A 57,671-nucleotide genomic window follows, 5' to 3' on the forward strand; every position below is an offset into this window, starting at 1 on the left:
CCTCGGCGGGAGACTGCTGAGGAACCCGCCGACGGCTTCGCGCGCCCGCAGCACCGCGAGTGCGGTGTTCGCGATGCGCAGCACCCGGGCGTTGGTCCCCTGCGTGCTCAGCATGGAGCGGATGATCCACATCCTCAGCAGCGCCGCATGGTTCGGCGCGCCGTGCACGTCGTCGAACTCGAGGACGTCGGCGCCGCGCACCGACTCGGCGAGCAGCCGCGGGTCCGCGGCCGGGATAATCTCGTCCCGGCGGCTGGCCACGTAGTACACCGGGATGTCCAGCGCGCGCAGTTCATCGTCGCTGAGCGCCCACGCGGGCAAGCTGTCTACGAGTTCGGATTCGTCCAACCCGGTCAGGTGGGTCAGCGTGGCGCGGGTGATCTGCGGCATGGCGCGGTACGCCGCCGGGTCGGTGAACAGGTGCCGCACCGGCGCCCCGACCGTCGCGATGCCGCGGATCCGCGGGTCGTTCACGGCGCAGCGCAGCGCCAGGTGGCCGCTGAAGCTCAGGGCGAGCGCGAACGTCCGCTCCGCGTCGGCACGGTCGGCGACCGCGTCGAGCAGCGCGCTCACCGTCTTCCAGCTCTCCGCGGTGTACTGCTGGGCGTTCTCGCCGACACCGGGCATCTCGGCGACCAGCCCGGCCAGGCCGAGCGCTGGAAGCTTGGTGAGCAGTGGGGCCCACTGCTCCTTGATACTCACGATCCCGCCCATCGCCAGCACCAGCGGCCGCGGCCGGTCGGCGCTTAGCCCGGCGGCCCAGCAGCGCACCGGGCCCTGCGGCGTGTCGACTGTCAGCGGCTCAAGGTCGCGCTGGGCCAGCGCCCACCGGGTGAAGGCGTCGACGCACTTGCGCAGCGCCGCCTGCTTCGCCGGGCTGTCGGGGTAAGGGAATCGGGCGAGGTTGTAGTACCGGCAGGCGTCCAGGTCGCGGCCGACCGCCGCGAACTGCGCGGCCGCATTCGACCACTGCGCCACCCAAGAACCCGGGCCCTCACCGTCGTCGACGATGTCGGCGCACAGCGCGTGGTACCGGCGCACCGGGATCTCCTGCGCCTGCGCGTGCAGGAGACCGAAGCTCTTGATCTCAGAGATCTGCATGGTCAGCTCCCTCTCTCACCAGGCCACCGGCAGCGAGGCGACCCCGTGCACGAGGCGCCCGGCCGCGCGCGGTGCCGACGCCCCGGCGTCGACCGCGCGCAACTCGGGGAACCGGGCGAACAACGACGTCAGCGCGATGTCCAGCTCCGCGCGGGCGAGCGCGGAACCGACGCAGTAGTGGGCACCGTGACCGTACGTCAGATGCGGGTTTGCCGGACGGTCCGGCCGCGGCTCGTCCGCCCCGTCGAACCGGTCCTCGTCCCGGTTGGCGGAGCCGAGCGACGGAAGTACCGCCGAGCCCGCCGGAACGAGGGTGTCGCCGAGCATCACGTCCTCGACGGCGATCCGCAGCAGAGCCTCGTCGCCCGGCGGGTAAAGCCGCGTCAGCTCCTCGACCGCACGTTGTGCCGTGTCCGGCGCGCTCAGCAGCCCGCGCAGTTCCCGATGCCTGGTCAGCAGCGCGAACACGCAGTTCGACAACTGATTCGCGGTGGTCTCGTGCCCGGCGACCAGGAGGCTGACACCCAGGAATACGAGTTCTTCCTCGTCCAGGCTGCCGTCATCCTGGTCGTGCACGCCCACCAGCGCGGACAACAAGTCCTCGGCGGGGTTGGCGCGCTTACCCGCCACCAGCCCGGTCATGTACTCCCGCAGCGCGGCCTGCGCGGCGAGCACCTCGACGGCGGGCAACTCGCTGGTCGAGAGGAACGCGGCGGACCAGCCGGAGAACAGCTCGCGGTCCGCCGCCGGCACGCCCAACAGCTCGCAGATGATGGCCACCGGCAGCGGGAAGGCGAACTGCGGCACCAGGTCGACCGGGGGACCGGCCTGCTCCATCGCGTCCAACAGTTCGTCGGTCCGCTCCTGGATCCGCGGCCGCAGCGCGGCGACCCGCCGCGCGGTGAACTCCCGCGAGACCAGCCGGCGCACCCGGCTGTGCTCCGGCGGGTCCATGTTGAGCAGGCTCTTGAACCGCTGCGGCGCCTTGCCGAGCCGGGGGGCGCCGGGCTCCAGGGTGGCCGCGCGGCTGAAGCGCGGGTCGGAGAGTACTGTGCGCACTTCGTCGTAGGTGCAGACCAGGTAGCCCTGGTCGCCGCTGGGCATCGTCACCGACGCGACCGGGCAGGTCGCGCGTAGCCGGGCGTAGTCGGGGCTCGGGTCGAGGGCGGACGGCCGGTGGAAGGGATACGCCGGAACGCTGGCGGCTGCGGTCACGTCGGTCACACCGGCAGTGGTTTGGTCGGTCAAGGTCGCACCTGCGCGCTTTCGGCTGGTCGCTGGGTGGCGTCCGCCGGGGGCAGCAGGTCGAGCCGCTGTCCGCCGGAGAGCACCGCGTGCTGGAGGCTGTAGTAGATGCCTGTCATGAGGCGGCGACGCACCCGGTCGGACCGGTTGATCACCCGGTACACCGAGCGGCGCGCGGCGACCGCGACCGGGCTGGACAGCGCGAAAGCCTTCTCCTGGCGCAGCTGCAACCCGCGGGAGAACTCGACCGACGGCTCGCGCCGCCGCTGGAACTCACGGCTCGCCGCGTCGAGGGCTTGAGCGACGTCGGCCGCGTTGAAGGCGTCTGCGACCAGCGGGGCGAGCACCACAGCGTCGAGCAGCGCGTGATGCACGCCAAGCCCGAGGATCGGCGTCAGGGTGTGCGCCGCGTCGCCGATGAGCACCAGTCCCGGGGCCGACCAGGCGGGCACGGTGGTGCTGAAGATCTCAAGCGCGGACGTGCCGGACCAGTCGGGCAGGTACGTGTGCACCGTCTCGGCGAGTTCCGGGGCGAGCTCGGCGACCCGGGTGTGCAGGGCGCCGATGCCCTGGCTGCGCAGCGTACGCAGCTCGCCTTTCAGGATATTGAGACCGACACGCAGCTGGTCGGGCACGGTGGGGATGAACACGCCGTGCGCGCCGCGCAGCAAACGCACCTGGTACGCCTGCCCGTCCCAGAAGTCCGGCCGCGGCACCTTGAACCAGATGAAGTCCCGTTCAAGCGGCACTTTCGCGGCGGCGAGCGCTGCCATCTCGCGCAGCTTGCTGTATCTCCCGTCGGCGGCCACCGTCAGCGCCGCGCGGACCTGAGCGGGCCCGTCCTGCTCGCCCGCGCAGCGCACCCCGATCACGCGTCCGCCGTCGTCGCGCAGAAGGTCTGTCACCGTCCGCCCGCTCAACAGCCTGAATCCGGGCAGCGCGACCGCCTGCTCGTGGATCGCGGACAGCAGCGGCGGCTGCGGGATCTCGCGCGGATACTTGCTCGGCCAAGCCGCGGTCGAGAAGTCGGTGCTCAGCACCACCTTCCCGGCGTCGCGGATCTCGACCCGGCGGGTGACCAGGCTCTCCTCGCGCAGCCGGTCCAGCAGGCCGAGCCGGTCGAGCAGCCACACCGCGTCCGGCGAGATCGCCTCGCCGCGGAACGAGCGCTCGAAGCCGTTCTTCTGCTCGACGACCGTCACCCGGCGGCCCCGCTTGGCCAGTTCGAGGCCCAGCAGCAGGCCGGCCGGGCCGCCGCCGGCGACGCAGACGTCTGTCTCTTCGGGCTCTGCCACGGCCCCTCCCTTCTGATCGGGCCGGACAGGACGACGATCCGTGCGGCCGCTAAAGCGCTTCTTGCCGGTGGTCCCGGCCGGCGGCCTGCGTCAGTCGACGTCCCCGCCGACCACCCAGATGCCCGGGCGGGCCTCCACAGCGGCCGGCACCCACGGGGCCTGCACGTCGGACCACTGGCCCGCGTGCTCGAGCACCCACGCCTTGGTGCGCCGGGCGAACTGGCTCCAGCGGTGGTCGCCGAGCCGGTCGGCCCGGTCGCCGAACGCGGTGAACGCTTCCAGCGCCGGCTCGGCCCGACCGGACTGGAGTTCGACCACGGCCAGGCCGCGCAGCGCGTCCGCCAGCCCACGGTCGTCCCCGGCCGCCGCGCACTCCTCCAGCGCGTCCCCGTACACCTTCCCGGCGCGCGCCGACTCGCCCTCGCTGAGGGTGACGTCGCCCACGCCGATCAGGCACCGGGCCGCGCCCACCGGCTCGACCGCGGAGAGGAACAGCGTGCGGGCGTCCTCGAAGTACCGCACGGCCTGCCGGCACCGCTGCTGCTGCCAGGCCAGGGTGCCCAGCGACCGCAGCACCTCCGCCTCGGCCGCGGCGTCGCCGTCGCGGCGGGCCGCCTCCAAGGCCAGCTCGTGCGTCACGGCCCAGTCGTCCCACGCCGCGCGCGTCTCGACATACCCGGACAGACGCTCAGTGATCTTCCATACCTGTGGCCAGAGCCCCGCGCCGTGCGCTCGGCGGACGGTGTCCACGAGCACCGGGCTCTCGGCCTGGAACCACTCCACCGCGTTCGCTTCCGCCGCCTCGCCGGCCTGCCCGAGGCTGCGCGGGTCGACCGACGCGTCGTCGAGCCCGTATTGGATCCGGCCGGGGGTGAGGCGGGCGTCGGCACGCCGGGACACGGCGAGACAGGCCTCGGACAGCCGCTCGATCGCCGACACCGTCTCGGCCGGCTCCTGCGCGGCGAGCAGATCCAGCGCCAGCGCCCGCATCAGCCGGTGGTAGCCGTAGCGCGGAGCCTGGTCCTTCTGTCCCGGGCGCGCCTCGACCAGGTACGACTGCACCAGCTGTTCGAGCATCCGCTCGGTCTCGCCGGGCGTCGTGCCCAGCAGCGCCGTCGCGGTCCACAGGCTGAAACCGGCCAGCGGCGCCAGCGCGAGCATCCGGAACGCCCGGCGCTGCGCCGGGTCCGCGTCCCGGTAGCCGACCAGCAGGCTGGCGCGCACGTCCAGGTCGCCGGCGACCAGCTCGGCCAGGCCGGTGGTCTCGTCCTCGAGCCGCTGGGCCAGCATCGCGGCGGTCCAGTGCGGCCGGGCGGCCAGCCCGGCGCCCGCGGCACGCAGCCCGAGCGGCAGGTACCCGCACAGCCGGGCGATGTCGAGGGCGGCGGCCGGGTCGTCGTCGAACTGCGGCCCGGCGATCTCCCGCAGCAGCAGCTCGGCCTCACCCGGCTTCAGCACGTCCAGCACCTGGTGGCGCACCCCGTCGAGCCCGGCCAGCGGCCGCCGCGAGGTGATGACGGCGAACGTGGCGGGGATCGCCGCGAGCAGCGGCCGCACCTGCTCCTCGGACGCGACGTCGTCGAGGATCACCATCAGCCGGCGCTGGCGCACCAGGCGGTGCAGCCGGTCGGTCGGGTCCTCGTCCGCGGCCGCGGGCGTCTGCTCGAGCCGGTTGGCCAGCTTGGCCATCGCCTCGCGGCCGTCGAGCGGCGCGCCGTGCGCGTCGCGCAGGTGGACCAGCACGCTGCCGTGCGGGAACCGGTCGGCGGCGCGCCAGGCGAGCTTGACCGCGAAGGCGGTCTTGCCGACCCCGGTCGGGCCGCTGATCACCAGGGCCCGGGTGGTCGAGCGGCCCTTCGCGTCGGGGATCGCGCGCAGCGCCGCCGCCATCGCGTCGTCCCGGCCGACGAAGTCCGGCAGGGCGGGCGGCGGCGAGGCGACCGGGGCGGCCGGCTCGGCCCGGGCGGTGCCGGGCTCGCGCCAGGCCAGGTTCGGGTCGGAGCGCAGAATCCGCTCGTGCAGGGTGCGCAGGCCGGGGCCCGGCTCGATGCCCAGGTCCTCGACCAGCGCGCCGCGGGCCTTGGCGAACGTGCGCAGCGCGTCGGACTGGCGGCCTGAACGGAAGAGGGCGACCATCAGGTGCGCGTACAGCGTCTCGCGCAACGGATGCTCGGTGATCAGGGCCATGAGCTCGCCGGTGAGCTCCTTGTGCCGGCCCAGGCGCAAGTCCGCGGTGATGCGCTGCTCCAGCGCGGACATCCGCAGCTCCTCGAGACGCACGGCCGTGCTCGAAAGCGTGTAGCCGTGCGGGATCCCCGAAAGCGCCGCGCCTGTCCATAGGCCGAGCCCCTCGCGCAGAAGCGTCGCCGCCTCGGCGAAATTGCCGCTCTCATATGCGGCTTTACCGCGCTGATGCAGGGACTCGAACTGGATGAGGTCGATCTCGTCGTCCTTCGCCCGCAGCATGTACCCCGGGGGCACGGTGAACAGACGCTGGCCGAGCGGTCCGGCCGGCGGATCGCCCTCCGCGAGCAGCCGCCGTAGCTGCGAGACGTACACCTGAAGTGTCGTCCCTGCTGTGCGTGGTGGCGCGTTGTCCCACAGCTCGTCGATCAGGCACTCGGTGGAGACGGTCTCGTTCGCACGCGCCAACAGCACCGCCAGCACCACACGCACCTTCGCGGCGGTCGGTGTCCGCGGTTCCATCGCAACCGGTCCGAGAATGTGAAATCTCACTTTGCCCTCCCCCTCGCCTGTCGGCAGTCTGGGGTTAATAGTCCTGAATTACCTCCACCGTCACGGTCGCCAGCTCGCGGGCGCCCTGCGAGAACGTCAGGGCGACCGGGAAGACCCGGCGTCCGGCGGCGTCCCGGCGGAGTTCCTCGGCGCGCAGGGTGCACATGAGCGGAAGATCGATCTCTGCGAAGCCCTGGAACCGGGCGGCCCAGCCGCCCAGCGCGCAGGACGAGGCCGAGAAGCCGTGCAGCTCCCCGGCCGCGAGTATGGCCAGCTGGCGGGATGCCTCGAGCAGCACGGTCGAGGGCACGTGGTCGGTGGCGCTCGCGGTGAACACCGGGTGCGCGGGCTGCGCCACGACCTGGACGCGCAGCCGCCCGCTGTCGTCTGGCACCGGCGTGCCGATGACGACGTTGCGCGGGTCGGAGCGGCCGACCGCCTCCGCCGACGGCCGGTCGTCGACCGCCGGGACGGAATAGCCGTTGACGCCGTTGCCGCGGCTGGCCGCCCGCCCGCGGGCCCGGTGGTTGTGGTAGACCTTCGGCATCAGGAACACGGTGCGCGCCTTCGCGTCACCGCACCGCACCCCGTCGATCGACAGCCGCGCCTCGCAGGTCAGCCCGCGCGGCACGCCGTTGATCACGTCGACCGGGTGCAGGATCATGTCCACCGAGATGTACGAGGGCTCGGTCCCGCGCCGCCAGGCCTCCAGATCGGTGGCCACCGCCTCGGTGGAGGCCAGCACCACCGGCCGCGACGCCGGCACCCGGAAGTACTGGTGCGCGACGAACAGGACCGACTCGCGCATCGCCTCGATCGGGTAGTGCAGGTCGTGGAAGATCCCGGGCCCGTCGTTGAACAGCGGATGGTGCTCCGGGAGCCGGGCGGAGAGGGTGAACTCCTGGGCGACCGGCGCGGCGGTGCCGAGCATGACGCTCTCCGCGCTGCCGGGCCGGTGCAGCAAGTGATGGCCCAGCCCGGGCGGCGCCGCGGCGGGCGCGAGCAACTCGGGCTGGCGCGCCCTCGGCAGGCGCGCGTACTCCTTAGCGGAGGTATCGGTCGACAAGGCGTCTCCTTCGCACGGTTCCACGCCGGAGAAGCCCTGACCGACAGCGACGTTCACGCCCGTTGACGACAGACCGCTTTTCCTAGTCCGCCCGTAGGACGTGTGGGCCGGCGGTGCAGGAGCCTCCCCATGGCTCTGCACCGATACTCGCAGAGGGCTGTCAAGTCTCGTCCAAGCTCCGACCAAGGTCACGCTGGGTGCCGTCTCTGGCGTCCGGGCTGGTCGCGGCGGGCGGGTCACCAGTCGTCTCCGGAGTCGTCCGCATACGGATCGTCAGCACCCAGCGCCTCGGTCAGCGCGTCCACCAAGCCGGGGTCCAGCATGGTGTCCGCGGCCGTGTCCTCGGTCCCGCCGAAGCCCCGGTCGCCGACCGCGGCGCTGACCACGTACTCGCCGCCGATGGTGTAGGTGCGGAACTCCCACTCGGCCCCGGTGCCCTCCTCGCCGTCCGGGCGGAAGAGCGTCGCGCGGCCGGAGGCGCCGGCGAAGCCGAAGTCGGTGAAGCGGAACTGCATGCCTTGGCCGATCGCCTTGCTGTACGCCTCCTTGAGCGTCCAGATCCGGATCAGCTTGTCGTTGCGGTCCTCCGGCGGCAGTTCCTCCAGCATGCGGGCCTCGTGCGGGGTGCACACGTGCTTGCCGAGACCGCGCTGGTACATCAGACGGTCGGCCCGCTCCGCGTCCACGCCGATGACCCCGCGCGTGGTCACCCCGATCAACAGCAGTTCGTCGGTGTGGCTGAGGCTGATGTCGACGGCGTCGTAGCCGCGCAGGTATGGGCGTCCGGTGGGGCCGTAGCAGAGCTCGATGGCGTGCGCTGGAACCTTGAGGACCGCGGCCGCGGCGTACTTGAGCAGCACGCGCGATGCGGCGTACCGCGCCCGCACCTCGGGGTTCGTCAGCTCCAGGTACCGGGCCCAGTCGCGGCCGAGGAGCGCGCGCAGCCGCGGCGCCCCCGCCTGGTCCGGCCGCCAGTCGCGCAGCAGGGCGTACAGCAGAGCGGCACCGTACGTGTTGAGATCGTCGACGACCCGGTCCCACGCCCCGTTCGGCCCGGAAATCCTGATCAGCTCGCCGAAGCCGGGCGCGGACGCCAGCCCTCTGCCGCCTGTCGCGCCGGGCCGCACGGCCCACTCCTCGCCGGTCGTCATGCGTCAGACCGCCTCAAGGGCGAAGCCGGCTTTGATCCACTTGCTCGACTCGACGGCCGCGGCCAGCGCCCGCTGCCCCGGGGCGATCACGTCGGCGAGCCGTTCGAGCTGGAAGAAAGGTAGGGCGTTGCCGGTGTTGCCGGTGTCCGCGACACAGGAGATCTCCTTGGCGCCCGGCAGGCCGAGCCCTTCGACGATGCGCGCGGTCATCCGCCCCGACAGCTGCGGCGGCAGGAGGAAGTCCAGGCGCCCGGCATCCCAGCCCAGGTCGTCGATCATCTCCCAGACGATCTCCGCGGCCAGCGTGGGCACCAACTGCTCCACTGCCTTGTAGTCCTCCGCCACGGCCGCCCGCCCGTCTTCCCGGCCGCGGTCGGCCGCACCGAACCACTCCACGGTCTGGCCCGGGTCAAGGCCGGTGCCGATCAACCGATTGAGCACGTGGCTCAGCAGGAGCCTGCGCCCCTCGGGCTCGGCGCTGAGCACCGCGGCGCCCGCGCCGTCGCCGAAGAGCACGTAGTTCACCAGTTCCGCCGGGCCGGCCCCGGACGGGCCGAGGCTGACGTCCAGGTGCTTGGTGCTGACGTCGCCGCCGAGGACCAACCCGGTGCGGTACCGGCCGCACTGGATGAGGCTTCGCGCGACATCGAGGGCTTGCACGGCGCCGGCGCAGCCGGACTGCAGCTGGTAGGTGGGCAGCTGGTTGAGGCCGAGCCGGTCGGCGACCAGGTTGACGGTGGCCGGCATCAGGGCGTCCGGCGTCGCGGTGGCCAGCACGGCGAACTCGATCCGCGCCGGGTCCACGGCGCAGTCGCCGAGGGCCCGTTCGGCGGCCTGCGCGCACAGATCGGCCAGCGACCAGCGGATCTCGCCGGTCTGCGGGTCGCGCGCGAAGTGCCGCGTCCTGGTGCCGATGAACTGCTCGATCCACTCCCGGTTGACGCCCAGCGCCCCGGCCAGTGCCTCGTTGTCCACCGGCGGCCCCGGCAGGCGGGTGCCGATTCCCGCCACGTATACCTCCGGCATTGCCACCGCGTCGCTCCTTTCGGTCGGATGGCGGGCGCGGTCAGACCGCTTCGGGTGCGCGGTTTTCAGATGCCCGGCCCGCGGCCCGCGCGCAGTGCGCCCGCAGGTACCCGGCCAGATCGCCGACCGTGGACATGGCGGTGAGCAGATCGTGGGTGGTCAGCTCGCGCACCGGGGTCAGCCGGACGTCGATCAGATCCTTGAGCTGCATCGCCATCAGCGAGTCGAAGCCGAGGTCCTCGTAGAACCGGGAGCGGTGCGAGATCCGCCCCGGCGCGTAGTCGCCGACCTGGCAGATCGCCGCGACCACGGTGTACCAGACCTCGTCGTCGTCCGGGTCCCGGCCGGCCTGCGGGGACTGCGCCTCGACCCGGTCGCCGCGCCACTCGGCGGCGTCCGCGCTGAGCTGGTCGCCGGCGTCGAGCCGCACCGCGGTGACCGGTTTGCGGTCCCAGTAGCGGTCGACGTCGGAGAACTTGTACGCGGCCAGCCGGTGGCCCTGCGCGCGCTCCGCCGCCGTGTACAGCGCGGGCCACGCCGGGTCGACGCCCAGCCGGAAGAGCTCCGCGACGACCGCGGACAGCGCCCGCCCGCCGCTCTCGGCGGTCGGCACCGGATGCAGCGTGCGCACCCGGCGCGGCCCGACCCGCTGGATCTGCGGGCTGAGCACCGGCTTGGCCCCGAGCTCGACCAGCACGGTCGGCCGCCCGGTGGCGAGCAGCCGCACCGCCGCCTCGGCGAAGCGGACCGGACGCAGCAGGTGGTCGACCCAGTAGCCGGCGTCCATCGGCTCGTTCTCCAGCAGCCGGCCGCGCACGGTCGAGTAGACCGGCAGGCGCGGCACGCCCCCGCCCACCTGCTCGGCCACCGCCGTGAAACGCTCGATGATCGGCTCCATCAGCGGGGAGTGTGCGGCGTGCGGCACCTCCAGCCGCCGAGTGCGCACGCCTCGGCTGGCCAGCTCGGCGGCGATGCGGTCCAGCGCGTCGCGGCGTCCGCTCAGCACGGTCTCCGCGGGTCCGTTCACCGCCCCCACCACGACCGCGGGCTCGCCGTCCAGCAGCGCGGTCAGATCCGCTTCAGCGGCGCGCACCGCGAGCATCCCGCCGACCGCCGGCAGCTCGTCCATCAGCACGCCGCGGGCCGCCACCAGGCGCGCCGCGCCCTCCAGCGGGAAGACCCCGGCCAGGCAGGCGGCGGCATACTCGCCGAGGCTGTGGCCCAGCAGGTGGGCCGGCTCGACGCCAAGCTCGGTGAACACGGCGGCTTGGGCGTATCCGACCACGAACAGGGCCGGCTGGGCGAAGCGGGCCTGCGCGATCCGCGGGTCCGCGGTGGCGATCAGGTCGAGCACGGACCGGCCGACGAAGGGCCGCAGCGCCTCGTCCACCTGCCGCAGATGCCTGCGATACAGCGGGGCGTCCCGCAGCAGCCCGGCGGTCATGCCCGGGAACTGCGTGCCCTGACCGCCGAACAGGAAGCCGACGCACGGGCGGTTCTTCGGCCGCGCGGTGCCTGAGGCGAGCAGCGACGGGTCCTCGGCGGCCGCCCGCAGCGCCGCGGCCAGCTCCTGCGCGTCCCGCGCGGGCACCGCGTACCGGTACCGGTGGCCGGTCTTGACCTCGTTGCTGGCCCAGCACAGGCCGCCGATCGGCCCGCGGTGCCGGTCCGCGGCGGCCGCCTGGGCGAGCAGGTTGGTGCGCAGCCCGCTCGGCGAGGGCGCGGTCAGGGTGAAGACCCCGGTGCCGACGCCCTCCTCCGTCTCGGCCGCGCCCGCCGGGGTGGCGGCGGGCCGGGTCGGGACCGGGGCGGAGGCCAGGATCGCGTGGGCGTTCGTGCCGCCGAGGCCGAAGCTGCTGACCCCCGCCACGGATCCGCCGGCCGGCAGCCGCAGCGGCGCCTTGATCAGCCGCAGGCCCCGCTCGGGCAGGCGCAGCTGCGGGTCCTCGCGCACCGCGAAGCGGCTGGTCGGCACGAACCGGTGGTGCAGCGCGAGCGCGACCTTGATCAGCGCGGCGATCCCGGAGGCGCCCTCGGCGTGCCCGATGTTGCCCTTGACCGAGCCCATCGGCAGCGGCTTGCCGGCGCGGCCGCCGTGCAGGTCGCCGAGCGCGTTCGCCTCGATCCGGTCGCCGAGCCGGGTGCCGGTGCCGTGCGCCTCGAGGAAGTCCACGTCGTGCGGGTGCACCCCGGCCCGCCGGCAGGCCGCCGCGATGACGTCCCGCTGCGACCATCGGTTCGGCGCGGTGATCCCGTTGCTGCGCCCGTCCTGGTTGACCGCCGTGCCGCGGATGACCGCGTACACCCGCTGGCCGTCCGCCAGCGCGTTCTCCAGCCGGCGCAGCACGAGCACGCCGACGCCCTCGGCCCGGCCGATCCCGTCCGCCTCGGCGCTGAACGGCTTGCAGCGGCCGTCCGGCGCGGACAGCCCGGCCTGGGTGTAGAAGATGCTCAGCGCCGGGGTCGCGGCGATGTTGACGCCCGCCGCCAGCGCGTAGTCGCACTCCTCGGACAGCAGCGCGTTGCAGGCCAGGTGCACCGCGACGAGCGAGGACGAGCACGCGGTGTCCACCGCCATGCTCGGCCCCTTCAGATCGAGGTGGTACGAGATCCGGTTGGCCGTCATGCAGTAGCCGTTGCCGGAGACGGCCTGCGTCGTCATCCGGGCGTAGTCGAAGGTGGACAGCTGCGCCCACTCGTTGCCCATGATCCCGATGAACACCCCGGCCCCGGTGCCGGCCAGCCGCTGCGGCGCGATGCCGGCGTCCTCGACCGCCCGCCACGCGGTCTGCAGCAGCAGCCGCTGCTGCGGGTCCATCGCGGCGGCCTCGCGCGGGGAGATGGTGAAGAACTCGTTGTCGAACGCGTCCGCGTCGGCGATGAACCCGCCGCGCGTGGTGTTGCTGAAACCCCGTTCCCCGTCCGCCCGGTAGAAGTCCCGGGCGTTCCAGCGGTACTCGGGTACCTCGTCGATCGCGTCCCCGCCGCGCACCAGCAGATCCCAGAAGCCCGATGGATCCGCGGCGCCGGGGAAGCGGCAGTCCATCCCGACGATGGCGATCGGCCCCATCAGTGCCGCCCGGCCACTGCGCCCAACCGGTCGAGCACGTGCTCGGCGAACGCCGCCGCGGTCGGGTAGTCCCAGGCCGCGGTCGGGTCGAGGACCAGGTCGAAGTCCTCCTCGACGTCGCCGCAGAGGCTCAGCGCGGCGACCGAGTCCAGGCCGTAGGAGGCCAGCGGCTCGGCCGGGTCGATCCCCCGCGGGTCGCGCCGCAGGTACACCGCGACCCGCGCGATGAGCCAGTCGGTGAGCGATTCGAGGGTGGGCGCTGGCGCATCGGCCGAAGCCGCGGGCGCGCCGGTCGCCGGGGCGGGCGGCTGGAGCTTCATGGTCGGGACTCCTCGCTTCTCGAACCGGAGCGGAGCTCCGGCGGCTGCCGGCGTCCACCGGTGAGGTGTATCAAGCTGTTGAATTCTGGGCCGTGCCGGGCTCGACCTGTGCCGGTCTCAAACTGTGTCGATCTCAAAGCTGTGCCTATCTCAAACCGTGAGGCGGGCGTCGTAGAGGTCGTAGCTGCGCTGCTCGCGGAACCGGCGCAGCACCTCTTCCTGCACCCGCTCGGCGCAGGAGGGCGGCACCTCGGGCAGCTTCTGGCCCAGCCGCCGGGCCAGCCGGTAGAGCGCCTCGACGGTCCACGACGGGTCCGCCAGGAACGCGTCGGCCCCGTTCCTCGCCTCGTACCAGACCCCGAGGACGGCCGCCGCGGCCAGCAGCACCGTGTACCGGTCCGCCAGCGCGAAGCTCGCCGGGCTCGCCAGCGCGGTGCGGTCCTTGGGGGACAGCTCCAGCGCCTCCTCCTGAAGCTGCCGCAGCTCGTCCATCATCCGCAGCGCGAAGCCCTGCACCACCCGCTCCGTCGGCGTGGAGCTGGGCAGGTCCTCCACCATCGCGACCAGGGACGCGCTGAGCGAGTCCCGGCCACTGGCGAGGCTGAGCCGGTCGACCGGCGCGAGCGGGAGGTCGGCGCGCGGCCGGAACAGCTCGGCCGGGGCCGGGCCGTCGATGAACCAGGAGCGGCGGGCCAGCCGGGACAGCTGCGGGATGATCGTGGCCTGACAGGCCGCCGAGCCGGCGTGGCCGAGCGAGAGCACCGGCAGGTCGCGCACGTGCTTCTGGAAGATCCCGAACTCGCCCTCGCGCACGTAGAACCGGGCCCCCAGGACGATGGACAGCTCGTACATCGCCTCGTTGAGGATCTTCGGCACCAGGTACTTGACCGCCGCGGAGTACACGCTGGTCTCCTCCGGCAGCAGGTGCACCGCCCGGGTCCCGGCCAGCGACAGGCAGTCGCAGATCAGCAGGTCGAGGAACGCCGCGGCCAGGGTGATGCGGGCCTGCGGCAGCTGCATCACCGCGCCGCGGTACAGTTCCCGCCCCACGGCGAACCGCACCGCGGTGCGCAGCCCGGAGTCGGCCGCGCCGATCGCCATGCCCGGCACCGCGCTGCGGGTCACCTGGAACGAGCGCAGCGCCAGCTCCACCCCCTGCCCGGGCTCGCCGACCAGCGCCGACTCGGGCACCGGGTGGTCGTCGAACTCCAGGCCGGCCAGGTGGCAGCCGCGCACGCCCACCGCCGTGTACCGGGGCAGCGTGCGCCACCGCGCCGGGTCCAGCTCGGAGCGGCGCACCATCAGCACCGAGTGGCTGCGGCTGCCGGGCACCGGGGAGGTGCGGCAGAACAGGCTCAGCACCTCGGCCCGGTCGGCGTTGTTGATCACTTCCTTCGCCCCGCGCAGCCGGAAGCCGCCCGGCGCGCGCTCGGCGGCGAACTCGTTGCGCACGAAGTCGTTGCCGTGCGCCAGCTCGTGGTACGCGACCGCCGCCTTCTCGCCGCGCAGCAGCGCGGCCGCCAGCTCCCGCTGCTGCCGCGGCGAACCCGAAGTCCACACGCCGATCGCGGCCATGAAGGACGTGGCGCCGTAGCCGAGGCCCAGGGTGACGTCGCGCCGGAACACCGACCGCATCACCCGCGCCAGCGTGTCGAGCCGGTCGAGCCGGCCGCCGAGCTGCACCGGCACGAAGTCCGCGTTCAGCCCGACCTCGTCCAGCAGCGCCTCGCCGGCCTCGCTGATCTCGGCGGCCTCGTCGGCCTCCAGCAGCGCGTGCACACCGGTCGGGTTGTCCGGGTCGTAGGGATCGCCGAAGCCCCGCTCGAGCTGTTCGACCCGGGCCTGCGCCGCCGCCTCCTGCGCGGTCTCGGCCTCCGGCTCCACAACGGTCGTCGTCTGGGTCGTGGTCTCGCTCAACATGGTGTGCCCCCGGCTCTCGCTCGACGGTCGGTGGTCGGTCCGGCGAGTGCGAGCGGCAGCAGCGAGAACAGCTCGCCGCGGTCGCGCGCCGCGCACAGGTGGTTCAGAAGTCGCTCGTAGGCCGCCGCGGCCCCGGTGTCCGGAACCCGCCGCGGCCCGCGGAGCTTGGTGAGCACCCGGTCCAGCGCCGCGTGCAGCCAGGTGCCGTCGTGCCACAGGTGGCGCGCCGTTCCGGCCCCGGCCTGCGCCTCCGCGTCGCGGTTGCGCGCCCACAACCCGAGGCACGCCGCCCCCGCGAAGCAGAGGGCGTACTTGCGGGCCAGCTCGAAGGCCCGCGGCTCGGCCGCGGGCACCGGGTCGCGCCGCCCGGCGATCTCGGCGTGGACCCGCTCGGCGGATTCGCACAGCAGTTCCGCCGCCGCGAGCGCACCACGCAATGACCCCGGCAGCGACCCCGGCTCCCCGCCGCCGGTCTCACTGCGGGCCGCGGCCTCGCGCAGCACGCCGACGGAGTCGGGCAGCGAGGCCAGCACGCCGCTTCCGGTCCGCGCGATCAGCGACAGCCGCTCGGGTGCGAACGCGGGCAGCGCGTCGCCCAAGCTGAACGCCGCCGCCGCGCCCCCGGCGTCCCCGCCGCCGCGGGCGTAGGCCCGGCCCAGCACGCCGAACTGGCTGATCAGGGAGCTGAGATTGACCTGGGTGTTCCCGTCGAAGATCCCGACCACGCGGTGGTCCCGGTCGATCTTCTGGATCATGCCGCGGGCGTAGACCTCCTTGAGGAACGCCCGGGCGCCGACCTGCCGCGACAGCCGCGCGATCAGCGCGTCGGTCTCGGTCGGGACCAGGTACTTGACCACCGCCGAGACCACGCTCAGCTCCTCGGTCAGGGTGTGCACGGCGCGCGCGGCGGTGACCGCCAGCGCCTCGGCCATCAGCAGATCCGCGGCGCTCGCCGCCAGCGCCGCCCGGGTCTTGGGCAGCTCGATGAGCCGGTGCCCGTACAGGACGCGCTCGCGGACGAAGTCGAGGGCGAGCGTCAGCGCGTGGTCGCCGGCGCCCAGGGACAGCGCCGAGCACAGGATCCGGGTCAGTTGCAGTGCCTTGAGCACCGTCTCCAGGCCGCTGCCGGGCGCCCCCACGAGCGCCTCGCCGGACACGAGCGCCCCGTCGAAGGAGATGCCGCTGATGTCCGCGCCGCGTATGCCGTGGGTGCGCACCTTGTCCAGGCAGCGGTAGCTGTCCGCGGCCAGCTCGCGCTTGTCCACCAGCAGGACGCTGAATCCGCGCGGCCCGCCGTCGGGCTCGGTGCGCGTGAGCAGCGTCAGCAGGTCGCCCCGCGTGGCGTTGTTGATCAGCCACTTCTCGCCGGTGACGCGGTAGTGCGCGCCGTCCCGGTCTCCGGCCACCTCGCCGGCCAGCAGGTCGCTGCCGTGCCCGCGCTCGGTCAGGCCGAGGCTGACCAGCCGGCCCGCGCGGATCTGCGCGCCGAGCCGCTCGGCCTGCTCCCGCGTGCCGGCCACCCACACGCAGGCCGCGCCCAGGTACGTCTTGCCGTGGCCGATCGCGACGGTCAGGTCGCGCCGGGCCAGCGCCCGCATCAGCTGGACCATCTGCTCGTAGTCGTCCAGCCGGCCGCCGAACTGCGCCGGCACGTAGTACTCCGGCACGCCCCACGCGTCGAGCCCGCGGCAGATCTCCGCCGGGAACTCCTCGCGCTCGTCCAGGGCGATGCAGCGGGCGTAGGAGAAGACCGTGCCCGCGTCCGCCGGATCGCCGAGATACTCCTCGACCCGTTCGGCCAGTCGGTATCGCGTCCGGCCCTGCTTCTCCCCGTTCCGGCCCGCGCCGTCCAGCCCGACCATCTCAGCTCACCGGTTCCGGAGCCGAGCGGCGCCCGGGGGAGCGTGCGGGCCGCAGCAGCGCGGCCACGTCTCGGTTCAGCACCGCGTGCACCGGGGTGACGCCCCCGGCCAGGAACAGCTCGCGCATGACGGTCCGCCGGATCTTCCCGCTGGTGGTCCGGTGCACCCCGCCCGGTCGCACCAGTACCACGTTCTCGACCGGCACGGCGAACTCGCGGCCGACCATGCGCTGCACCTGGGCGGCCAGCACCATGGGATCCACGTCCGCGCCGCGCACCCGCGCCTCGTGCACGATCACCAGCTGCTCGCGGCCGGTGTCCACGCTGAACACCGCGCCGGAGCCGTCCAGCGCCGGGTCCACCTCGCGCACCGCCCGCTCGATGTCGTGCGGGTAGAGGTTGCGGCCGTTGATCAGGATCATCTCCTTGAGCCGCCCGGTGACGAACAGCTCCCCGTCGCGCACCGCCCCGAGGTCCCCGGTGCGCAGCCAGCCCTCGTCATCCGACGCTGCGTCATCTGGCACCGCGCTCTCTGACACCGCGCTCTCTGACACAGCGTCCGGCCCCTCGTCCCGGCGCAGCGCGCCCCGGAACGCGACCCGGGTCGCCTCAGAGTTCTCCCAGTAGCCGGCGCACACGCTGTCGCCCCGGACCCAGATCTCGCCGATCCGCCCCTCGGGCACCTCGGCCAGCTCGTCCGGGTCGACGATGCGCACCTGGAAGTCCTCGCTCAGCACGCCGCTGCTGACCAGCGTGCGCGACGGCACGCCGGGTCCGGCGTCGGTCAGGCCGCCGCGCTCGAGGGCGGCGGCGTTCACCGCGCGCCGCGCGGGGACGCGTCCCCGCGGCTTGCCGGTGATCAGCAGCGTCGTCTCGGCCATGCCGTAGCAGGGGAAGAACTGCTCCGCTCGGAACCCGGCCGGCGCGAACCGCTCGGCGAAGGCGTCGAGGGTCTCGGCCCGGATCGGCTCGGCGCCGTTGCAGGCCACCGTCCAGCGCGACAGGTCGAGGCCGGCCATCTGCTCGTCGGTGATCCGGCGGGCGCACAGGTCGTAGGCGAAGTTCGGGCCCCCACCGACTTCGATGCCGTATTCGTCGATCATGCGCAGCCAGCGGACCGGGCGCTTGAGGAAGGAGATCGGCGACATCAGCACGCCGCAGCTGCCCAGGTAGAGCGGGTGCAGCACATGCCCGATCAAGCCCATGTCGTGATAGAAGGGCAGCCAGCCGCCGACCCGCGAGTCGCTCGTGCTCCCGGTCGCGCGCTGGATCGTGGCCTGATTCGCCAGCAGGTTCCCGTGGGTGACCATCACGCCGCGGGGCCGGCTGGTCGAGCCGGAGGTGTACTGGAGGAAGGCGAGGCGGTCGCGCTCCAGCCCGGGGTCACGCCACGCGTCCGCGTCGGCGAACCCGGGAGTGTCCGCGGCCAGCACCGGGATCCGGGGCAGCCCCTCGTCGTCGAGCCAGATGCGCACCTTGGCCTCGGTGGCGGCGTTGGTGAGCACGGCGCAGACGTCTGCGTCGCGCACGATCGCGGAGACCCGGCTGAAGTGCTGGCCCTGCTCTGTGGGCAGCGGCGCGGGAACGGCGACGGCCCCGGCGTACAGGCAGCCGAGGAAGGCCTTGATGAAGTCGACGCCTGAGGGGAACAGGACGAGCACCTGGCGGCCGGACGCCTTGCGCTCCTGGAGCCAGGCGGCGACCTCCTTCGCGGCGGATTCGAGTTCTGCGTAGGACAGCCGCGTGGTCTCCGACCCGGCGATCGTGTCGCTCAGGTAGACGAAGGCGTCCCGTGCCGCGTTCTCGGCGCAACGCGCCTGGACGAGTTCCGTGTAGCTGCGGAAGCTCGCGCGCATGGCTTTCTCACCTCGTTTTTCCGCGGGCATGCGCCCAGCCGGGGAGACGGGACTTTGATGAGAATGGATCCGGTGACTTAAGGCGGTCTTGCGCCCGAGGTGCGCGGTTGTATTCGCCCTGTTGTCAATCGAACAACAGCAGCGCGGTTTAATCCCCTTGACAGCGGCGCGGTTCGGGGCTCTTCAACGACCCCCGCGGATCAGCTGGGACCACAACGTGGACTCCTCGGCGGACAGCGGCACGCCCCAGGTGATCCGCTCCGGATGGCCCGGCGGCAGCATGGGCGGGCGGCTGCTCTGGCGCAGCAGGGAGACCAGTTCCGGCGAGAGCGGCCGGCTGCGGCCGGTCAGCCCGGCCACCAGCGCCCTGGAGTATCCGCGCAGCCGGACGCGCCACGTACGGTGCCGTGCGCTGCGCAGCCGTGTGGGTTCCATCCGCCTCGCCTACCCTCCCTCTCCGCCTACTCTGGGAAATCCGCCTCGAGCCGCAGATGGCCGGGGACCGCGGGCAGCTCGGCCAGATCGTGCCGGAAGACGAGCACCTCCACGTCGTCCGCCTCACCGCAGCGGGGGCCGAGCGTCGCCGGGAAGGCCGGGACGAAGCCGAGCGACGGCCAGAAGTCGCGGACCCGGTGGTTCTTCGCGGAAGGCTCATATTCGGCCCAGACCGGGCCGAGGCCCGCCGCACGGGCGTGCGCGAGCAGCGCGGCGACCGCCGCCTGCTCGATCCCGCGGCTGAACACGCGGCAGCTCAGCAGCATGTTGTCGATCCGCAGCCCGTCGTCCGCGGCCTTGGCGAACAGCGCCCCCACGACCCCGTTGTCGCCGAACCGGTCGGCGGACCTGATGCAGAGCGCGTAGTTTCCGGGCGTGCGCGTCCACGACGCCACGTCCGCGGGACTGAGCCGCCGGGTGGTCAGGTTGAACTGGTTGGCGCGCAGCGTGATCTGGGAGACCCGGGCCACATCGCCCTCGCCGACCGGCGAGACGGCGACCCGCACGTCGAGTCGGCGCAGATACTCCTCGTACGAGCCGGCGCCGTCCTGCAGATCCCGCCGCGCGGCCTCGGTGCGGTACTGCTCGGTGCGGCCCCGGTCCTCCGCGGTGAGTTCGAGCACGTCGAACCAGCCGTCCGCGAGCAGCTTCCCGATGTGCTCGGCCGGCTCGTCGTCGAGCCGGACCACCGCCACCGCGGGCAGGCTCGCCGCCACCAGCTCGGTCTCGAACGCCGAGTCGTCGGCGAACACGAACGCGTCCGCACCCAGGCCGAGCCGGTCGGCGATCTCGCGCAGGTTCGCGTCCTTGGGGTCCCAGTTCGCGTTGATCCGCGCGAAGTCCTCCTCGCGCAGCACCATGTCAGGGTGCTCACGCAGCACCCGCAGGACCGGCTCCAGGTCGTTCTTGCTGCTGACCGCGAGCAGCACGCCCTGCGAGCCGAGCTGCTTGACCACCTGCTGGAAGCCGCCGAACGCCTCGCCGCGGAATGTGGTGGCGGCGTGGATGCCCTCGGGACCGTCGTCGCCGAGAATGCCGTCCCACAGCGTGTTGTCCAGGTCGACCGCGAGCACCTTCTTGGACATGCCGCGCAGCGCCCGCGCCAAGTGGGACACCTCGCGCGCGTACCGGGCCAAGAGCTCGTCGCCCAGGTGCGCCTTGGCGTAGACGGCGGTGCGCGGATCGCCGACCGGGCCGCCGGCCGCGATCAGCGGGTCGAGGTCGAGCACGACCACCCGCTCGTGCCGCGCGGACAGGTCGAGCAGCCCCGCGTTGAACGAGCGCCACGCCGCGCCGAGCGCGGCCCGCGACTTGAGGTCGATCAGCTGGTGGGTGTGCGTGTGCTGCAACGGCACGGTGTTGAGCACCAGCGTCGCCGAACCCTCACGCGCGTACCGCCCGGCCAGCGCGTCCAGGCGGGCCAGCGTCTCGCGCGCGGCGAGCCCGACGTCCTCGACCCGCCACGTCTCGGGCAGATCGTCGAAGACCACCTGCGCGTCGAGGATCACCAGGGCCAGGTCGAGGCCGGGCGCGTACAGGGGACTGTCGGGCGAACCGAGCTCGCGCAGATAGCCGTCGAAGTCGCCGAGCTCGGCGTCGAGCACCAGCCGGTGCCGCGCCAGCTCGGCGGTCAGCGATGGTACGACCGCGGCGACCGTGGAGTGGCCGGCCACCGCCGCCCTGATCCGGCCGAGCCCCGGGCCGTGGCGCAGCGCCTCGTCCGCGTCCACCCGGGACAGCAGCCGCCCGGCGCGGGCCAGGTCGGTCAGCGGGTCCGGTCCGGCGGCGATCTCGGCGAGCAGCGGGGCCACCGACCCGTACCGCTCGGCGAGCGACCCAGAGCGGGCCACCTCCCGCAGCCGGCTCAGCGCGTCCGCGGGCTCGTCCGTCGCGGTGTGCTCCAGGACGTACGACGCAGTGGTCACCGCTCGCTTCCCTCCTCGATCGGCTCGCTGTGTTTATTGAGGCGCTCCGAATTCGGCCGGGGCGGCTACCGGGCGGTTGCCGGCGGGCGGCGCAGGCTCGCGACCCGATCCGCGATCGGGTATAGCGCCGCCCGCATCAATTCAGCTTGATAGCTGGCCATCAAGCCACCAGCGAAGCGATCGCGACCGGCGCCTGCTCGGCGGACCCGGGCGGCAGGGCCTTGAGCCTGCGCGCGAGCGGCTTGCGGTTGCGCAGCAGCAGCCGCCACTGCTCGGGGGAGAAGCCGGCCGGCTCGGTCTCCGCGATGAAGTCCAGCACCAGCCGCAGGAACCGCTGCGGGTCGCTGTGGAACGGGAAGTGCCCCGCGTGCGGGAAGATCTCCAGCCGGCTGCCGGGCATGGCCACGTGCGCCAGGCCGGCGTGCCGGGCCGGCAGGATCGGGTCCTGATCGCCCCACACCAAGAGCGTCGGCATGCCCTGGGCGAGGTAGGTGCGGTCCATCAGGGTGCCCATCTGGCCGCGCCAGTCCACCGCGCAGCGCAGGGTCCTGATGAACGCGGCGCGGGCGTCGCCGGCCGGCAGCGCCTCGTCGATCACCCGAAGCACCTCGGGCGCCTCCGTGCCCAGCCGGGTGTTGAGCGACTGGAATCCCCGGGTCAGCATCCCGATCGCGCCCCGCATGCCCGGCAGGTTCAGACCGGAGAGCAGGAACTCGGCGCCCGGCAGCGAAGCCGCCCGCAGCAGCGGGGTGACCTGGCGTCCGACGCCGCCGGTGGCGACCAGGATCAGGCGTTCGGTGCGCTCAGGGTATTGGTAGGCGAATTGCATGGCGACGGCGCCGCCGAGGGAGTGGCCGATGACGGTGGCCCGGTCGATGCCGAGTACGGACAACAAATCCCGTACTCCGTTGGCGTAGCCGCCGACGGAGTAGTCGTGCCGGGGCTTGTCCGAGGCGCCGTGGCCGAGTAGGTCCGGGGCGATGACCCGGTGATGCCGGGCCAGGCCGGGCAGGATCGACGCCCAGGTCTTGGAGGAGTCCCCGATCCCGTGGATCAGCACCACCGGATCGCCCTTGCCGACCATCCGGAACGCGTTCTTGTACCCGTGGATGGACCGGTACCGCAGCCGGGCCGCGGGCGGGTCGGACGGGACCGCCCGCAGCCGCGACGAGCTCGCGCGCGCACGGGCGCCGGAACCGTTCGAGACCCCGTTACTCCGGGAGACCTCGGTACTCCTGGAAACCACGCTGCATCTCCTTCTGCCCGGCTGTGCCTTAAGACCGGCCGGGCTTGGACGGGTCGGCTGGGCCGCGAGGCGCCCGGCCCGCCGCGGTCACATGGGGGGATTGCCGTGCTTCCGGCTGGGCAGGTCGCCGTGCTTGTCGCGGAGCATCGCGAGTGAGCGGATGAGTACCGAGCGGGTGTCGGCGGGGTCGATGACGTCGTCGACCAGGCCGCGCTCGGCGGCGTAGTAGGGGTGCATCAGTTCGCTGCGGTACTCTTCGATCTTCTTCGCGCGGTGCGCGTCGGGATCGTCGGCGGCGGCGATCTCCCTGCGGAAGATGACGTTGGCCGCGCCCTCGGCGCCCATGACCGCGATTTCATTGCCGGGCCAGGCGAAGGACAGGTCGGCGCCGATCGAGCGGGAGTCCATGACGATGTAGGCGCCGCCGTAAGCCTTGCGCACCACGACCGAGATCCGCGGCACGGTGGCGTTGCAATACGCGTACAGCAGCTTCGCGCCGTGCCGGATGATCCCCTCGTGCTCCTGATCGACCCCCGGCAGGAATCCGGGCACGTCCACCAGCGTCACGATCGGGATGTTGAACGCGTCGCAGAACGCGACGAACCGAGCGCCCTTCTCGCTGGCGTGGATGTCGAGCGCGCCCGCCATCACGCAGGGCTGGTTCGCCACGACGCCGACCAGATGCCCGCCGAGGTGCGCGAAGGCGCACACGATGTTCTGCGCCCAGCCCTCGTGCACCTCGAAGAATTCGCCGTCGTCCACGATCTCCCGGATCACCCCGCGCGCGTCGTACGACCGCGCCGGGTCGACCGGGACCAGGTCGTAGAGCGCCTCGCAGCGCCGGTCGGCCGGGTCGTGCGCCTCGTGCACCGGGGGCAGTTCCCGGTTGTTCGACGGCAGCATCGAGATCAGGTACTTGACGTCGTGGAGGCAGTCCGTCTCGTGCTCGTAGACGAAGGCCGCGACGCCGGAGACGCGACCGTGCGCGTCGGCGCCGCCGAGTTCGTCCATCGACACCTTCTCGCCGGTCACCGCCTGCACCACGTCGGGGCCGGTGATGAACATCTGCGAGGTGCCGCGCACCATGAACACGAAGTCGGTCAACGCCGGGGAATACGCCGCCCCGCCCGCGCAGGGCCCGAGGATCACGCTGATCTGCGGGATCACCCCCGAGGCGCGGGTGTTGCGCTGGAAGATCCCGCCGTAGCCGGCCAGGGCCGTGACACCCTCCTGGATCCGCGCCCCCGCCCCGTCGCACAGACTGACCAGCGGCGCCCCCACCGACTCGGCCATGTCCATGATCTTGTGGATCTTCTCGGCGTGCGCCTCGCCCAGCGCCCCGCCGAAGATCCGGAAGTCGTGGGCGAACGCGAACACCACGCGCCCTTCCACCCGCCCCCAGCCCGTCACGACCCCGTCGCCGTCCGGCTTGCGCCGCTCGAGGCCGAACCCGCTGGCCCGGTGCCGGCGCAGGGTCTCGACCTCCGTGAACGACCCCTCGTCGAACAGCAGTTCCAGCCGGTCGCGCACGGTCAGCTTGCCCTTGCGCCGCTGCGCCTCGTCCGCCTCCGGACCTGGCCCAGCCACCGCCGCGCGATGCCGCTCCCCCAGCGCGCCCGCCGTTTCCCGCAGGCCGGGCCGCGAGGGTACCGGGCGCCCCGGCTCTTCCCCGGCCAGAGCCGGGCCGGTGGGCACGTCGACAACCGCCGCATCCATCTCGCGCTCCCAACTTTGCTGCGACGCGCCCCGGGTGGGCGGCGGTCGCCGCCGTTAAAGGCGCAGGTTGCGGGGACAGTAGGCAGCTGAGGTGGAGATGGGCTCGAGGCCCGCGAACGACAGCCGGCGCGCCGAACCGGTCAGGCGACGACGCGGTCGAACGACGAGGCGTCGGGACCGACGTCGAGTCCGGGGTCGCCGCGCAGGATCGCCTGCTGCAGGCGCTGGACCCGCATCGACGGTTCGAGCCCGAGGTCGCGGTTCAGCGTCCGGCGCAGGGCGTGGAAGGCCTCCAGCGCCCGCCACGCGTTGCCGGAGCGGTACAGCGCCAGCATCTGCTGCATGCAGAGGTTCTCGTCCAGCGGGAAGCGGGTCGTCAGGACCCTGAGCTCGCCGAGCAGCTCCCGGTGCCGTCCGAGGCGCAGGTCGGCCTCGATCCGGCGCTCCAGCACGCCGCGGCGGGTCTCTTCGAGCCCGAGTACCTCGAGCTCGGCCACCCGGCCGACCGGAACGTCGACCAGCGCCGGGCCGCGCCACAGGTCGAGGCCCCGCCCCAGCAGCTCCGAGGCGCGCCGGTCCTGGCCCGCGTCGAACGCGTGCCGGCCCGCCGCGGCCAGCCGGTGGAACTCCTCGGCGTCGTTGCGGCCGGGGCGCACCTCCAGCAGGTACCCGCCGTGCTGAGTGACGAGGACATCCTTCGCCTGCCGCCCGGGGTCACCGGCGAGCGCGGCGGAGATCAGCCGGCGCAGCTGGAGGATGTACGTCTGGAGCGTCGTCGCCGCGCTGCGCGGCACGTCGTCGCCCCAGACCTCCTCCATCAGCATCGGCACGGTGACCACTTTGTCGGCGTGAAGGGCGAGGAGCGCGAGCACCTGGCGGGGCTTGCGCGCACTCGGAACGATCGACGCTCCCTGTTCCTCGACCGCCAAAGGGCCGAGCACGTTCACTTCCATCCCACGTGCCTCCTTCGGGTCAGTGCCGAGCCGTCCGGGTTACCAGCGGCAAGCACGCCTCGAGCGTGGCACGGCGGGCGACTCCAGGCCCAGTGAGCGCGTCACGAAGGCGCAAGTGAAAAACTCACATCCGTGCGGTGACCGAGGCACTGTCTGCCCCGCGCGCCCTTGGCCCAGAATCCGGAAGTGTCGGACGCATTCGCGCCGACGTCCGCCGGACCTGGGGGAGACAACCATGCCGAACCACAGCGAGAACAGCACGACGTCGGTCGAACTGGACTGGCGGTTCGCCGAACTGGTCGCCCGCACCTGGCTGGAGCCGGATCTGGCCGAGCGCTACGGCGCCGACCCGTGCGCCGTCCTGGCCGAGTTCGGGCTCTTGATCGCCGACCCCGGCGACGCGCCGCGGCTCGAGCCCGTGGCGGAGTTCGAATTGATCATCGACGAGCTGGACTGGTCCGCGGCCGCGGGCGCGCTCGGCTGCGGGCTGCCGAACTGCGGCACCGACGCCGAGTTCGTGTCCGTGCCGGTGCGTCGCGCCGGCCTCGCGGAGTAGTCGGTGGACACCGCTACACGCCCGGTGGCGGAGCGGTATCCGGCGTTCAAACGTCACCTGCGCGCGGCCGTCATCCCGGGCGAGGCAGCGTACCTGCTGTCGCCGTCCGGGGTGACGGCACTGCACGGCCGGCACATCCAGGTGCTCGCACCGCTGCTGGACGGTCGGCGCACCCTCGCGGCGGTGGTCCGCGAGGCGGCGCCGGCCGTTCCGGCTCCGGACGTCGGCCGGATCCTCGGCTGCCTGGCGGAGGCCAACCTGATCGCCCTGCGCGAGTCGGCCGTCTCCGAGCACGCCGATGCCGACGAGGCCTTCTGGGACCTGGCCGGGCTCGACGGCCCGCTGGCGGCCAGCAGCCTCTCGCGCACACCGGTTCTGCTGCTCGCGGTCGGCGGTGTGGGTACGGGGCAGGCCCGGGACGCGTGTCAGGCCTCAGGGCTGAGAGTGCTCGCCGGACCCGACGACGCCGGCTCGGCCGCGTTCGCCCTCGTGCTCTGCGACGACTACCTCGCCCCGGAGCTCGCGGCCGTGGACGCGGCGCTCCGGGCGGCCGGCCGCTCCTGGCTGCTGGCCAAGCCGTGCGGCCCGGAGCCCTGGATAGGGCCGATCTTCCAGCCCGGCAGGGGGCCGTGCTGGTCGTGTCTGGCCGAGCGGTTGTCCGGGCACCGGCGGGCCGAGCTGTTCCTGCGGGACGCGCTCGGGCCGGACCATCCGGCGCGCCTTCCCGAAGCGTCGATCGCCGCGGCCAGGTCGGTCGCGACGCAGCTGGCGGTGCTCGAGACGGCGAAGTGGATGGCCGGGGTGCGCGGCGCGGAGCAGCAGACCGTGTACACCCTCGACACGCTGACCCTGCAGGGCCGGCGGCACGTCGTCACGCGCAGGCCGCAGTGCCCGCGGTGCGGGGATCCGAAGCTGATGGCCGACCAGGTGCTGCGGCCGGTCGTGGTGCGGTCGCGGGGCAAGGCGGCCGGCGGCGGCAACAACGACCGCGCGGTGCCCGCGGCGCGGATGCTGGAGAATCACCGTGCTCTGATCAGCCCGATCACCGGGATCGTGGCCGAAGTGCGCCGCGACCAGTACGCGCCCGACTTCGTGCACTGCTACGTGTCGGGGCCGAACCTGGCGATGCACGCGCAGTCGATGGAGCATCTGCGGGCGGGACTGCGCAACCAGAGCGGGGGAAAGGGCGTGACCCAGGTCGACGCCGAGGTCTCGGCCCTGTGCGAGGCGGTGGAGCGTTACAGCGCCACCCGCCAAGGCGACGAACCGGTCGTCGAAGGCAGCTACGAGGAACTGGGCGACAGCGCGATACACCCGGACAGCTGCCGCCTGTATCACGAGCGTCAGCTACAAGGCCGACGCCTCTGGAACGCCACGCACTCCCGCTTCCACTATGTTGCAGAGCGTTTCAACCCGAAGGCACGGCACGAGTGGACACCTGTGTGGTCGCTGACCTCGCAGACGCAGCGAGTGCTGCCCACCGCGATGCTGTACTACAACCGGAGCCGGGCTGGCGCCACGACGGCGTTCACGGCCGACTCGAACGGGAACGCCGCCGGAAGCAGCCTGGAGGACGCCATCGTGCAGGGCTTCCTGGAGCTGGTCGAGCGGGATGCGGTCGCCCTGTGGTGGTACAACCGCACCCGCCAGCCGGCGATGGACCTCGACGCCTTCGACGAGCCCTGGCTCACCGAGCTGCGCGACGGGTACGAGCGGGTCGGGCGCCAGATGTGGGCCCTCGACCTGACCTCGGATCTGGGCGTGCCGGTGGTCGCCGCGGTCTCCCGGCAGTCCGGCGCCGCCGGCGAGCAGATCATCTTCGGGTTCGGCGCGCATTTCGACCCGCGGATCGCCCTGCGCCGCGCGGTCACCGAGATGGGCCAGCTGCTCTCGACCGCGATAGGCTGCGCGGCGACCGAGCAGTCCCCGTTCGACCCGGATCTGCGCTCGTGGTGGCAGTCCGCGACGATCGAGCACGAGCCCTATCTCAGGCCGGATCCGGCCGAGCGGCCGCGCACCCCGGCGGACGCGCCGTACACCCCGAGCGCGAACCTGCGCGACGACGTGTACGCCTGCACCTCACTGGCGCGGCGGCACGAAATGGACCTGCTGGTGCTCGACCAGACCAGGCCCGACATCGGCATCCCGGTGGTCCGGGTCGTCGTTCCCGGCCTTCGGCACTTCTGGGCCCGGTTCGCGCCGGGCCGCCTGTACGACGTCCCGGTGGCACTCGGCCGGCTGGCAAAGGCCACCCGGTACGAGAACCTCAATCCGATTCCGCTGTTCGTCTGAAGCGGGACAACGCGCATGAACCAGACAGAGACCAGCTCCCGATATCTCCCGCAGGGCTCGACCGAACTGTGGTCCCTGCGGGAGGACGTGTTGATGGAGTCCGACGCGGCCGACGACTCGGTCGTGCTGTGCGGCCGCTGGGGAAGCCTGGTCGTGCGCAATCCGGGCGAGCCGGTCCGCAAGCTGCTGTACCGGATGCAGCTCGGACCGGTTTCGCTGGACAACGTGCTCGCCGGGGCGGACGGCACCGAGCGGGCGGGAATCGCCGCCCGGCGCGCCCGCCTGCTGGTCGCGCTCGAGCGGCTCCAACCGCTCATCGTGCGGTCCGTGGCGGCCCGCGGGACCGAGCACCCGCTGATGTCGATGGTCCCGATCGCCCGGTGGGCCAGGTTCCAGACCCAGGCCGTCGCGCTCGACCTGCCGGTGCGGCTGTCCGCCTATGCCGCACTGCGCAGCGACGGCGCCGACACGGTTGTCGAGTCGCCGCTGTCGCTGCACCGCGTGGTGCTGCACCGCGTCGAGGCGGCGTGGATCGTCGCCACACTCGCCCGGCCGTGCACCCCCCGGGAAGCGGCACGCATCCTGCCACTGCCCGGCGGTCTGGTGCAGGACGTGATCGCGTATCTCGTCGCCGCCGGCATCGTGGTGCAGGGCGACGTGGAACCCGAGGCGGGCCGAACGGTGTTCGCCGAGGACGAAGACCCCGCGCTGCGCGGCTGGACGGCGGTCGACCTCGCCTTCCACGCGCACAGCACGCAAGGGCGGCACGACGGCGACTTCGGCGCCACGTATCCGTTCGGCGCCGGGTCCGGCCCGGAGCCGGTGGTGAAGCAGTGGCCGCCGAACGCGGTGCGCCATCGGCTGCACCAGCCCCGGCTGGCCGAAGTGATCGCGGCCGACCCCCCGTTCACGGCCGTCCTGGAGTCGCGCCGGTCCGCCCGCACCTTCGGCTCGGACGGATTCACCGCGCGGGAGCTGGGCGAGCTGCTCTTCCGGACCGCCCGGACCAGGGCGACGCGGGAGAGGTCGGACGGGGACGCGCACCACGCACCCCTGGCCGACCGGCCCTACCCGGGCGGCGGAGCGCTGCACGAGCTCGAGTTCTACCTTGCCGTGCACGACTGCCCCGGCATCGAGCGCGGCGTATACGCGTACGACTCCGCCGCGCACGAACTGGTCGAGGTATGTATGAGCCCTGATGCCGTGGACTCGCTCGCCGCCCAGGCGCGGTACGCCGCGGGGCTCGACGGGCCGCCGCCGGTGCTGATCCTGATGACCGCGCGGTTCCGGCGGATCTCGTGGAAGTACACAGGACTGAGTTACGCGCTCATCCTCAAGGACGTGGGCGTGGCGATGCAGACGCTGTACCTGGTCGGCACCGCGATGGGACTGGCGACCTGCGCGATCGGCGGCAGCGAGATCGACGAGTCCTCGCGCATCCTCGGCCTCGACTGGCTGGTCGAGTCGAGCGTCGGCCTCTTCATGGTCGGAGCACCCGCGGCCGACCGCCTGACCGGCGGCGAAAGCCGCCCGCGCGACCGGCTCGACGTTCCGGACGGGCCCACGCCCGAAATCCAGACGTATACCCGCCGCTACGAAAAGTAAGCGCTCCCCTTGCTCGCGAGCGCAAATCCAACCATAGTTCGAGTGCGAGCTCATTGCCCGGGGAGGAGCGGCATGAGAGCCGAGGCGATCGTCGATACGGGGGGTCTGCCCGCCGGCGCGAAGTCAGCGGGGACCTCCCCGGTGAGCGTCGTGCGCGCGAAACCGGCGCGGACCAGAGAGCCGGATGAGACTGTGCGGCCGGTCGAGCAGGAGCGGGACGTACCGCCCCCTCGCATGGCGCGGCGCATCCTTCTGGTGATTTTGGCCTCGTATCTGTTCATCGGGTTCCTGGACATCCCGGTGGACAATCCGGGGCGCGGTTCGCAGGCCGGCGCGCTGCTGTGCATGCTGGCCGCCGCCGGGCTCCAAGTGCTCCACGTCAGTCAGGGCGCGCGGTTGTGGTCGGCCCGCCGCAGGACGCTGAGCCTGAGCGCGCAGACCGTGCTGACGTACCTGCCCTATTTCGTGTTCCACTTCCAGTGGGGCGGCATGGCGGGTTTCCTGGCCGGCTCGTTCCTGCTGCTGGTCCCGCGGCCGCGGGCCTGGCTGCTGTTCGGCGCCGCGCTCTCGACCATGCTGGTCTTCGGGGTGGTGCACCACGTGGGTGTGATGTGGACCGCTTACTACGTGGTCTCCACGATGCTGCTCGGCCTGGTCATGTTCGGCATGACCCGGCTGGTCGGGCTGGTCGACGAGGTGCACAGGGCACGCAGCGAGCTGGCCCGGATGGCGGTCACCCAGGAGCGGCTGCGGTTCGCCCGGGACCTGCACGACCTGCTCGGTTACAGCCTCTCCTCGATCACGCTGAAGACCGAGCTGGCCTACCGGCTGGTCGAGACGAATCCGGCGCGCGCCCGCGAGGAGCTGGCCTCGGTCCTCGAGGTCTCCCGGCAGGCGCTGGCCGACGTTCGCGTGGTGGCCAGCAGCTACCGCTCCGGGCTGCGGCTGGCCGACGAGGCGGAAATGGTCCGCTCGATGCTGGTCGCGGCCGACGTCGACGTGCGGGTCGAGATCTCCTGCGGCAACCTCTCCCACCAGCTGGACATGGTCCTGGCCACGGTGCTGCGCGAGGGCGTCACCAACGTGCTGCGCCACAGCAAGGCGCAGACCTGCCTGATCAACTGCCGCCAGGCGAACGGCGCGGTCGTGCTCGAACTGGTCAACGACGGGGTGCCCGAGCAGCCCGACGAGCCGACCGAGTACTCGGGCAGCGGCCTGGGAAACCTCGCGATCCGGCTGGCCGCCGTCGGCGGCACGCTGACCGCCGAAGCGGAGCCGGAGGGCTGGTTCCGCCTCATCGCGCACGCGCCGCTGGGCCGCGGCGCGGCGGCCTGATCCGCCGCGCCGTGCGGACCGATCCGTTACGCGCGATCGAATTCCCGGGCTCTCCGGGTTGGCCGGGTTCTGCCGCGTCACCGCGTACAAGTCATCAAACGACTACTCTTGGGTCACACGAGTCCCGGATCGCAATGGGGCAGGCAAGCGGGAAAGGCGAGGCCGCCGTGATCCAGCTCAAGATCCTGCTCGCCGAAGACGTGAACATGGTCCGCGGCGCTCTCAAAGCGCTGCTCGACCTGGAACTCGACCTGGAAGTGGTCGCGGACGTCGACTCCGGCGACGAGATCGTGCCCGCCGCGCTGCGCTGCCTGCCCGACGTCGCGGTCATCGACATCGATCTTCCCGGCATCGACGGGCTGACGGCGGCCGCGCGGCTGCACGAGAAGCTTCCGGCGTGCAAGACGCTGATCCTGACCAGCCTCGGCCGCCCCGGCACGCTGCGCCGTGCGCTGAGTGCGCACGTGGCGGGCTTCATCCTCAAGGACGCCCCGCCCGACAAGCTCGCCGAGGCGGTGCGCAACGTGGCCGCCGGCCGCCGGGTGATCGACCCGCAGCTGGCGCTCGCGGCGTGGGACGTGCGGGAGAACCCGCTGACCGAGCGCGAGTGCGAGGTACTGCGGCTGGCCGCGCACGGCGCCGATCCGGAGGAGATCGCCGGCCAGCTCTACCTCTCGCTGGGCACCGTGCGCAACTACCTGACCGCGGCGGTGACCAAGCTCAACGCTCGCAATCGGGTCGACGCCATCCGGATCGCCCAGGACGCCGGCTGGATCCCCTAAACCTTCTTGGCTTCCCGCCACGGCGGCGGCGAAAGATCGCGCGGCGGGGCGCCTTTCCCCGTCGTGCGATCTACAGCCGCCATGAAGACGCAGCGAGGTGCGAAGAGAACACAGACACGAGAACAGACACCGCTACACGGCGTCGGCCAGGCCTATGAGGGCGGAGAGCAGGCCGTCGTCGAGCATCGTACGCGCGGCGACGTCCGACGTCTCACCGAACCCTGAGTCGCACAGCGCCACGCTGACCGTGTAGCGCCGCTCGACGACGCAGGTGCCGAAGCTCCACTCCTCGCCGGTCCCGGGCGAGCCGTCCGGGCGCAGCACTTGCGCCCGGGGGTCGCTGAGCCGGAAGCCGAACTCGGTGAACCGGAACCGCAGCCCCTGCCCGATCGCCTTGCTGTACGCCTCTTTGAGCGTCCACAGCCGCACGAGCGCGCCGTTGCGCCGGTGCTCCGCCATCGCCTCCAGCATGGCCAGCTCGTAGGGGGTGCAGGCCTGCGATTCGGTGCCAAGGCCGACCATCTGGCGGTCCGCCAGCTCCACGTCCACGCCGATCCGCCCCCGCCGGGAGACCCCGACCGTCATGATCTCGTCGGTGTGGCTGAGGCTGATGTCGATCTGGTCGCAGCCGCGCAGGTACGGCCGGCCGCCGGGGCGGTAGGCGAGCTCGATGAGTTCGGGCTTGCTTTCGAGCACGGCCGCCGCGGTGTGCTTGAGCATCAGCCGCGAGGCGACGAACCGGGTTCTGACCTTGGCGTGCGCCATCCGCTGATAGCGGCCCCAGTCGTGCCCGATCAGCGGTTGAAGCCGCGGGTCGTCGGGGTCGTCGGGCAGCCAGTCGCCGAGCCTGCCGTAGACCACCGCGGCGCCGGCCCGGGCCAGCGCCGCGCGCACGTCGTCCCAGGGGCCGTCGGGGCCGGGGACCAGGATGGGCCGTCCGAGCGAGGGGGTGCCGGGGACCATCGTCGAGGTCGGGCCGGCCATCAGACGGCAGACATGGTGTCAAGCTGCGTACGCAGATAGTCGACGAGGGTGCCGGGGGTGCGCAGGCTGCCGAGCATGTCGGGCATCGAGAGCGGCCCGAGCTCCGGCAGCCGCTGCTCGAGCTGGAACTTGAGCCGCAGGAACATCACCGAGTCGAAGCCGAGGTCTCCGTGCAGCGCCTGGTCGAGGCCCGCCTCGACCGACGGGTCGTCGACGATCTCGGTGACCGCGTCGAGCACGGCGCGGGTGATCCGGTCCTCGGCCGCGCGCTCGGGCGCGAGCTTGCACACCAGCTCGTTGAACGCGGCGTCGCCGGTGTCCTCGGTGCGGCACACGGCCATGCAGTCGGGACCGTCCGGGCCGACGATCTTCTTGAGCAGGCCGGTCAGCGTCTGCTTGGGCCCGACCTCGAGCAGCACGTCGGGGCGCTGCCGGGAGAGCAGGTTCTCGATCGCCGGGGCGAACCGCACGGGCGCGGTGACCTGCTCCACCCAGTACGCGGCGCCGAGGGCCTCGCCGCTCAGCTTCCGGCCGCGCACGGTCGAGTAGTACGGCAGGCGGGGCACCGCGGAGGGCACGCGCTCCAGGACGCGCGCGAAACGCCTCAACATCGGCCGCATCAGCGGCGAGTGGAACGCATGGGAGACCTGGAGCGACCGGGCCGCGACCTTTCGCGCGGCCAAGGCCTGCCGAACGCGGTCGAGACCGAGCAAGTCGCCGGCGAGCGTGATGGACTGCGGGCCGTTGTAGGCCGCGACGACGACGGCTTCCTCGGCCGCCAGCAGCTCGGCGACGTCCTCCGCGTCGGCCCGCACCGCCATCATGCCGCCGCCGGCCGGCAGGTACTGCATGAACGCCCCGCGCACGGCGACCAGCAGCGCGGCGTCCTCCAGGCTCAGCGCTCCGGCGGTGACGGCGGCGGCGAACTCCCCGATGCTGTGGCCCACCACCGCGGCCGGGCGCACGCCGTGCTCGATGAGGGTGGTGGCCAGCGCGTATTCGACGGCGAACACTCCCGGCTGGGTGAAGCCGGTCTGGTGGATCCGCTCGTCCCCGCCGACGATCAGGTCGATGATCGACGTTCCCGTGTACGGGCGCAGCGCGTCGGCCGCGGCCTCCAGGTGCGTCCGGTACCTGGCGTGGTCGAGGTAGAGGCGCGCGGTCATCCCCGGGTACTGCGACCCCTGGCCGCTGAACGCGAAGACGACCCCTGCCACGGGTGGGCTCTGGGTCATTTCCCGCTCCGTTCGCGTGCGGTCCGCGCCGGGCTCGCGTCGAATCGGCCGGCCAGGTGCTTGGCCAGGGAGTCGAGGGTCGGATACTCGAGCACCACGGTCGGGTCGACCAGCAGCTCGAATTCGTCCTCGATGTCGCCGTACAGATTGAGTGCCGCCAGCGAGTCCAGCCCGTATTCGGCCAGCGACGCGGACGGGTCGATGGCGGTGCGGCCCAGATAGCGGCCGAGCCGGGGTTCCAGCCACTCGAGCAGCGCCGCCTCGCGCTGCTCAGCCGGCAAGGCGGCATAAGGATGCGGATTCACGCAGCCCTCCTCACGGCGGCGGCGGCGGCCGGCCGCTGCGGCCGGCCCGGGGTCCGGACCAGTCGGCGCACCTCGGGTTCGACCAGCTCGTGCAGCGGGTCGAGGCGGCCGGTCAGGAAGAGCCGGCGCACCGTCCAGCGCTCGAGCTTGCCGCTGGTGGTCCGGCGCACGGTGCCCGGGCGGACCAGCAGCACCCCCTCGGCGCGCACCTCGAACTCCTCGGCCACCCGCTCGCGGACCGACGCGGCGAGGGAGGCCAGGTCGGCGCCGGCGCGAGCCAGGGCCTGGCGCACTTCCTGCACGACCACCACGTGGTCGCGCTCGGACTCCACGGAGAAGGCCACGCCGGCGCCGAACAGCACGCTGACCCGCTTGACCGCCTGCTCGAGGTCGTCCGGGTGCAGGTTGCGGCCGGCGATGTTGATCAGGTCGCTGAGCCGGCTCGCGATGTAGAGCTCTCCCCCGTCGATCAGGCCGAGGTCGTGAGTGCGCATGAAACCGGACTCGCCGTCGGAGGTCGTGGCGTTGAAGGCGTCGGCGGATTCGAGCGGGCGGGCCCAGTAGCTGCGCGCGACGCTGGGCCCGCGCAGCCAGATCTCGCCGAGGCTGCGCTCCGGGAGCACCTCGAAGTCCTCGGGGTCGACGATGCGCACCTCCGCGCCGTACACCGGTCCGCAGCCGACGAGGGTGCGGCTCGGGTTGCCCGGGACCGCGCGGCGCAGCTTGCGCAGCTCGAGCCCGGCGCGGTCCACGTCGACGTGGGCGGGCAGGCGCCCGTCGGTGCAGGCGACCAGCAGGGTGGACTCGGCCAGGCCGTAAGCGGGGCGCAGCGCGTTCGGCCGCAGGCCGAACGGCTCGAAGCGGTTGGCGAAGGCGCCCAGCGTGCCCGGCCGCACCGGCTCGCCGCCGTTGACGGCGACCTCCCAGCAGCCGAGGTCGACGTCCGCGAGCTGGTGGTCCTCGATCCGCTGGACGCAGTGCTCGTAGCCGAAGTTGGGGGCCGCGGAGACGGTGATCCGGTGCTCGGAGATCATCCGCAGCCACCGGGCCGGGCGGCGCACGAAGGCCCCCGGCGACATCAGGACGCTGGTCGCGCCCAGGAAGAGCGGGTGCAGCAGCTGGCCGACCAGCCCCATGTCGTGGTGCAGCGGGAGCCAGCCGCCGATCACCGACTCCTCGCCGGTGCCCAGCGCCCGCTGGATCGCGGCCTGGTTGGCCAGCAGATTGCCGTGCCGGATGGCGACGCCGCGCGGATCGCCGGTGGAGCCCGAGGTGTACTGGAGCAGCGCGATGGTGTCCGCGTCCAGGTCGGGCATGTTCCACTCGTCCGGATCCGGCGCCTGCGCGAGGCCGAGCACGGTGTCGATCGCCACGCACGCGACGTCGGGATAACCCGCGACGGCCAGGACCCGGCTGACCGTTCCGGCGTTGTCCGAGTCGGTCAGCGCGAAGCTCACCGCGGCGTCGCGCACGATGCCGACCGCGCGCCGCTCCGCGTTGCGCGGGCCGCCCGGGTCGGGCCCGGGGATCGCGATGGCGCCGGCGTAGAGGCAGGCGAGGAAGGACACCGCGAAGCGCAGCGGATTGGGCTGCTGGATCAGGATCCGCTCGCCGGCCGCCCCGTGGTCGTGAAGCCACACCGCCAGCGCGCGGGCGTCGAGGTCGAGTCCCGCGTAGTCGACCCGGACCGGCGCAGCCTCCCACGGACCGTGCTCGAGGACGACGAGAGCGTCCCGCCCGCCGTGGTAGACGGCGTGCTCCGCGAGCAGTTCGGTGAAGCTGCGGTGGTCGGACATCCCGCTTCCCCCTCTGTGCGACAAGAATGAGCCGCGGCGTACCGGGCTTGATCGGTGTCGGTGCTCCTGAGGATCGGACGGGCGGCTCAAGAGAATCTCGAACATAAGTTGCGCGCTTGCGTATCACTCCGCACCGGGCGTCCCGGGGCGCCGTCCCGGCGCACTCGGCGCCGTTCCAACCCCTTTAAAGCAGCGATACGTCGCAGACCACGGCGATACGGGCGCGGATTCGCCCCCGCCGCCGGCCGCTCGAGCCATAACGCAGGCTGCCAAGCCGGTCAGGAGCTGCGGTTGAGCTGGCTTCAAGGGCGGCGGCTCACGCGTGGCAGACCGGGAGCCCGCCGTGGAACTGGACCATCTCGCCGAAGACCAGCGCCATGTCCAGCCGGTCGCCGGGGGCCGCCCCGTCCAGCTCGGCGTAGGCGCGGCGCAGGTTCGGCACCAGCCGCTCGGGGTCGCGCCAGTCCGCGTATGCGCCGAGGTCCGCGGTGCGGGCCAGATCGAGCGGGCCGACCCCGGCGGCGTGGCCCTCGGCGGCGAGCCGCTGCACCCAGCGCAGGTAGCCTTCGACGGCGTCGAGCAGCTCCGGCCCGCCCACCGGGCCGTGGCCGGGGACGACCACGGCCGGTCCGAGCTCGCGCAGCCTGCTGATGGTCTCGAGCGAGCCGGATACCGAGCCCATGGGCACGAACGGGGTCGCCCCCGCCATGATCAGGTCGCCGGCGAAGAGCACGCGCCGGTCCGGGATCCACACCACCGCGTCGTTGGTGGTGTGCGCCGGGCCGGAGTGCAGCAGCTGCGCCTCGATGTCGCCGACGTGCAGGGTGAGCCGGTCGCGGAAGGTCAGCGTGGGCAGGGCGAGCGAGATCGCGCCCCACTGCACCGCAGGCCACAGGCCGGTCAGCTGGAGCCCCGCCTCGGCCATCTCGGTGCGGCACAGTTCGTGCGCCACGACGACGGCTTCGGGGGCGAAGAGGTAGTTACCGAAGCAGTGGTCGCCGTGGAAGTGGGTGTTGACCACGATCCGCGGCGGCGCCGGGCACAAGCGTGCGGCGGCCTGCTTCAGGCCCAGCGCGCGGGTCTCGGTGGCGGCGGTGTCGACGAGCGCGCATTCGCCGCCTGAGACGATGATGCCGGCATTGTTGAGGCACCAGCCGCCGTCCGGTTGCACGTAAGCGAAGACCGCGTCGGCGACCTCTTCGACGCGCCCCAGCGCCTGGACGGCGGGGGCCAGTTCCTCGATCGTCACGTGCTGTGCTCCTCACCGGTGGCGACGGGTTCGGCCGAGTCTGGCCGGGTCCGCTCGAGCCGTGCTCGACGATGTGGATCAGCGCTGGATGATCGCGCCTTCGAGTCGTGTGCGCTCCCCTGAGATTCCAGGAGTTCTCCGCAGCCTAATGCGACGGTCGGGATGGGATCGGCAGCCCGTACGGCGCGAGGAGAGCCCTTATGACCATTACCGCCCTTCGGAGGTCGTATTCACCTTCACCGGTCGCGATCACCGAGTCACCGGTCGCGGCGCGGGCCTCGCGCGGGGCGATCGTCGTCGTGGGCGGTGGGCACGCCGGGCTGCAGACGGCTGCGTCGCTGCGGGCCTCGGGGTTCCACGGGCCGCTGGTGCTGGTCGCCGGTGAGGGCGTCGCCCCTTATGCCCGACCGCCGTTGTCCCGCCATTTCCTGTCCGGTGTGGTCGAGCCCGCCGATCTCGCCCTGCGCGGCGACAACTTCTACACCGCCAGCGGCATCTACCTGGTCCTCGGTGACCCGGCGATCCGGATCGACCGGAAGAACCGGTATGTCGAGCTGGCGTCCAGCCGGCGCCTGCCCTATCACCAGCTCGTGCTCGCTCTGGGCGCACGGCCCCGGCCGCTGCGCGTTTCCGGGGCGCACCTGTCGGGGGTGCTGACGCTGCGGACGCTGGCCGAGGCCCGGGCGCTGCGCAGCTGGCTCGCGCGCAGCTCGCGGGTGGTGGTCGCGGGGGCGGGTTTCATCGGGCTCGAAGTCGCCGCGGCGGCGCGCGGCCTCGGCTGCGAGGTGACGGTCGTCGAGTCGCGCCGGAACGTGATGGCGCGGGCGCTCACCGGTCAGACGTCCGAGCACGTGGCGGAGGTCCACCGGCGCAACGGAGTCAGGCTGCTGCTCGGACACACCGTCACCGCCATCCACGGGGACAGCTCGGGGCGGGTGCGGGAGGTCGTGTCGAGCGACGGGGGCCGCCACGCCGCGGATCTGGTCGTCGCCGGCATCGGCGTCCTGCCGGAAACCGGTCTGGCCTCCGCGGCGGGGCTGCCGTTGGACGACGGGATCGTGGTCGACGAGTACATGCGGACCGCCGACCCGTCGATCTATGCGGTCGGCGACTGCGCCCGGTACCCCAGCATCCACACCGGCGCGCCCGCGAGACTCGAGTCGGTGCAGAACGCGGTGGAGACGGGAAAGGTGGCCGCCGCGAACCTGCTCGGCCACCACCGCCCGATGACCGCGGTGTCCCGCCGGTCCGTCGAGCAGTACACGCAGCGGATCCAGATCGCAGGGGTAAGCGACGGTCACGACGCGGTGGCCACCATCGGAGATCCGGACGGCGACTCCTTCTCGGTGTTCTGCTTCCGGCGGGGGCGGCTGGCCGCGGTCGAGTCGGTCAACCGGCCGGACGACCACGCGCTGGCGTACCGGCTGCTGGCGGCGGGGCAGCCGATACGCCTAGAGGATGTGCGTAGCCCCGGATTCGAGCCGCGCCGCCTCCTCGAGCGGGCGCTCCAGGCGGCCGCCTAGGGGGTGGGGCGTGAGCGGCGGGGACCGCCTTCCCCGCCGCTCGATTCGCACCCGTCGCCGTGCCAAACACCGACATCGGCGCTGTAGTGGATTCGCCCCACAGGCCGGTGTCCCGCGATCGTCCGACATGACCGCGGCGGCCGGGTACGCGACGATGCAACGTATGAAGGCTTTTCGAGATCAGTGTATGAGGGGATTGCGACGTTTCACCGCCCGCGCCGCCGGACTGACCGCGGCGCTCGGTCTCGCGCTCGGCGGCACCGTCCTGTTCGGCGCCTCCCCCGCGCAGGCGCTCGGACCCGGGGAGGTCTGCGCCTTCATGGAGCCGGACGGCGGCACCGTGCTGGGCAACAACTTCGGCCACATCGGCTGGGGCTTCCTGGTGGCCGGCAGCAGCTCGTGGATCTACGGCGCGACCGAGAACCCGAACGGCGCCTACCAGATCAACGCGCCGGGCTTCAACGGTGCCTGGAAGGCGCAGGGCAGCTGGACCGACATGATCGACGACTTCACGTTCCAGTACGACTACCCGTCGCACGACATGAACTCACAGAGCAACTCGCCGTATCCAGCGCATCCGTACACCGAGTACAAGTGCGAACTCACCTCGGGGAGCGCCGTAGGCGCCGCGATCACCGCCGCCACCAACAACATCAGCGCGGGCTACACGGGTCTGGGCAACAATTGCCTCGACGCCACGTACAGGGTGCTGAACACCTATGGCGCGCCGAACCTGCCGTGGCCGTCGACCCATCCCCGGCCTTATCAGGACTGGTACCAGTCGCTCGACTCCAGCGCCTGGGACATCAGCGGGAAGCTCGGCGAGACCTGGATCAACGGCGGATCGGGCCAGATGCTCGACGTGAGCGGGCCGAGCACCGCGGACGGCGCGCTCGTGCATCAGTGGACGTACACCGGCGCGGACAACCAGTGGTGGTTCCGGCCCTGGCAGGCGGACGGCTACACGCGCCTGTTCAGCCGCTACAGCGGAAAGTGCCTCGGGATTTCCGGCGGCAGCACGGCAGCCGGCGCCAAGGCGGTGCAGTGGAGCTGCAACGGCAATCCGGACCAGACCTGGTACTTCCAGTGGACCGGCGCGAGCACGGCGGACGGCTGGCCGATCTACAACATCGTGAACTACAACTCCGGCCAGTGCCTGGGCATCTGGCAGGGCAGCACAGCCGTCGGCGCGCAGGCCATCCAATGGCCCTGCAACGGCAACCCGGACCAGGAGTGGCACTGACGATTCGGCGCAGGGACCGCGGCAGGGGCGGCGACGCAGGTGAGGAGTGCGTCGCCGCCCCTGCGGCCCCCCGCTCTAACCGCCGACCGTGCTGACGGTCTCGGCGGTGAGCGCCCCCGCGGTTCGGTCCACCCGGCTGCGGCGAGCCGGATCCTGCACGGTGTCCAGGAACACGGTGTCCAGGAAGCCGTGCTTGGCGCCGTAAGCGCGCACACGAGCAGAAGCCGGCCCAGGCAGCGTCAGCGCGCGGGCGACCGCGGTGGGCGACGGGAACGCCGCGGCCGTGGGGACCGCAGCGGCCGTCGCAGGGAGCGCCGCGGCCGCGAGCAGCCCGGTGTGGCGGCCCGGGCGATCAGTCGGCCGACGACGCCATTGCAGAAGGAGCATGGCAAAGCCTCGTGCGATCGGAGTCGAACTGAAAACGGTGCGAAATCTCACCGCTGCGCTGCCCCCAGCACGAAGCGGCGTTCATACATGTGAAATGCCATTACGTGAATGAACGTGCGCCCACGATAAGCCGCTCCACGGGTTGCGTCAATGCCGCGGGCGTCAGTCCCGCGGGACAAGGTGAGCGGCGGGCCGGGGATTCCGGCCCGCCGCGTCAGGAAACGAATTCGCTTGTCAGGCTTCTACGGCAGGGTCCATTTCTGATTCGATCCGCCGTTGCAGGTCCAGATTTCGAGCTGGGTGCCGTCGGTCGTGGAGAAGGCGGGGTCGTCAAGGCACTTGCCGCTTTGGGCGCTGACCAGGGCGCCGTTGGACGCCGTCCACTGCTGGTTGGCGCCGCCGTTGCAGGTCCATAGCTCGACCAGGGTGCCGTTCGCGGTGCCTTGGCCGGTCACGTCCATGCACTTTCCGTTGATCTGAAGCGTTCCGTTGTTCAGCGTCCAGGTTTGCCCGGCGCTGCTGTTACAGGTCCACAGATCCACTTTGCCACCGTTCGTGCTCGAATTCTGATAGTCGTCGACGCACTTGCCGGTGATTCCGGAGGTGATGGGACCGCTGGTCGTGCCGCCACCGGAGCCGGGGACGATCGAGAGGTTGTCGAACTGGTCGGTCTGGTAGCCCACGACGCCGATGCCGACCTGGCCGCTCTGATACGAGGCATCGGTGACGGAGCCGACCGGCCTGCCGTCGATCTCGCCGCTGATCGTCGAGCCCTGCAGGCTGAACGCGAGGGTGTGCCAGCTGTTCGTGCCCAGCGCGGTCGTCGTGCCGCTGGCGAGGGTGGTCAGGGTGCCGGAGGTGGTGCTCTTGACGATCGACCAGGCGCCGGTGTTCGAGACGCGGAACAGATACGCGTTCTGATGCGACTGCGGGCGCGACTGGGAGTTGGCCCGCCCGTACAGCTCCACCGTGCCGGCCTGCTCGAGGTTCACATCGGAGCTGACCGTGTAGTTGGACCAGCTTGTGTCGCCGAGCAGCGCGAACGCGTCGGAGTCGCCCTGCCACTCGACCGGCTTGACCGGGGCCAGTTGCTGGACGCATTGTCCTGCTCGGCCGGCGCAGGGTTCGACCTCGTACGCACCCTGCATGTCGGACAGGTAGGCGGCCTCTGTGCCGGTGGCGTCCTGATCGAAGCCGTCGGTGTAAGGCAGCGCGAGTGTCCTGCTGGCCGGGGAGGTCGCAGTGCCCTTGCCCTGGCCGGTGGTGGTTGTGACGGTGTACACGTAGCCGGGTTGCAGGGTCAGCGTGTAGGTGCCGCCGCTTGGGGTGACGTCCTGCGCGTGGACGAAGTCCGTGGCCGCGTTCGGCGAGTTCACGTTCGTAGACCAGATGTGGACCGCGCCGGTGGACAGGCCGCCGCGCACACTGAAGGTCACCGTCTGCGCGGCGGTGGCGGTGGTCGTCTCAAGGATCGTCGAGTAATCCGTGCCGTTCGGCGACTTGAGGCTGACGTAGCTTCCGTTGGTGCGGTTGCCGCCAAGGTATCCGGAAGCGGAGTTGATGAATGTCCAGCCGGGTGCGGTGAACTGGGTGACCTGCGCGGTCGCCCACAGGCTGGTGCCCGCGCTGTACCAGCCGGACCACGGCTGGCTCGCGGTCATCAGGCCGACCGTGTTGTATGGCAGGTTCGGGTAGATCGCGGCGATCAACGGCCAGTTGATATACGCGGTCATCTGCGCGTCGAGGTAGCCGCGGGTGATCGAGCGGATCAGCGCCGGAGCGCCGGAATCCTGGTCCTGCGACCCGTTCTCGCTCGCCCACAGCGGCTTTCCGAGCCCTTCGGCGGTCGAAGAGCCGGTGCAGCTGGTCGCGCTGCCGCCGTCGCCGCCGCACGGGTAGTGCACGCCGAAGATGGAGACTGCCGAGTTGAACGACGGGTCGGTCGCCGCGTCGTCGGCGGCGACCCAGGGGGTGCTGTCGTCCGCGACGATCTGCACGCTCGAGTTGCCGTTGGAGTTGAGGGCGGAGCGCAGTTGCTCGTACCAGGGCTTGTTGTAGCCACGCTCGTTCCAGCCGCCGAGGTAGCTGACCGGTACGCCGTCGGCCTTCGCGCAACCGAGCCAGGAGTTCAGGTAGTTGATGGTGCTGGTCGTCCAGAAGGTGCTGCCGACCCAGCCGGGCGCGGCCCACGCCAGACCGTAGAACTTGATGTTCGGGTTGCGCGCCTTGGCCTGCTGCATGAGCCAGAACTCGTAGCCGACCGAGCAGTCGACGGTGCCCTGGGTGTGCTCGATGGAGGGTTCGGCGCCGTCGGTGGAGTTCGCGTCGCCGCCGATCTCCACCTTCAGGATCTGCAGATCCGCGCCGTATCCGGGCTTGAACAGATAATCAAGGATCTGTGACTGTTGGGCCGCGGGGTAGTCGCGCAGCAGCCGCGAGTTCCCTCCGCCGCCGCTGATCGCGCCGATGCCGTCGAAGGTGCGCCCGCCCTGGGTTCCGTCGATGGTGATGGCGGTACTCACGGCGGGGGCGGGCTGCGCGCCCCACGATGCGGTCGCCGCGCCCGCCGTCGCCAGTGCCGAGGCGAGCACGATCACCGCCGTTCTGCTCCGAATATGCACGGATAAGTCTCCTTGTAGGTGAGGAGGGGGTCTCCTCTAGGCGAGGAGGGGAACGGCCGGGCCCCTTGGCGGGCATGGGCTCCGGCCGGGTCAGGGCCGAGATCGGTGGCTAGGGCACGGTCCGCCCCGGGTTCGCGCCACCGTTCCCGGTCCGGATCTCCAGCTGGTTGCCAGAAGCAGTGGAGAAGGGTCGTCGAGACAGAGCCCTGATTGAGCGCTGACCGGCTCGCCGTTCGCGGACCGCATCCAGCGCTGGTTTTCGCCGGCATTGCACGACCACGACTCGATCTTCATGCCGGGGGCGGTGTTCTGACCGGTCACGTCGAGGCACGCGCCGCCGACGTGCCCGGCGGCGAGGCGTCGGCGACGGCCGATCATGCGGTTCCAGCCGCGGTGAGCGCGGCGAGGGCCGCGTCGATGACGAGCGCTTTTCTCACGGTTCCTCCACGAGGGCCTCGAAGGCCACGAGTGCGCGGGGAGATCGCTGCGCTGTGCCGGTCTCAAGTGTTCGGAAATTGCAAGTTTCTGAGAGTGTTTGTTGAATCATGGGCGTGATAACGTTGTCGCATCGCTCAAGAAAGCACGCGGGGTGCGCCGCGTCAACCAGGCGGCGGCGCGGAAATCCCGACCTCTCCCTTGGGCCGGCATCGATACTGGCACCCGTGACCGATCCGTTACCCGACGGGCGCTTGACGGCAGCGGTGGTCTAGTCCATTTTGAATCTCGGTGCCGAACACTGTGGTCAGAGGCTGGCGCACACCCACGTCACAGCGTCGATCTCCCACCCCACCGTTCGGCACGGTTACCCAATAGGCGAAGAGGCGTCGGCGCACGCCCCATCCCGGCCCTGGCGTTCAGGGGGCGGGGAGCGTGTCAGGCCGAGCCGCATCAGCGGTCACGGGTCGCGCCGGTGTGGCGTGATTTCGTGCCGCGACGTTCCGCCTGATCTGCCCTCTGCAAGCACGTTCCCCCCTTCAGCGCCCTCGGGCCGGGGCAGGCGAGGTCACGCCGTGCCCGGAACCCCGCGGGGCGGCATCGTCCTGACCTGTCGGCGCCTCAACGCAAACGCGGACAACTGACGGAGCAAGAGGGGCGAAAGGACCTGCGAATGCTCAGGCAGAGATCCCGCAGCGCCGCGTTCGGCGCGCTGACCGGTGTTGCAGCGGGCGCGGTGGTCGCGGCGACCGTGCTGGTGTCGGGGGCGGCGCAGGCGTCGCCCGCGGCGAAGGCGGCGGTGTCGTCCGGCGGCATTTCGGTGGCCTACTACGACCAGTGGTCGATCTACCAGAACGCCTTCTACCTCAAGGACCTGGTCTCCTCCGGGGAGATCAACCACATCAGCTACCTCGTCTACGACTTCGAGAACATCAACCCGACCAGCTTCCAGTGCTTCGAGGCGGAGCACGGGGTCGACCAGGACCCGGCCGGCGAGACCGACCCCAACGCCGGGGACGGCGCCGGGGACGTGGACGCCGACTACGGCACGCCGTTCTCCGCGGCCAACGCGGTCAACGGCACGGCGGACGTCTCCGGCCAGCTGGCCGGCAACTTCCACCAGCTGCAAGAGCTCAAGGCGGCCTATCCGAACCTGAAGATCCTGCTGTCGCTCGGCGGATGGACCTACTCGAAGTACTTCTCCGACGCGGCCGCCTCGGCGACTTCGAGGACGAACTTCGTCTCCTCGTGCGTCAACATGTTCCTCAAGGGCAACCTGCCGCCAGACGCCGACTACGGGGTCACCCCGGCGGCCGGCGCGATCGCGGGCCTGTTCGACGGCTTCGACATCGACTGGGAGTACCCCGGCTCGTCCGGCGGGCACGTCGGCAACCACACCTCCCCCGCCGACACCGCGAACTACACGGCGCTGCTGGCCGAGTTCCGCAGCGAACTCAACACGCTGCAGCAGAGCACCGGGCACACCTACTACCTGAGCGCGGCGCTGCCGTCCGGCGAGGACAAGATCGGCCTGGTGCAGACCAACCAGATCGCCCAGTACCTCACCTTCGGCGACCTGATGAGCTACGACATGCACGTGGCCTGGAACCCGACCGGCCCGTCCAACGGACCGACCAACTTCCAGAACCCGATCTTCACCGACCCCGGCGACCCGTCGTCCGCGGTCGCGCCCGGCAGCGAGAAATACTCGATCTCGAACGCGGTCGACGACTGGGTCAACGGCTCCCCCGCCTACAACATCCCGGGCGGGTTCCCCGCGAGCAAGCTGACGATGGGAATCCCGTTCTACTACCGGGGCTGGACGGGCGTGGCGAACGCCGGTGTCAACGGCCTGTTCCAACCGGCGTCCGGGGCGGCGACCGGGGCGGCGGATTCCGGCAACGTCCCCGGCATCCACATGTACAAGGAACTCGCCGGGGTGGTCGACAATCCGGCCGACACCTTCTACGACCCGGTCGCCGAAGCAGCCTACTTCTATGACGGCAGCAACTGGTGGACCGGAGAGTCCGCGCAGTCCATCCAGGCCGACATCGACTACATGCACTGCCAAGGCATGGGCGGGGTCATGATGTTCAGCCTGTACGACCTCGATCCGTCGAACCCGGTGCTGTTCAACGACGTCGCCAACAGCCTCGGTACCGCGCCGAGCTCGTGCACGACGCCCAGCCCGAGCGCGAGCCCGACGACGAGCCCCACCTCTTCGCCGTCGACCTCGCCGAGCCCGAGCACGTCGCCTTCGCAGAGCCCGTCGACCAGCCCCAGTCCCAGCCCCAGCTCGACCGGCGGCGGGACCTGCTCCCCGGCGTGGAACGCGAACACGTCCTACGTCCCGGGCGACCTCGTCTCGTACAACGGCGTGAACTACACCTCCGAATGGTGGTCGACCGGCGTGACTCCGGGGTCGGCGATCGCCTGGAACATCTGGAAGTCGGACGGTGCATGCACCTGACGACCAGCTGACTCCCGCGCGCCGCAGACGCCTCAACCTCGGGCGTCCGCGGCGCGCGGTCACCATCGTCAGCCGCCGCTGAACCCCGCTAGCGGACGGACCGTGTCCACCCCCACCACTCGTCGCCGGCATAGCCGACCGACGAACCATTGAGAGAAGAAAAACCGATGAAAGTACTGTCTATGCGCGGCAGAGCGCGCTGGATAGCCGCCGGATCCGCAGCGCTCGTCGCCACCGGCGGCATGGTGCTCACCACGGTCGTCGCGGCAGCGCCCGCGAACGCCGCCGTGATACAGGTCGCGCCGTACGTGGACATGTCCAACAACCAGGAGCCGATGCTCAACTCCGCGGCGACGCAGGCCGGCCTGCACAACTACACGGCCGCGTTCGTCATCGGCTCGGGCTGCACCCCGATCTGGGGCGACACGCTGCCGGTGACCAACGACCCGACGATGGACCAGGAGATCGCCACCGCCCGCTCGGACGGCGCGACCCCGATCGTGTCCTTCGGCGGCTCCGGCGGCAGCGAGCTGGCGCTGACCTGTACCACGGCCTCCAGCCTCCAGGCCGCGTACCAGTCGGTGATCAGCCACTTCGGGGTCAACCACATCGACTTCGACATCGAAGGCGCGACGCTCGACTACACGAGCAACAACAACGTGCGCTTCCAGGCGATCAACGGCCTCGAGGCAGCCAACCCCGGCCTGGTGGTGTCGGCGACGCTGCCGGTGCTGCCGACCGGTCTGGCCTCGGACGGCGTGGCGTTCCTGAACCTGGCCAAGCAGGACGGCACCCGCATCGACCTGATCAACGTCATGGCGATGGACTACGGGTCCTCCTTCACCGGCGACATGGGCCAGGAAGCGATCCAGGCCGCGCAGAGCACGCTGAGCCAGGCGCGCGCGGACTGGCCGGGTGACAGCTACGCCAACATCGGGGTCACCCCGATGATCGGGCAGAACGACAACTCCGCCGAGGTGTTCAGCGAAGCCAACGCCCAAACCCTGGTCAGCTGGGCCAGCAGCAACGGCATCGGCCGGCTGGCCTTCTGGTCGGTCGACCGCGACCAGCCCTGCGGCGGGTCGGCCAACGGCCTGCCCTCCTGCTCCGAGATCGGCCAGTCGCCGCTGGACTTCACCAAGATCTTCCTCGGCGGAGGCGGCAACGGCCCGGGCCCGTCGCCGAGCACCAGCCCGTCGCACTCCCCCTCCCCGTCGCCGTCGCCGACCGGTGGCACCGGCGGAAGCTGCTACCCGGCGTGGAGCGTGAACACGTCCTACGTCCCGGGTAACAACGTCTCGTACAACGGCGAGAACTACACCTCGCTCTACTGGTCCACCGGCGTGACTCCGGGCTCTGCGATCGCCTGGAACATCTGGAAGCCGGTCGGCTCCTGCTGACGACCGACTCGGATGAGTACCGCCGCATAAGCACTGCCGGATAAGCAGTGCGGGGTGGGTCGCCGTCCTCCTCCACGGCGGCCCACCCCTTCTCGCCTCTCAAAAGGGTCCGTATCTCAGAAGGCGCCCCACCGGTATGGCGGCTAGCCTGAAGCAGCTACCCGACGAGCGGTGTCCTGGCGGAAGGGTGCGGGTGAGCATGGTTGAGGCGGCGCCGAGGTACCGGCGGGTTCGGTCCCGGCTGCCGGCGGCCCAGCGCCGACGGCAGATCATGGCGGCGACCTGCGAGCTGATCGCCGAACGCGGCTTCTGGGGCCTGTCCATGCAGGACGTCGCAGACCAGTGCGGGCTGACCGTCCCCGGTCTGCTGCACTACGTCGGCTCCAAGGCCGGGCTGCTCGTCGCCGTGCTCGAGCACCGCGACGTCGAGGACGCCCAGTCGCTGCGCGCAGAGCTCGGCGTCGGCGAGGACGAGGTGCCGGACGAGTGGTCGGCCGGCGGCCCGAAGGACGTCGACCTGCGACAGCTGTGCGCCGCGACGATGCGCCGCAACGCTCAGCAGCCTGAGATCGTGCGGCTGTTCGCCGTGTTGGAGGCCGAGTCGCTGAGCCCCAGCCATCCGGCGCACGACTACTTCGCGGCGCGCCAGGCGCGAGTGGTCTCGTCGTTCTCCGCGCTCGCCACGGAGCTGACCGACCGTCCGGAGGTCCTCGCCCGGCAGATCGTGGCGATGATGGACGGCCTGCAGGTGCAATGGCTGCGCGCTCCGGAGACCATGGATCTCGTCGAGGCGTGGGAGGCGGCCGCCGAAATGCTCTTCGGCCCGCGGCAGACAGCGTGACGGGCTCGTTCTCGACGCGCCGTCAGGGCTCCGGGAACTCGGACTGATCAGACCTCTTGTCGGCTGATCCGACGTCGGGTACTTTGCGAACTCAGGCACTACCTAGTACCTAGTAGGTAGTGACAAGCAGATGCCCGGCCCCGACATCGGCGACTCGGCTGGCCGTGGGAGAAAGCTCATTCCCTCTCCTCACGCAGAGACGAGACCGACGATGCACCGCAACGCCCCGGGACAGACCCCTCATCAGCATCCTGACCGCCACCGTCGCCGCAGCTGGCGCGCGGCGACCGCGGTCGCGGCAGCCGCGGCCCTGACCATAGCCACGGCGTGGGCGGTCGTCGGCACGGCGTCGGCGGCGACGAACGTCCCCGGCACGATCGTCGGCCAGCAGAGCGGCCGATGTGTCGACGCGCAGAGCGCCGGCACCGCGAACGGCACGGTCGTCCAGATCTACGACTGCAACGGCACCGTCGCGCAGCAGTGGCAGGTGCGTTCGGACGGGTCCATCCTCAACCCCAACTCCGGCCGGTGCGTCGACGTGCAAGGCGCCGGCACGGCGAACGGCACCCGCGTGCAGCTCTATGACTGCAACGGCACCGGCGCGCAGCGGTGGACGATCAATCCCAACGGCGACATCACCAATCCCAACTCGGGCAAGTGCCTCGACGCGAACGGCAGCGCGAACAGCTCCTACCTGCAGATCTGGGACTGCGACGAGACCGCCAACCAGCACTGGACGGTCAACGGCGGCACCGGCCCGACCGGCAGCCCCAGCGGCCCCGGCGGCGGCTTCTGGTCGCAGGTCCACGCCGGCTGGAACCTGGGCAACTCCTTCGACGCGACCTGCGGCGAGACCTGCTGGGGCAACCCGGCGACGACGAAGCCGATGATCGACCTGATCGCGACCAAGTTCAATTACCTGCGCATCCCGGTGACCTGGTACGACCACATGACCAGCGGGGCGCCGAACTACACGGTCGACCCCGCCTTCTTCGCCCGGCTCAAGCAGGTCGTGGACTGGGCCATCAGCGACAACATGTTCGTGGACATCAACGTCCACCACGACGGCGGCGGCGACAGCTGGCTGATTCCGAGCTACGAGGCCATGGGCACGACCGAGCCGGAGTTCATCGCGCTGTGGACGCAGATCGCGAACTACTTCAACGGCGAAGGGAACCACCTGCTGTTCGAGGCGATGAACGAGCCCCAGGACGCCAACGGCGGCAACCGCTACGGCGGCGGCACCTCGGACAACTGGGGACCGATCAACACCCTGAATCAGGACTTCGTCAACGTCGTACGCGGGGCCGGCGGCAACGACGCCACCCGCTGGCTGATCGTGACGCCGTACGGCGCGAACGCGCAGACCGGCGCGGACAACCTCACGGTGCCCGCAGGCGCGAACATCGCGGTGTCGCTGCACACGTACAACCCGTGGGCCTTCTGCTCCACCACTGCCCCGGACTACCTGACCTGGGACGGCTCGATGAACTACCTGCCCGACGGCGACATCGACAACGCCAACCGGCTGTTCACCAGCCGCGGCATCCAGGTGATCTGGACGGAGTACGGCGCCACCGTCAAGCCGTACAACGGCGGCGACAACTCGGGCGAGGTCGCCAACTTCGAGTCGCACATCACCTCGTACGCCGCGCAGTACGGACAGAAGACCGTGGTGTGGGACAACGGCTACACCGGCGTCGGCGACGACCAGTTCGGCCTGATGAACCGCAACGCGGTGCAGTGGCAGCGGCCGAACATCGTCGACGCGATCCAGGCCGCGGCCGGCTGACACGCCGGCCACTCGCAACCAGGGCGCGCGAACTCGGCGCGCCCTGGGTCGGCCTCGAGCCGATGCCGGTCATTCGGCCCAGAACTCGATCAGCATCGCCTGCTGAGGATTGAGCGTGGGCATGGGCAGGCCGCTGCCGACCAGGATGGCGCCGGGGACGGCGATCCAGCCGACGAGGGCTTGGGTGACCCACGTCGGCGGAGCGTGGTGATGCCAGCTCGGGGCGCCGATTTCGGTGCGGATGCGCAGCCGGTAGTCCTTCTCCGGCGACAGGCCGGGGATGGGTACGCGGCCTGACTCGCCCTCCGGCGAGGTGCCGATTCGCGCCCAGCAGAACAGCGCGTGCTTTTTGTCGTCGGCGACGACGCCGTGCAGGAACGTGGGATCGGTCTCCTGGCCCTGATACCCGGGCGCGGCGAGGTCGGCGCGCACGACCGTTCCGGTGTGCAGCAGGGGCCGTAGTTCGCGGTAGAGCTCCGCCCACTTCGCAAGGCGGTCCAGCTCGTCGTCAGTGCACTTGGTCAGGTCCTGCTCGATGCCCGCGTGGCCGAACAACGCGGTGGCCAGGCGGAACGACTGGTCGGTGATCCGGTGCGTGGTGTGCGCACGCGGCCCGCCGACGTGGGCGCCGACCAGTCCGGGCGGCAGGAGCTGGCCGGTCCAGCGCTGGATCGACTGGCGCTCCACGGGGTCGTTGCAGTCGGAGGCCCAGGCGCGGTCCGTGTGTTCCAGCACGCCGAGGTCGATCCGTCCGCCGCCGCCCGCGCAGCTTTCGATCTCGAGCTTCGGGTGGCGCTGCTTGAGCGCGCCGAGCAGACGGTAGAACGCGAGGGTCTGCGCGTGGACGCCGGGACGGTCGCCTCCGACGCTCGCGCCTTCCCCGGCATCCGGGCCGCGGAGCACGGCCTCGGGCAGGTCGCGGTTGTGGTCCCATTTCAGGAAGTCGACGCCGTACCGGTCGACCAGCGAGTCGATGCTCTCCAACAGGTGCTTCCACGCGCCGGGGTCGGCCAGGTTGAGCCCGTACTGGTGGCGTGAGCTCGGGCCGAGGCCCGCCGACGGGCCGAGGATCCACTCGGGATGCTCGGCGGCCAGCCGGGAGTTCAAGCTGATCATCTCCGGCTCGACCCAGAGGCCGAACTGGAGGCCGAGGCCGTGCACGTGATCGGCCAGCGGGCCGAGGCCCTGCGGCCAGATCTTGTCGTCGACGGTCCAGTCGCCGAGGGCTGACGTGTCGTCGCGGCGGCCGGTGAACCAGCCGTCGTCGAGGACCAGGCGCTCGACGCCGATGCGCGCGGCGCGGTCGGCCAGGGCCTTGAGCCGGTCCAGGTCGTGGTCGAAGTAGACGGCTTCCCAGGTGTTGAGCAGCAGCGGACGAGGCGTGCTCGGGTGGCTCTCGCGACCGCGCAGCATCCGGTGGAAGCGTTCGGATATGCCGTCAAGGCCCTCATCCGACCAGGCGAAGTAGCAGGTCGGCGTCTGGTAACTCTCGCCGGGCGCGAGGCTGATCTCGCCGGGCTTGAGCAGTTCGCCGCCGCCGAGCGCCGCGGCGTGCTCGCCCGCGCCCTCGGGCAGCTGGTCGACGATGTATCGCTGGTTGCCGCTCCAGCCGACGTGCACAGCCCACACCTCGCCGGCGCGGAAGCCGAAGCCGGGCGTGCCGGCTGCGAGCAGAAAGGGCGAGTCGAAGCCCGGCTTGCCGCGCCGGGACTGGCGCAGGTGGCCGCCGAAGCTGAGCGGGCGGCGCTGGGGTGCGCGTTCGCGGCACCACTTGCCGGTGAAGTCGAGCACTTCGGCGGCGCGCCGGGGAAGCGGAAGGAGGGTGGTGACCTCGGCGAGCTGGTAGTCAGCGGCGAAGCCGTCGGTGTGCCGGGTCAGCGTGGAGCCGACCTTGAGGACGCCCGCCGCGTCGAGCACGTAGCTCAGGGTGATGTCGAGTCCTGACACGTCGTCGGTCAGTGTGACGACGAGTTCCGCGTCGCTCGGCAGCTCGGCGTCGGTGAGGCGGGGGCGCGGGGTGGTGCCGGTCCCGTTGGTATGGCCCTGATGCGCCGGAGTGCCCAGCCAGCCGTCCGCCTCGGTCGGCCAGACGGTGAACCGGCGGGGTGTATCGATGTTGCCGTTGAGCACGGCGGAGTCCGCGGTCAGCCGCAGTGCCGCCAGGCCGGCGTCCGTGAGCGGGCCGAGGTCCCGCCCCCAGTGCAGGATTCTAGGCACCGGCTCCGCGAGCTCGACGATCAGGGCGACGCCGGACGAGCGGAGCTGCACGGTGTTTGACTGCCCGGTGTTGGACTGCACTGTGTTTGACTGCACAGCGTTCCCGTGCGGGCCGCCCGGCGCGGGCTGGTCTGGGTGCTGAGTCGGACTCGCGGAGAGCATGCGGGACCACCTTCCCGTTGTTCGTTTCCTGTGTCGGCGGCCGGCGGCGGACCGGGGGCGCGGTCCGCCGCCGGTCACCGGTCAGTCCCCGGCGAGGATCGACTTGCTCTTCGTCTGCATCTCGGCGAACACGTCGTCGCCGCGCGAGCCGTCGAAGTAGGCGTCCAGCAGCGGCTGCTCGGCCTGCTGCATCGCCGCGCCGGCGCCGTAGACGACGGCCGGGTACAGCGAGCCGTCCTTCTGGTACTGGGTGAACACCGACCAGTCCACGCCCTGCGCCTTCATCGCCTGGGCGCTGGCTTCCATCGCGGACGGGATCGACGGGAAGAACGTGCCGCTCGCGCCGGCCAGGGTCTGGCATGGGGCTGAGCCCATGTACGAGACCCACTTCCAGGTCAGGTCGGGGTTCTTCGTTCCAGCCCAGATGTTGTCGCCGTTGGAGTTGCTCAGCACCTTGCGGGTCTTGCCGTCGGGGCCGAGTACGGTCGGGGCGATGCCCACGTGCACGCCCGGCAGCTTCGTGAAGGTCGCCGCCTCCCAGGACCCTGCGGTCTCCAGCGCAACCTTGCCCGAGCCGAGCTGGGTCACGTCGCTGACCGAGTTCTGGCCGTTGGCGCCGGTGAACTGCCCGAAGCCGGGCATGAAGCCGCGCGCCGCCAGGGACTTGATGTAGTCCATGGTCTTGACCAGCCGCGGGTCGTTGTAGTTGAACACGGTCGGCCAGCTGGCCTTGTCGCCCATCTGCCAGCCGAGGGTGGAGACGAACGAGCTCCAGGTGGTCTGGCCGATGAAGTCGTCGGAGTTGAGCACGCCGACGCCGTAGGTGGCGATGTGGTTCTTGTCGAAGCCGGGCTGGTCGCCGCGCTTGCCGTTCTTGTCGATGGTCAGGTGCGCGACCATCTTGTCGAAGGTGCCGCCGTCGTCCGGGTTCCAGGTCAGGTTGTCCACGTCCTGCTGGGTGTAGCCGGCCTGGGTCAGCATGTCCTGGTTGTAGTAGACGGCGGTGGCCGCCCAGTCCAGCGGCAGTCCGTACTGCTTGCCGTCGGTGTACTTCCAGGCGTTCACGCCGACAGAGAACTGCGACAGGTTGTAGCCGGTCTTCTTGATCAGGTCGTCCAGCGGCAGCAGTTGGTTCTGGCTGGCGTACGCCTGGAAGTACTGCACGCTGTTCTGGAACGCGTCGGGCGCGTCGCCGGCCACGAAGCCCGCGGTCAGCTTGGTGAAGTAGTCCGACACGTCGTACTGCGAGATCTGCACCGTGTCGCCCGGGTTCGCCTTCTCGAAGGCCGTGGCGCACTTCTGGTAGGCGGCGGCCTGCTTGTCGTCCCAGGTCCACCACTTGACCGTGCCGGTGCTCGCGGACGAGCTGCCGGAGCTGCTACTGCCGCAGCCGGTGACGACCGAGGCCGCCGCGGCCGCGGTCGCTATGACAGCGACGACGCGGTTTCTCATGATTCCTCCAGCAACAGGGAGCGGAATGCGTTGACGACCAGCTGCAGATCCTCAGAACCGCCGGCGTCGTGGCCGTTGTGCTCCCAGGCGCTGATCTGTCGAGGGCCGGCGTAGGCGTGGAACGCCCCGAAGGCCGTCGAGGGCGGGCAGACCTCGTCCGTCAGCCCGGTGGAGAACCAGGCCGGCGCCGCGGCGCGGCGCGCGAACCCGATTCCGTCGAAGTAGCCGAGCGTGTGGAACACGTGGTCGGCGAGCGTGCGGTGAGCCTTGAGGAAGCCGGCGACCTCCTGATACGGCCCGCCGCTCGCGGTGTGCACGGCGTGTCTGATGTCGCACATCAGCGGCGCCTGCGCGTACAGGGCGGCCAGATCTGGTACGAGCCCTGCGACGGCGAGCGCGATGCCGCCGCCCTGGCTCGGTCCGATGGCTGCGATCCGGGCCGGGTCGACGAAGTCCAGCCCGCGCAGGGTGTGCACGGCGCGGACCGCGTCCACATAGACCCGGCGGTAGAAGTAGGACTCGCGGCTCTCGATGCCCTTGGTCATGAAGCCCGGGAAGGACGGTCCGGTGGTGCCGACCGGGTCGCCGGTATCGCCGCCTGCGTAGTCGCCGCCCTGGCCGCGCACGTCCATCAGCAGTTGCGCGTATCCGGCGGCGGCCCACAGCAGGTCGTCGAGCGCGTGGCCGCGCCCGCTGGCGTAGCCGTGGAACTGGACGATCCCAGGCAGCGGTCCGCTCGCTCCGCGCGGGCGGCGCAGCCAGGCCCGGATCGGGTGGCCGCCGAAGCCGGCGAAGGTGACGTCGAAGACCTCGATGATGTGCAGGCCGGTCTCGACCGGCGTCACGTGCACGTCCAGCGGGATCTGGTCGGCCGCGTCGAGGGTGGCTCGCCAGAACTGGTCGAAGTCGTCGGGTTCCTTGTAGTCGCTGCGGTATTCGTGCAGCGCTCCCTCGTCCCGGTACGCCATCACAGCTCCCTGAGATCCGGGCCGAGGCGGACGGGCGCGCCGACGGGTACGGTCAGGTCGCGGCGCAGGTCGCCGTAGCGGATCGAGACCGGCTGGTCGGACGGACCGGCGAGCCTGCGGACGGTGAGCGCGGTCAGCGCGCCGCGGCTCCAGTTCAGGTCCACGGCCAGGCCACCGCGGCAGCGCACGCCACGGCACGAGCCGTCCGGCCACTGCTCGGGCACGGCCGGCAGTGCCCTGATGGCGCCGCCGTGGCTCTGCACGACTATTTCGAGCACCGCCGCCATCAGGCCGTAGTTGCCGTCGATCTGGAACGGCGGGTGGGTGCTGAACAGGTTCGGCAGCAGGCCACCCCACCGCTCCGCGCCGCTCGGGTCGGCGTGTCGGGCCGGATCCCCGTCGAACGGCCGGACGGCTTCGAGCAGCAGACCACGCGCGGTCGCGGCGTCACGAAGCCGGGCGCGCAGCGCGATCTTCCACGACCAGGACCAGCCCATCGCGCCCGGCCCACGGGCGTCGAGCAGCCCGGCGGCGGCCTCGGCGAGGTCCGGGGTGGTGTCCGGGTCGATCTGGCCCAGCGGGAAGACCGCGATCATCGGCGACATGTGCCGGTGGTGCGGGTCGTCCTCGGTATGGTCCTCACTCCATTCGCGCAGTCGGCCGTCCGCGGTCAGCGCGGTCGGGCGCAGGCGGGGCAGCGCGGCGCGGATCTCGGCGCACACAGGATCCTCATCGGCAGAACCGAGGAGGTGAGCGGTCGTGAGGGTGCGCACGAGCAGGGCCCTGATGAGCGCGACGTCCATCGCCGTCGAGACGGACAGCGACTCGCGGGTACCGCCCCGGGAGACGAACAGGTTCTCCGGCGAGGTGGACGGAATCGTGTCGAGCATCCCGTCCGGGGCGGGCACCAGCCAGTCGAGGCAGAACTCTGCGCAGCCGCGTAGGAGCGGCCAGGCGCGCTCGCGTAAGAAGTCTGTGTCGCCGGTGAAGTCGGCGTGGTCCCACAAGTGCTGGGCGAGCCAGACCCCGCCCATCATCCAGATCGCCCAGGACGGGTTGCCGTGGCCCATGCCGACCGGCAGCGCCCAGCCCCACGGGTCGGAGTTGTGGTGCGCCAGCCAGCCGCGCGCGCCGTAGAGCTGCGCCGCGACCTCGCCGCCGGTGTCGGCCAGCTTCTCGATCAGCCGGAACAGCGGCTCGTGGCACTCGGACAGCCCGGCCGCCTCGGCGCCCCAGTAGTTCATCTGGGTGTTGATGTTGATGGTGTAGTTGCTTGACCAAGCCGGGCGCAGCTCCTGGTTCCACAGGCCCTGTAGGTTCGCGGGCGGACCGCCGCCGGGCCGCGAGGCGGCGGCCAGCAGGTAGCGGCCGAGCTGGACCATGACGGTCGCGGTGAGCTGTTCGTCCTTGCCGGACAGCACCTCGTCGGCGACGTCGAACGTGCCGGCTCGGCGGGTGCCGATCGTCAGCCGCGTACCGGAGAGCAGGGTTCGAAGATCGGCCTCGTGCTCGGCGAGCAACCGCTCGGTGCCGAGAGCGAGCGCGGCGCGGGCCCATGCGGTCGCGCGGCGCTGGTGCTTGGCGCGGTCGGCCGGGTCGGCGCCATCCCAGACATCTTCCGCGGCGGTCGAGGAGGCGAGGGTGATCAGCACGCGCGAGGCGCCGTTGATGGTAAGTGCGCCTTCTGACGCGCTCATCCGGCCGTCGGTGTCTACGGCCAGCGCGACCGCGGCGTACGGGTCGTATCCGCTCGCAGATACGAATCCTTCCGGCGCGTATCGGAGCGGTTCCGGCACGTCGGGCTCGTGCAGCGGGGCGCCGTCGACCGGCAGTTCGATGCCGAGGCTGAGCCCGCGTTCCGACGCCGCGTGCTCGACGACACGGAGCGGAGAGCCGAGGGCGAGTGTCAAGTCAACCGTGCCGGTCTCGACAGTGAGCGCGATGCACAGCGCATCGGCAGGGCTGCTGGACCACGTCAGCCTGCGGATCGTGCGGTCATCGAGCTCGATCAGCTCGCTGACGATGCCGTTGTCCAGGTTCAACGTCCGGCCCCGATAAGCCAGAGCGCTGCCGTCGAGCGTCATCCAGAGATCGACGAAAGGCAGGAACTCCTGGCTGTACGGGCCTTCGAAGGACATCAGCAGCTCGCGGGCGCGCTCGTAGTCCTCGGCGCGGATCGCCTCGCGGACCTCCGCGAGCCGCTGCGGACCGGCGCCGTCGGCCAGCACGTTCGACAGCGCCTCGCGCGGACCGTCGGGCGTGCCGGACCACACCGTGGCGTCGTTGACCTGCCAGCGGGCGCGCGCCGCACCGCCGAAGACCATCGCGCCGAGCCGACCGTTGCCCACCGGCGCGGCCTCACTCCAGTCCGTAGCCGGCTGCGGCCAGGACAGCAGCAGGTCGTCAGGGTTCTGAATCACTATTTCAACCCCGCGAAGCCGATGGAGTCGACGATCTTCCGGCCGAAGGCGACGAACAGCAGCAGCATCGGCAGCGCGGCGACCAGCGTGGCCGCCATCAGGCCGGCCCAGTCCGGGGCTTCCTGCGGCGAGGACTGCTTGAACACCGCGAGGGCGAGCGTCAGCGGCCTGACGCTCTCGTCGTTGGTGACCAGCAGCGGCCAGAAGTAGTCGTTCCAGGTGTTGATGAAGGTCAGCAGCGCCAGCGTGGTGATCGGCACAGCCGTCATCGGCAGCGTGACCTGGAAGAAGACCCGCAGCTTCCCGGCGCCGTCGATGACCGCGGCCTCCTCGATCTCCGAGCTGAGGCCGAGCATGAACTGGCGCAGGAAGAAGATGTCGAAGGCGGAGAACAGCGCGCCGGGCAGGATCATCCCGCCGAAGGAGTTGGTCAGGCCGAGGTCCTTGATGAGCACGAAGTTGGGCAGCAGGGTGAGGATGCCCGGCACCATCAGGGCGGTCAGGAAGATCGAGAACACCGGGTTGCGCCCGCGCCATTGCAGCCGGGAGAACGCGTACGCCGCCATCGCCGAGCACAGCACGATGCAGGAGGTGAGGATGGAGGCGTAGATGACCGAGT

At 71.4% G+C, this 57,671-nt stretch carries 41 protein-coding genes (1 of these 41 running past the window's edge); 11 read left to right on the plus strand and 30 right to left on the minus strand.

Annotated elements, in window-relative coordinates; all coding sequences use genetic code 11:
- The 17 genes from VGZ32_RS10160 to VGZ32_RS10240 form a co-directional block, all read right to left on the minus strand.
- Nucleotides 1–1,101: alpha/beta hydrolase (locus VGZ32_RS10160; protein ID WP_326885660.1), on the minus strand; the 1,101-nt coding region annotated here is incomplete at its 3' end.
- 15 nt (nucleotides 1,102–1,116) lie between these two features.
- A complete protein-coding gene (locus VGZ32_RS10165) occupies nucleotides 1,117–2,349 on the minus strand; it encodes a cytochrome P450 (RefSeq protein WP_326885661.1) in 1,233 nt (410 codons plus the stop codon).
- A complete protein-coding gene (locus tag VGZ32_RS10170) occupies nucleotides 2,346–3,641 on the minus strand; it encodes an FAD-dependent monooxygenase (RefSeq protein ID WP_326885663.1) in 1,296 nt (431 codons plus the stop codon). Before VGZ32_RS10170 ends, VGZ32_RS10165 begins: the two co-directional genes overlap by 4 nt.
- 90 nt (nucleotides 3,642–3,731) lie before the next feature.
- Nucleotides 3,732–6,347 (minus strand): AfsR/SARP family transcriptional regulator, encoded by a 2,616-nt coding sequence (locus tag VGZ32_RS10175; protein WP_326885664.1) that lies wholly within the window; start codon nucleotides 6,345–6,347, stop codon nucleotides 3,732–3,734.
- 64 nt (nucleotides 6,348–6,411) lie between these two features.
- On the minus strand, nucleotides 6,412–7,443 hold the full coding sequence (locus VGZ32_RS10180; RefSeq protein ID WP_326885665.1) for an AfsA-related hotdog domain-containing protein: 1,032 nt from the start codon (nucleotides 7,441–7,443) through the stop codon (nucleotides 6,412–6,414).
- A gap of 236 nt (nucleotides 7,444–7,679) precedes the next feature.
- Entirely contained in the window at nucleotides 7,680–8,510 is an 831-nt protein-coding gene (locus tag VGZ32_RS10185; RefSeq protein ID WP_349263555.1) for a 4'-phosphopantetheinyl transferase family protein, read from the minus strand.
- An 87-nt stretch (nucleotides 8,511–8,597) separates the two neighbouring features.
- Nucleotides 8,598–9,620 (minus strand): 3-oxoacyl-ACP synthase III family protein, encoded by a 1,023-nt coding sequence (locus VGZ32_RS10190; protein WP_326885721.1) that lies wholly within the window; start codon nucleotides 9,618–9,620, stop codon nucleotides 8,598–8,600.
- A 40-nt stretch (nucleotides 9,621–9,660) separates the two neighbouring features.
- Nucleotides 9,661–12,690: a type I polyketide synthase gene (locus VGZ32_RS10195; RefSeq protein WP_326885667.1), complete on the minus strand. Its 3,030-nt coding sequence runs from the start codon at nucleotides 12,688–12,690 to the stop codon at nucleotides 9,661–9,663.
- Nucleotides 12,690–13,010, minus strand: a complete 321-nt coding sequence (locus tag VGZ32_RS10200; RefSeq protein ID WP_326885668.1) for an acyl carrier protein — start codon at nucleotides 13,008–13,010, stop codon at nucleotides 12,690–12,692. Before VGZ32_RS10200 ends, VGZ32_RS10195 begins: the two co-directional genes overlap by 1 nt.
- A gap of 150 nt (nucleotides 13,011–13,160) precedes the next feature.
- On the minus strand, nucleotides 13,161–14,930 hold the full coding sequence (locus VGZ32_RS10205; protein ID WP_326885669.1) for an acyl-CoA dehydrogenase family protein: 1,770 nt from the start codon (nucleotides 14,928–14,930) through the stop codon (nucleotides 13,161–13,163).
- Nucleotides 14,924–16,792: an acyl-CoA dehydrogenase family protein gene (locus VGZ32_RS10210; RefSeq protein WP_326885670.1), complete on the minus strand. Its 1,869-nt coding sequence runs from the start codon at nucleotides 16,790–16,792 to the stop codon at nucleotides 14,924–14,926. Before VGZ32_RS10210 ends, VGZ32_RS10205 begins: the two co-directional genes overlap by 7 nt.
- 1 nt (nucleotide 16,793) lies before the next feature.
- Nucleotides 16,794–18,647: a fatty acyl-AMP ligase gene (locus VGZ32_RS10215; RefSeq protein WP_326885671.1), complete on the minus strand. Its 1,854-nt coding sequence runs from the start codon at nucleotides 18,645–18,647 to the stop codon at nucleotides 16,794–16,796.
- 183 nt (nucleotides 18,648–18,830) lie between these two features.
- The gene (locus VGZ32_RS10220) at nucleotides 18,831–19,082 is read right to left on the minus strand and encodes a DUF6059 family protein (RefSeq protein WP_326885672.1); all 252 of its coding nucleotides are present in this window, start codon (nucleotides 19,080–19,082) and stop codon (nucleotides 18,831–18,833) included.
- Between the two features lie 26 nt (nucleotides 19,083–19,108).
- Nucleotides 19,109–21,067 carry an HAD-IIIC family phosphatase gene (locus VGZ32_RS10225; protein WP_326885673.1) on the minus strand — a complete coding sequence of 653 codons (1,959 nt, stop codon included), beginning with the start codon at nucleotides 21,065–21,067 and terminating at the stop codon, nucleotides 19,109–19,111.
- Nucleotides 21,068–21,227: 160 nt separating this feature from the next.
- A complete protein-coding gene (locus VGZ32_RS10230; RefSeq protein WP_349263556.1) occupies nucleotides 21,228–22,229 on the minus strand; it encodes an alpha/beta fold hydrolase in 1,002 nt (333 codons plus the stop codon).
- A gap of 171 nt (nucleotides 22,230–22,400) precedes the next feature.
- Nucleotides 22,401–24,029 (minus strand): acyl-CoA carboxylase subunit beta, encoded by a 1,629-nt coding sequence (locus VGZ32_RS10235; RefSeq protein ID WP_326885675.1) that lies wholly within the window; start codon nucleotides 24,027–24,029, stop codon nucleotides 22,401–22,403.
- 140 nt (nucleotides 24,030–24,169) lie between these two features.
- Nucleotides 24,170–24,982, minus strand: a complete 813-nt coding sequence (locus tag VGZ32_RS10240; RefSeq protein WP_326885676.1) for an AfsR/SARP family transcriptional regulator — start codon at nucleotides 24,980–24,982, stop codon at nucleotides 24,170–24,172.
- 235 nt (nucleotides 24,983–25,217) lie between these two features.
- On the opposite strand from VGZ32_RS10240, the gene VGZ32_RS10245 reads away from it, so the two are divergent.
- From VGZ32_RS10245 to VGZ32_RS10265, 5 genes are all read left to right on the plus strand, one after another.
- Nucleotides 25,218–25,538 carry a hypothetical protein gene (locus tag VGZ32_RS10245; RefSeq protein ID WP_326885677.1) on the plus strand — a complete coding sequence of 107 codons (321 nt, stop codon included), beginning with the start codon at nucleotides 25,218–25,220 and terminating at the stop codon, nucleotides 25,536–25,538.
- Nucleotides 25,539–25,541: 3 nt separating this feature from the next.
- Nucleotides 25,542–27,830: a TOMM precursor leader peptide-binding protein gene (locus VGZ32_RS10250; RefSeq protein WP_326885678.1), complete on the plus strand. Its 2,289-nt coding sequence runs from the start codon at nucleotides 25,542–25,544 to the stop codon at nucleotides 27,828–27,830.
- 15 nt (nucleotides 27,831–27,845) lie between these two features.
- Complete coding sequence (locus VGZ32_RS10255; RefSeq protein WP_326885679.1) at nucleotides 27,846–29,435, plus strand: SagB family peptide dehydrogenase; 1,590 nt, start codon at nucleotides 27,846–27,848, stop codon at nucleotides 29,433–29,435.
- A gap of 72 nt (nucleotides 29,436–29,507) precedes the next feature.
- Complete coding sequence (locus tag VGZ32_RS10260) at nucleotides 29,508–30,770, plus strand: sensor histidine kinase (protein ID WP_326885680.1); 1,263 nt, start codon at nucleotides 29,508–29,510, stop codon at nucleotides 30,768–30,770.
- Between the two features lie 134 nt (nucleotides 30,771–30,904).
- Entirely contained in the window at nucleotides 30,905–31,552 is a 648-nt protein-coding gene (locus VGZ32_RS10265) for a response regulator transcription factor (RefSeq protein ID WP_414642528.1), read from the plus strand.
- Between the two features lie 132 nt (nucleotides 31,553–31,684).
- On the opposite strand, the gene VGZ32_RS10270 is transcribed toward VGZ32_RS10265, so the two are convergent.
- The 5 genes from VGZ32_RS10270 to VGZ32_RS10290 all read right to left on the minus strand — a co-directional run bounded on the left by VGZ32_RS10270 (nucleotide 31,685) and on the right by VGZ32_RS10290 (nucleotide 37,121).
- The gene (locus tag VGZ32_RS10270) at nucleotides 31,685–32,536 is read right to left on the minus strand and encodes a 4'-phosphopantetheinyl transferase family protein (RefSeq protein WP_326885681.1); all 852 of its coding nucleotides are present in this window, start codon (nucleotides 32,534–32,536) and stop codon (nucleotides 31,685–31,687) included.
- Complete coding sequence (locus VGZ32_RS10275) at nucleotides 32,536–33,771, minus strand: acyltransferase domain-containing protein (RefSeq protein ID WP_326885682.1); 1,236 nt, start codon at nucleotides 33,769–33,771, stop codon at nucleotides 32,536–32,538. Before VGZ32_RS10275 ends, VGZ32_RS10270 begins: the two co-directional genes overlap by 1 nt.
- Nucleotides 33,768–34,076: an acyl carrier protein gene (locus VGZ32_RS10280; protein WP_326885683.1), complete on the minus strand. Its 309-nt coding sequence runs from the start codon at nucleotides 34,074–34,076 to the stop codon at nucleotides 33,768–33,770. The genes VGZ32_RS10275 and VGZ32_RS10280 overlap by 4 nt, the downstream gene beginning before the upstream one ends.
- Nucleotides 34,073–35,872: a fatty acyl-AMP ligase gene (locus VGZ32_RS10285; RefSeq protein WP_326885684.1), complete on the minus strand. Its 1,800-nt coding sequence runs from the start codon at nucleotides 35,870–35,872 to the stop codon at nucleotides 34,073–34,075. Before VGZ32_RS10285 ends, VGZ32_RS10280 begins: the two co-directional genes overlap by 4 nt.
- A 316-nt stretch (nucleotides 35,873–36,188) precedes the next feature.
- Nucleotides 36,189–37,121 carry an MBL fold metallo-hydrolase gene (locus VGZ32_RS10290; RefSeq protein ID WP_326885685.1) on the minus strand — a complete coding sequence of 311 codons (933 nt, stop codon included), beginning with the start codon at nucleotides 37,119–37,121 and terminating at the stop codon, nucleotides 36,189–36,191.
- Between the two features lie 200 nt (nucleotides 37,122–37,321).
- Between VGZ32_RS10290 and VGZ32_RS10295 the strand changes: the two genes are divergently transcribed.
- Nucleotides 37,322–38,644 (plus strand): FAD/NAD(P)-binding oxidoreductase, encoded by a 1,323-nt coding sequence (locus VGZ32_RS10295; RefSeq protein ID WP_326885686.1) that lies wholly within the window; start codon nucleotides 37,322–37,324, stop codon nucleotides 38,642–38,644.
- 187 nt (nucleotides 38,645–38,831) lie between these two features.
- Nucleotides 38,832–39,887 carry an RICIN domain-containing protein gene (locus tag VGZ32_RS10300; RefSeq protein WP_326885687.1) on the plus strand — a complete coding sequence of 352 codons (1,056 nt, stop codon included), beginning with the start codon at nucleotides 38,832–38,834 and terminating at the stop codon, nucleotides 39,885–39,887.
- Nucleotides 39,888–39,962: 75 nt separating this feature from the next.
- Here the strand turns inward: VGZ32_RS10300 and VGZ32_RS10305 are convergent, their stop codons facing one another.
- From VGZ32_RS10305 to VGZ32_RS29050, 3 genes are all read right to left on the minus strand, one after another.
- Nucleotides 39,963–40,274 carry a hypothetical protein gene (locus VGZ32_RS10305; protein ID WP_326885688.1) on the minus strand — a complete coding sequence of 104 codons (312 nt, stop codon included), beginning with the start codon at nucleotides 40,272–40,274 and terminating at the stop codon, nucleotides 39,963–39,965.
- Between the two features lie 242 nt (nucleotides 40,275–40,516).
- Entirely contained in the window at nucleotides 40,517–42,895 is a 2,379-nt protein-coding gene (locus VGZ32_RS10310; RefSeq protein WP_326885689.1) for a ricin-type beta-trefoil lectin domain protein, read from the minus strand.
- A 90-nt stretch (nucleotides 42,896–42,985) separates the two neighbouring features.
- Nucleotides 42,986–43,273 carry a ricin-type beta-trefoil lectin domain protein gene (locus VGZ32_RS29050; protein ID WP_414642529.1) on the minus strand — a complete coding sequence of 96 codons (288 nt, stop codon included), beginning with the start codon at nucleotides 43,271–43,273 and terminating at the stop codon, nucleotides 42,986–42,988.
- A gap of 730 nt (nucleotides 43,274–44,003) precedes the next feature.
- Here VGZ32_RS29050 and VGZ32_RS10315 point away from each other — a divergent pair.
- The 4 genes from VGZ32_RS10315 to VGZ32_RS10330 all read left to right on the plus strand — a co-directional run bounded on the left by VGZ32_RS10315 (nucleotide 44,004) and on the right by VGZ32_RS10330 (nucleotide 49,833).
- On the plus strand, nucleotides 44,004–45,800 hold the full coding sequence (locus VGZ32_RS10315; RefSeq protein WP_326885690.1) for a glycosyl hydrolase family 18 protein: 1,797 nt from the start codon (nucleotides 44,004–44,006) through the stop codon (nucleotides 45,798–45,800).
- 167 nt (nucleotides 45,801–45,967) lie between these two features.
- The gene (locus VGZ32_RS10320) at nucleotides 45,968–47,200 is read left to right on the plus strand and encodes a chitinase (RefSeq protein ID WP_326885691.1); all 1,233 of its coding nucleotides are present in this window, start codon (nucleotides 45,968–45,970) and stop codon (nucleotides 47,198–47,200) included.
- 199 nt (nucleotides 47,201–47,399) lie between these two features.
- On the plus strand, nucleotides 47,400–48,041 hold the full coding sequence (locus VGZ32_RS10325; RefSeq protein ID WP_326885692.1) for a TetR/AcrR family transcriptional regulator: 642 nt from the start codon (nucleotides 47,400–47,402) through the stop codon (nucleotides 48,039–48,041).
- Nucleotides 48,042–48,252: 211 nt separating this feature from the next.
- Nucleotides 48,253–49,833 (plus strand): cellulase family glycosylhydrolase, encoded by a 1,581-nt coding sequence (locus VGZ32_RS10330; protein ID WP_326885693.1) that lies wholly within the window; start codon nucleotides 48,253–48,255, stop codon nucleotides 49,831–49,833.
- 69 nt (nucleotides 49,834–49,902) lie between these two features.
- Here the strand turns inward: VGZ32_RS10330 and VGZ32_RS10335 are convergent, their stop codons facing one another.
- The 5 genes from VGZ32_RS10335 to VGZ32_RS10355 all read right to left on the minus strand — a co-directional run.
- On the minus strand, nucleotides 49,903–52,212 hold the full coding sequence (locus VGZ32_RS10335; protein WP_326885694.1) for an alpha-galactosidase: 2,310 nt from the start codon (nucleotides 52,210–52,212) through the stop codon (nucleotides 49,903–49,905).
- An 81-nt stretch (nucleotides 52,213–52,293) separates the two neighbouring features.
- On the minus strand, nucleotides 52,294–53,664 hold the full coding sequence (locus tag VGZ32_RS10340; RefSeq protein ID WP_326885695.1) for a sugar ABC transporter substrate-binding protein: 1,371 nt from the start codon (nucleotides 53,662–53,664) through the stop codon (nucleotides 52,294–52,296).
- Nucleotides 53,661–54,632, minus strand: a complete 972-nt coding sequence (locus VGZ32_RS10345; protein ID WP_326885696.1) for an acetylxylan esterase — start codon at nucleotides 54,630–54,632, stop codon at nucleotides 53,661–53,663. The genes VGZ32_RS10340 and VGZ32_RS10345 overlap by 4 nt, the downstream gene beginning before the upstream one ends.
- Nucleotides 54,632–57,052, minus strand: a complete 2,421-nt coding sequence (locus VGZ32_RS10350; RefSeq protein ID WP_326885697.1) for a glycosyl hydrolase family 95 catalytic domain-containing protein — start codon at nucleotides 57,050–57,052, stop codon at nucleotides 54,632–54,634. Before VGZ32_RS10350 ends, VGZ32_RS10345 begins: the two co-directional genes overlap by 1 nt.
- A protein-coding gene (locus tag VGZ32_RS10355; protein ID WP_326885698.1) for a carbohydrate ABC transporter permease crosses the window boundary here: on the minus strand, nucleotides 57,052–57,671 show its 3' portion. The gene runs 319 nt beyond the window's last position; the window shows 620 of its 939 coding nt (coding positions 320–939); its start codon lies beyond the right edge, outside the window; its stop codon occupies nucleotides 57,052–57,054. The genes VGZ32_RS10350 and VGZ32_RS10355 overlap by 1 nt, the downstream gene beginning before the upstream one ends.

This window comes from Actinocrinis sp. (assembly GCF_035938995.1).
GTDB lineage: Bacteria > Actinomycetota > Actinomycetes > Streptomycetales > Catenulisporaceae > DASZGI01.

What these genes read in the sequence shown, in the direction of transcription:
- VGZ32_RS10330 (WP_326885693.1), top strand. Translation starts at nt 48,253, where the DNA reads ATGCACCGCAACGCCCCGGGACAGACCCCTCATCAGCATCCTGACCGC.
- VGZ32_RS10235 (WP_326885675.1), bottom strand. Translation starts at nt 24,029, where the DNA reads ATGGATGCGGCGGTTGTCGACGTGCCCACCGGCCCGGCTCTGGCCGGG.
- VGZ32_RS10190 (WP_326885721.1), bottom strand. Translation starts at nt 9,620, where the DNA reads ATGCCGGAGGTATACGTGGCGGGAATCGGCACCCGCCTGCCGGGGCCG.
- VGZ32_RS10295 (WP_326885686.1), top strand. Translation starts at nt 37,322, where the DNA reads ATGACCATTACCGCCCTTCGGAGGTCGTATTCACCTTCACCGGTCGCG.
- VGZ32_RS10175 (WP_326885664.1), bottom strand. Translation starts at nt 6,347, where the DNA reads ATGGAACCGCGGACACCGACCGCCGCGAAGGTGCGTGTGGTGCTGGCG.
- VGZ32_RS10300 (WP_326885687.1), top strand. Translation starts at nt 38,832, where the DNA reads ATGAGGGGATTGCGACGTTTCACCGCCCGCGCCGCCGGACTGACCGCG.
- VGZ32_RS10265 (WP_414642528.1), top strand. Translation starts at nt 30,905, where the DNA reads ATGGGGCAGGCAAGCGGGAAAGGCGAGGCCGCCGTGATCCAGCTCAAG.
- VGZ32_RS10335 (WP_326885694.1), bottom strand. Translation starts at nt 52,212, where the DNA reads ATGCTCTCCGCGAGTCCGACTCAGCACCCAGACCAGCCCGCGCCGGGC.
- VGZ32_RS10220 (WP_326885672.1), bottom strand. Translation starts at nt 19,082, where the DNA reads ATGGAACCCACACGGCTGCGCAGCGCACGGCACCGTACGTGGCGCGTC.
- VGZ32_RS10340 (WP_326885695.1), bottom strand. Translation starts at nt 53,664, where the DNA reads ATGAGAAACCGCGTCGTCGCTGTCATAGCGACCGCGGCCGCGGCGGCC.
- VGZ32_RS10260 (WP_326885680.1), top strand. Translation starts at nt 29,508, where the DNA reads ATGAGAGCCGAGGCGATCGTCGATACGGGGGGTCTGCCCGCCGGCGCG.
- VGZ32_RS10345 (WP_326885696.1), bottom strand. Translation starts at nt 54,632, where the DNA reads ATGGCGTACCGGGACGAGGGAGCGCTGCACGAATACCGCAGCGACTAC.
- VGZ32_RS10200 (WP_326885668.1), bottom strand. Translation starts at nt 13,010, where the DNA reads ATGAAGCTCCAGCCGCCCGCCCCGGCGACCGGCGCGCCCGCGGCTTCG.
- VGZ32_RS10270 (WP_326885681.1), bottom strand. Translation starts at nt 32,536, where the DNA reads ATGGCCGGCCCGACCTCGACGATGGTCCCCGGCACCCCCTCGCTCGGA.
- VGZ32_RS10210 (WP_326885670.1), bottom strand. Translation starts at nt 16,792, where the DNA reads ATGGTCGGGCTGGACGGCGCGGGCCGGAACGGGGAGAAGCAGGGCCGG.
- VGZ32_RS10315 (WP_326885690.1), top strand. Translation starts at nt 44,004, where the DNA reads ATGCTCAGGCAGAGATCCCGCAGCGCCGCGTTCGGCGCGCTGACCGGT.
- VGZ32_RS10285 (WP_326885684.1), bottom strand. Translation starts at nt 35,872, where the DNA reads ATGTCCGACCACCGCAGCTTCACCGAACTGCTCGCGGAGCACGCCGTC.
- VGZ32_RS10275 (WP_326885682.1), bottom strand. Translation starts at nt 33,771, where the DNA reads ATGACCCAGAGCCCACCCGTGGCAGGGGTCGTCTTCGCGTTCAGCGGC.
- VGZ32_RS10305 (WP_326885688.1), bottom strand. Translation starts at nt 40,274, where the DNA reads ATGCTCCTTCTGCAATGGCGTCGTCGGCCGACTGATCGCCCGGGCCGC.
- VGZ32_RS10215 (WP_326885671.1), bottom strand. Translation starts at nt 18,647, where the DNA reads ATGCGCGCGAGCTTCCGCAGCTACACGGAACTCGTCCAGGCGCGTTGC.
- VGZ32_RS10320 (WP_326885691.1), top strand. Translation starts at nt 45,968, where the DNA reads ATGAAAGTACTGTCTATGCGCGGCAGAGCGCGCTGGATAGCCGCCGGA.
- VGZ32_RS10195 (WP_326885667.1), bottom strand. Translation starts at nt 12,690, where the DNA reads ATGGGGCCGATCGCCATCGTCGGGATGGACTGCCGCTTCCCCGGCGCC.
- VGZ32_RS10205 (WP_326885669.1), bottom strand. Translation starts at nt 14,930, where the DNA reads ATGTTGAGCGAGACCACGACCCAGACGACGACCGTTGTGGAGCCGGAG.
- VGZ32_RS10245 (WP_326885677.1), top strand. Translation starts at nt 25,218, where the DNA reads ATGCCGAACCACAGCGAGAACAGCACGACGTCGGTCGAACTGGACTGG.
- VGZ32_RS10325 (WP_326885692.1), top strand. Translation starts at nt 47,400, where the DNA reads ATGGTTGAGGCGGCGCCGAGGTACCGGCGGGTTCGGTCCCGGCTGCCG.
- VGZ32_RS10240 (WP_326885676.1), bottom strand. Translation starts at nt 24,982, where the DNA reads ATGGAAGTGAACGTGCTCGGCCCTTTGGCGGTCGAGGAACAGGGAGCG.
- VGZ32_RS10255 (WP_326885679.1), top strand. Translation starts at nt 27,846, where the DNA reads ATGAACCAGACAGAGACCAGCTCCCGATATCTCCCGCAGGGCTCGACC.
- VGZ32_RS29050 (WP_414642529.1), bottom strand. Translation starts at nt 43,273, where the DNA reads ATGATCGGCCGTCGCCGACGCCTCGCCGCCGGGCACGTCGGCGGCGCG.